This window comes from Citrobacter sedlakii NBRC 105722, assembly GCF_000759835.1.
GTDB lineage: Bacteria > Pseudomonadota > Gammaproteobacteria > Enterobacterales > Enterobacteriaceae > Citrobacter_A > Citrobacter_A sedlakii.
Genome location: NZ_BBNB01000010.1, coordinates 173,014 through 230,684 on the forward strand (window position 1 = coordinate 173,014; position 57,671 = coordinate 230,684).

Below are 57,671 nucleotides of genomic sequence, written 5' to 3' on the forward strand. Positions count from 1 at the left end.
GCGAACTGGCGGAGAAAATGGGCCAACCGCTGCGCGTGTTCGGCAACCTGCCGTATAACATCTCCACGCCGCTGATGTTCCACCTGTTTAGCTATACTGATGCCATTGCCGACATGCACTTTATGTTGCAGAAGGAAGTGGTCAATCGTCTGGTTGCAGGACCCAACAGTAAAGCGTATGGTCGATTAAGCGTCATGGCGCAGTATTACTGCAACGTGATCCCGGTGCTTGAAGTGCCGCCGTCCGCCTTCACGCCGCCGCCTAAAGTCGATTCCGCCGTGGTGCGCCTGGTGCCGCATGCGACGATGCCGTATCCGGTCAACGATATTCGCGTGTTAAGCCGCATCACCACCGAAGCGTTTAACCAGCGCCGTAAAACGATTCGCAACAGCCTCGGCAATCTGTTCAGCGTCGAGGTTCTGACGGAGCTGGGCGTCGACCCGGCGATGCGAGCGGAAAATATCTCTGTCGCGCAGTATTGCAAGATGGCGAACTATCTGGCCGAAAACGCGCCGTCGAAGGAGAGCTAAGCATGATCAATTCGCCCCGAGTGTGTGTTCAGGTACAAAGCGTCTATATTGAGGCGCAATCTTCACCTGATGATGAACGTTACGTTTTTGCCTATACCGTAACCATCCGCAATCTGGGGCGAGCGCCAGTGCAGCTATTGGGACGCTACTGGTTAATTACCAATGGTCATGGCCGTGAAACCGAAGTCCAGGGAGAAGGCGTGGTGGGCGTTCAGCCGCACATTGATCCTGGCGAAGAATACCAGTACACCAGCGGTGCGGTGATTGAAACGCCGCTGGGCACTATGCAGGGTCATTACGAGATGATTGATGAGAACGGCGTCGCCTTTACCATCGATATTCCTGTTTTCCGACTCGCCGTTCCAACACTCATTCACTAAAACAATAGCTATGGCAACATACCTTATTGGCGACGTTCACGGTTGCTACGATGAACTGATCGCATTGTTAGACCAGGTAAAATTTACCCCCGAATCCGATACCCTCTGGCTTACCGGTGATTTAGTCGCTCGCGGCCCCGGCTCGCTGGACGTGCTGCGCTATGTGAAGTCACTCGGCGACTGCGTGCGCCTGGTGCTGGGCAATCACGACCTTCATCTGTTGGCGGTGTTTGCCGGAATAAGCCGTAACAAACCCAAAGATCGGTTAGGCCCCCTGCTGGAAGCGCCCGACGCTGACGAATTGCTGAACTGGCTGCGCCGCCAGCCGCTGTTACAGATCGACGAAGAGAAAAAGCTGGTAATGGCCCATGCGGGGATTACGCCGCAGTGGGATCTGCAGACGGCGAAAGAGTGCGCGCGCGATGTCGAAGCCGTGCTGTCGAGCGACTCTTATCCTTTCTTCCTTGATGCGATGTACGGCGACATGCCGAATAACTGGTCGCCAGCGCTAACAGGACTGGCGCGTCTGCGTTTTATCACTAACGCCTTTACCCGTATGCGGTATTGCTTCCCGAACGGTCAACTGGACATGTACAGCAAAGAGTCACCCGAAGACGCGCCCGCGCCGCTAAAGCCGTGGTTCGCCATTCCCGGTCCGGTAAGTGAGGAATACAGCATCGCCTTTGGGCATTGGGCCTCGCTGGAAGGCAAAGGTACGCCGGAAGGGATTTATGCGCTGGATACCGGCTGCTGCTGGGGCGGGGAGTTGACCTGTCTGCGCTGGGAAGACAAGCGTTATTTTGTCCAGCCGTCGAATCGTCAGATGGATATGGGCGAAGGCGAAGCAGTCAACGCCTGACGGTGCATGCCGGATGGCGTTGCGCTTATCCGGCCCACACGAGATTGACCGGTCGCAGGCAACCCTCCGGCATAAAGCGGATTAACGACGTTCCAGGATCTCGAAGCAATAGCTGTGAGAGTTCTGTGCATCGGCATCGTGAAATTCGCTGAACACCGATTCCCAGTCGTCCGGATCGTAATCCGGGAAGTGCGTGTCCCCTTCCACCTCCGCGTCGATATGCGTCAGGTACAGCTTGTCCGCTTTCGGCAGGAACTGCTCATACACGCGTCCACCGCCAATCACCATAATCTCTGGCGCATCGCCGCAGGCAACCAGCGCTTCATCAACGGATTTTACCCACTGAACGCGGTCGTCTGTGCCCGGCTGGCTGCTGATGACTATATTTTTACGTCCCGGCAGCGGACGTCCGATGGATTCCCAGGTATGGCGTCCCATCACTACAGGCTTATTTAAGGTATTGCGTTTAAACCAGGCGAGATCGGCAGGCAGATTCCACGGCATGGCGTTTTCCATGCCAATAACGCGATCTACCGCTAACGCAGCAATCAGACTGATCATTTATTCATTCCCGGATACAAAAAAATTGTCGCCACTATACGTAAAGAGCAATCTTTCGTCGACTGACGAAAAGAGGAAGAACACGAAAATTTTCCGTTCTGCTGGCGAGTCCACGTCTTGCGGGTGGACTCGCTGCATTACAGTAATTTAAAAACAGCGACTTAGTAGTAAAGTTTGCGGTACATCACACTTTTACCCCGGTTGGCGGTTTAACGTCCGGCTCATCGGCGATGTCGCCGGTGTGCTTGCCTTCCTCCGTTCCCTGCCAGCCGTGACGCTGTACCAACGACAAATGTTCACGGTCCTCGGTGATGATTTCGCTGAGCATCGCGCTGGTACGTTTATACACTGCCGCACGAGAAGTGGTATCGTTTTCGCCCTTCGCCATCTCCTCAACCATTCGAGTGTTATAGCGGCGGAACAGATCGGCGCGCTCGCGTGCCTCGTAGCGTCCCAGCCCGAGATTTTCCAGCGCCAGCCGTCCGGTTTTCAACGCACCTTCAAAGGTTTCACGCTCAGGTTGCTCCACCCCGGCCTGACGCAGACGAATGTAGTGATCGACATCACGCGCGCGGGCGATAATCTGCAAATTCGGGAAATGCGCTTTGACCATTTCCGTCAGCGCCAGGCTGGTTTGCGGATCGTCAATGGCGTTGATTAGCACTTCCGCTTTCGCCGCCCCGGCGGATTCCAGCAGATCCATTCGCGTTGCGTCGCCGTAAAACACCTTCATGCCGAATTTGCGCAGCGTTTCAATATGATCCGGGTCATGGTCGAGGACCACCATTTTTACCCCGCTGGAGAGCAGCAAACGGCCGGTAATCTGCCCGAAGCGCCCAAAGCCGGCAATAATCACCCGCGGCTGTTCCTCATCGATTTCATCCGCTTCGCGTTCTTCCCCGGCGGCATTTTTCTCCAGACGGGTAAGGATGACGAGGAAGATCGGCGTCGCGGCCATAGAGAGCGCCACCGCCAGCGTCAGCGCTTTCGCCCATTCCGGATCCAACACGCCCGCCATCTGCGCCGCGCCAAACACCACAAACGCGAACTCGCTGCCCTGTCCCAGCAGCACCGCGAACCAGCGACGCTGTTTATTCGGCACCTTCAGCGGGCGGGCAATCAGCCATAACATGCCGGTCTTAATAACCAGAAAGCCCACCAGCAGAATGATAATGCGCAAAGGATTATCAATAAGCGTGCCGAAGTCTATCGACATGCCGACGCCGATAAAGAACAGCCCAAGCAGCAGGCCTTTAAACGGTTCAATATCGCTTTCCAGAGCGTGACGATACTCCGAGCTTGCCAGCAGTACACCTGCCAGAAACGCGCCCATCGCCATTGACAGCCCCACTTCTTCCAGCAACAGACCGAAGCCGAACACCAGAAACAACGCCACGGCGCTGAACACTTCGCGCAAACCAGAACGCGCGACAAAGCGCAACGCCGGACGCGTGACATAGCGCCCGAGCAAAATCACCAGCGCCAGCGCGCCGACCACCTTCAGCGCTGACAGCGCAAACGCGCCCAGCGTTGTTGACGCGCCGCTGGCTGCCAGCAGGGGGATCATCGCCACCAGCGGTATAGCCGCAATATCCTGAAACAGCAGCACCGCAAAGGCGCTGCGCCCCATCTGCGAGACGGTAAGATTTCGCTCATTCATTGCCTGCATCGCTATCGCCGTGGAGGAGAGCGCCAGGGTCAGGCCGATCAGCTCCGCCACCTGCCAACGCAGGCCGAGGAACATACAGAACAGGCCGATCAGCCCGCCGCACACGACCATCTGTAGCGCGCCGCCGCCAAACACCGAGGCCCGGAGCTTCCAGAGACGCTGGGGATCCAGCTCAAGGCCAATGACAAACAGCATCAGCACCACGCCGATTTCCGCAAAGTGCAGTATCGACTCTGCGTCAGTGACCAACCGAAGCCCCCAGGGACCAATGATGCACCCGGCAATCAGATAGCCGAGCACCGACCCCAGACCGAGCCGCACCGCAATCGGGACAATCAGTGCCGCGGAACCGAGATAAATCAGCGCCTGTATCAGCGTATGGCTATCCATTGTGCGCCTCCTGCCACTCCAGCAAACGTTGTTTGTAACGCCGCGCCTGCGCTTGCAGGGTTTCATCATCGCAGATAAACGTGCAGTGCATCGCAAACGGCGGGAGCCAGTTGAGACCACAATAAAGCGCCGTCGCCTGGAGAGGTTGTGAAAGCACCGAAAATCCCGGATGCGAGCCGATCTCGAAATGATTCTCGCCCCCGCCGGTCGTAACCGCCCACATCAACTGTTTCCCCTGCAACGCCGTGCCGCCGTGACCGTAGGCCCAGCCGTGAGAGAGCACCTTATCCATCCACAGTTTGAGCAAAGGCGGCACGCTGTACCACTGCATCGGATGCTGCCAGATAATCAGATCGGCACGGGAAAGCGCCTCCTGTTCAGCGGCGATGTCGATATTGAAGTCGGGATAAAGTTGATACAGCGAACGTACTTCAACCCCTTCCAGGGTCCTTGCCTGTTCAAGCATCCGTCTATTCGCATGCGAATGCTGCGGATAAGGATGCGCGTAAATAATGAGGATCATGTTTAGCCTGTTTTTTTAGTGCTCTGTTTTTTAACAGAGTGTAGTCACTAATCGAACAGGCTAATAGTGAATATAATTGAGCAGCCTAATGGATAAAACTGAATTAGTTATCCAGCTCGCTCATGTTTTTCACCTGGTCACGGTTAATCTGTTCCGTCTGACCGGTTTCGGCGTTTTTGTAAGATACCAGCCCGGTGTCGTCATCCACCTGCGGTTTGCCGTCGGTGACAATGGTTCTGCCGTCGGTGGTGCGTACCGCCTGGTTTGAGGAACAGCCCACGACGGTGAAGACGGTTGCTGCGGCCAAAATAGACGCGATCAGTCGATGCTTTTGCATGGTATTCTCCCTGCTTTTCAGTCATTTTCTGTTACTTACCCGTTAACTGTAGCCTAAGGGGTTGACGCTGAACGCAAATGCAGAACACTCTGAATGGCGTCGTTAGCGCAGCGGCGACCTGCGGAGGGTCATGGTGCTGGTTTCAGCTAACGTCAGGCCACGGGTTTCAGGGGCGAAGGCAATGGAGATTAACAGCCCAACCAGCGAAATTCCGGCGCCCATCAACATAACGTGACTGATGCCGTATTTCGTAATGAAAATCGGCAGCGCCCAGGTCGAAAGGATGGTGCCAATACGGCTCAACGACATGATGACGCCGACCGCCGAGGCGCGAATATCGGTAGGAAACAGCTCATTCGGATACAACCACTGAAGGTTTCCCGGCCCGCCGGAAAAAAAGGCGTAAACCGCAAACGCCGTAACTACCAGCCCAATCCCCATTTCCGGTATCAGCCCTAACACCGCTAACGCCAGCGTCATCATCACAAAACTGCCGATCAGCAGGGGTCGTCGACCCGCGCTGTTGAGCCAGAACATGGGAGGAATGCAGCCCAGCATAAAGAACAGACTGATGACCACGTTGCCCAGCGCGGCGCTTTTCCCGGCCCCCAGTCCCAACAACCCCACAATCTGCGGACCAAAGGTGTAAATGGCAAACATCGGGATCACCTGACAGGTCCAGATAGCCGCGACAAACAGCACAAACGGGAAGTGACGACGATTAAAAAGCTGTAAAAAGCGCGTTTCCTGCGGCGGTTCTTCTTCAAACGCTACCGGCTCGCCAAACAGCTTAATCATCATCGCTTCACACTCTTTCACCCGCCCCTTGCGCAGTAACCAGCGCGGCGACTCAGGCAGATCGAAGCGTCCGACCAGGATCAAAATACAGGGTATGGCCGCGCTACCCAGCATCCAGCGCCAGCCGCCCTCCACGTCATACAGCCAGTAACCAACCAGATCGGCACAGGTCGCGCCGACATACCACATGGCGGCAATAAAACTGATGGAGAACGCCCGCTGACGAGTGTTGGAAAACTCGGTAATCATGGAGGTGGCAATCGGATAATCCGCGCCGATCACCACACCGATCAACACCCGCATCACCAGCAGTTCCGCTGGGGTGGAAACAAACATGGTCGCCAGCGATATCCCCCCAATCGCGATGATATCGATAAGGAACATTTTTCGGCGCCCGACCTTGTCAGAGATATAGCCAAACAGCGAGGTTCCGACGAACAGCCCGGCCAGGGTGCCAGCGCCGAGCAGCCCCAGCCACCCGGCGTCGAGTTTGAGCGCTGGCGTAAGTTGCTCAAGCGCAACGCCAATTATCACCAGCACATACCCGTCGAGGAAGGGACCTCCGCTTCCCCACAGCATGATCCTGCGGTGAATGGATGAAAATTTTATGTCCTCAAAATTCCGTGGCTGTTGCATGAGCATATCCTGTGTAAACATCCTGCCTGATGACCCTTCGCATCGCCATCCGGCGCCCGGTTTAGCCGTAGCGAAATTCCACACCAAAGGTGCCGCGCGGGTATTCCCATTTCTCCAGCGCCGTCCCCAGCCCGAGGATGCGGCAGGTACCGCATTCCAGGCATCCCGCATAGTCAAAACGCACGCTGCCGTCATCCTGTTTTTTGTACAGCCCGGCAGGGCACGCCTTGACCAGTACATCCAGCACCTGCTGATTCGCATCGCTTTTCACGATGATGTGCGGATGCTCCTCATCGACATTGAATTTATTGACGCCCAGTTTGACGTCCACATTGACGGGAGAAGTCATAATGCGGTCACTCCTTTCAGACCATCTTTCATCAGATTGATGAAGCCTACGTTTTTCGCGTGACGCAGGATTTTCTTACGCAGCGGCACCGGCGCGCTGCCGTCGACGGTGAACAGGTCGCGGGCGATCCCCACCGCCATTTCCGGGTAGCGGGTAAACATCCGGGGATTATCCAGCAGCGCGGGCAAACGCTGATACATCCGCATATCCCGTAGCGGGCCGTCTTCAAGGTACTGGCGATACGTTGCCAGCCCCTGACGGCTAAAATCATTGCGCAGCCTCGCCGAGAGCACCGCTTTTGCCGCCGCTTCGCCAGCGGCAACGGCTAAATCCATACCGCGAATGGTGAATCCCAGGTTCAGGCACATTCCTGCGGCATCGCCGGCAATCAGCACACCGTCGCCTACCAGTTCAGGCTGCATGTTCATCCCGGCTTCCGGTACGACATGCGCCGCATATTCAACCAGCTTGCCGCCGGCTATCAGCGGCGCGACGGCCGGATGCTGTTTAAAATCTTCCAGCATTTGCGGAACCGATTTTTTCGCCTCCTGTAAATGATGAAGGCCACATACCAGCCCCAGCGAAAGCGTACTTTCATTGGTATAGAGGAAGCCCCCGCCCATCAGGCCATCGGTAGGCGAACCGGCGAACAGGCAGGCCGCGCCTTCGTTGCCCTGGAGCTGAAAACGATCCTCAATAACCGCTTTCGGCAGTTCGATCAGCTCTTTCACCCCCACCGCGACGTGCGCAGCGTCGACCCGTTTCGCCATACCCAGCTTTTCCGCGAGCAGGGAGTTCACCCCGTCGGCGAGGATCACCACATTTCCTTCAATGATCTCGCCGTCGGCTTCAACGCCCACCACTTTGCCATCGCGCTGTACCACGTTATCCACGCGGATCCCGGCAATCAGCTGTGCGCCCGCCGCTTCGGCCTGATCCATCAGCCAGCCGTCAAACCGGCTGCGCAGCACCGAATAAGAAACCTCTGCTGGCGAAGCGCTTTCCGCGTTGAGATAGTCCACCGTCATCGCACCGCGTTCGGTCATAAAGGACAATTTTTCGTGAGTGATGACGCGCTCAACGGGAGCCTGCTGCGCAAACCCCGGGATAATGCGTTCGAGGCTGTGCGCGTAAATGCGCCCGCCGGTGACATTCTTCGCGCCCGCCGAATTCCCACGTTCGATAACCAGCACTTGCGCCCCTTCCCGGGCAAGCACCAATGCCGCAACGGACCCGGCGAGCCCTGCCCCTACGATAATGGCGTCAAAGATATCTTCAGACATACATCCTCCCTGCTGGTGTGGATTAGCGCGCCAGAGCGGCGGTCAGCGCAGGAAGGATCTTCAGCGCATCGCCGACAATGCCGTAGTCCGCGTACTGAAAGATCGGCGCATTTTTGTCTTTGTTAATGGCAAAGATGGTCTGCGCGCCGTTCGCCCCAACCATGTGCTGGATCTGCCCGGAGATCCCTACCGCCAGATACAGCTCGGGTTTCAGCATCAGATTTGAGATCCCGACATAGCGCTCATGCGCCATCCACTTCTCGTTTTCCGCAACCGGACGAGAGCAGGCCAGTTCGGCGCCGATGGCCTGACATAGCGCTTGCGCCAGCGCGATATTCTCCTGGCTGCCGATGCCGCGCCCCACGCTGACCACCAGCCGCGCTTTGTCGAGGTCGACGCGCTGGCTCTGACGCGCCTCGGTGGCGGTACGGGTTACGCTTGTCTCCGGCGCCTGCCATGCCACAACATGCGTCTCGCCGCTGCGTGACGCGTCCGGCTGCGGCGCGTCAAACGTCCCGCTATTGAGCGTGATCACCGCGAAAGGCGATGTCACGGTCTCGTTCCCTATCGCCAGGCCGCCATACACCATATGTTTGACCTGTGCATGACCGTCCTGGCAGAGTACGTCGCTGGCGTCGTTTGAGACCGCCGCGGCGAGACGATGGCCCAGCTTAGCCGCCAGTAGCTTGCCGCGACGGGTATTGGGCAGCAAAACCAGTCCGGCGTCGCCCTGCTGACGGATGGTCTGCGCAATGACGTCCGCATAATCCTCCACCATGCGGTCGTCCGGTTTCCCCTGCAACAGCCACACGCGCTCCGCACCGCACTGCAACGCCGTTGTCTCCTCGTCGGCGTGCTGCACAAACGCATTCACTTGTTCACCTAAAATCCGCGCGCCGCCGATCAGTTCCGGCAGGCGTGAAGCCATATCGCTGAAAACCCAGACGCTGGAAAACTTGCTCATAACATCCCCTTTTAATTAATCATTTTGCGCAAACTGTCGGCAAATACGGCGATCTGCTCTTCACCATCGCCTTCAATCACTTTGCGCAGGCGTTCTCGCTGCTTCGGCGCGGCTACTGTTTGTGAGGAACGCGCTTCCCCTGCGTTAAACCCAATATCCGCCGCAGACCAGACCTGAACCGGTTTTTTCGCCGCGCCCAGAATGGCCTTCATAGACGGGATTTGCGGAGAGTTAATGTCAGTGGATACCGCCACCACGGCAGGAAGCGGGATGCAGAGGGTTTCGATTTCGTCTTCCAGCTCACGCTCAACGGTCAGCGTGCTGTCGCTCAGCGAGAGGATCTTGCTGACGCCGTTAACCGCCGGAATGTTGAGGATTTCGCCGACCAACAGACCAACCTGCTGCGCGTACAGATCGGACGATCCGTCGCCGCAAATCAGCAGATCGAACCCCCGCTTTTGCGCTGCGGCCGCCAGAGCGCTGGCCGTCTGCTGCGGGAGCGCCTGTTCAAACGGGTCGTCAATGACCACTACCAGCTCATCCGGACCGCGCGACAGCACGTCTTTGCGTCCCTTCGCATTGGTTAGCGCTTTGCCGCCCACGCTCAGGGCGATAACCTGCGCGTCGCTGACCTGCTGTTTAAGCTGGCAGGCGGCTTCAATCGCATTCAAATCGTACTGGCTGATTTTGCTTTCGGCTTTGCTGATATCCAGGGAACCGTCAGCATTATTAATCGAAATATCCTGTTCATCAGGTACGCTTTTATAGCAAGTCAATATCTTCATTGCATCTCCAGAAGTCATGAATATCGGCGGTGTTAATTACAGATAGCACGCACGTTAATTCCGAAATAAAACCTTAATCACCATTATTGAAAATGTCACACACTGATGATTTCAACTTTCAATATTGTTAACCGCTTCACCAATATTGAACACAAGCGAATACAACAGTTAATTTTCAATATTGTTTTACGGATCACCAATATTGAACGCCGACGGGTATAAAAAGCGCCAAATACACCATTAACTTCTTGATTAAAAATAAAAATATCAATATCAACACCCCATAACAGCCCGTCTAAAAAGTGTGATGAGGGTAACAGAACACAGCCACGCGAATACCCATTATGAGTTATTCGCTCACGCGCCCCGAGGTTAAATGACCATCAACAACTATGTAATAAAAATAGAACAATTGGGAACGAATAATACATTCATTTTTAAACTGGAATTAGCGCATGAAAAATGAAAAGAGAAAGTCCGGCATTGAGCCAAAGGTTTTCTTTCCACCATTAATCATTGTCGGAATACTTTGCTGGCTAACGGTTCGCGATTTAGACGCAGCGAATATTGTTATTAATGCCGTCTTCAGTTATGTCACCAATATCTGGGGATGGGCCTTCGAATGGTATATGGTCGTCATGCTTATCGGCTGGTTCTGGCTGGTATTTGGCCCCTACGCCAAAAAGAAACTTGGTGATGAGAAACCGGAGTTCAGCACTGCCAGCTGGATCTTTATGATGTTCGCCTCCTGTACCTCTGCCGCTGTGCTGTTCTGGGGCTCGATTGAGATTTACTACTATATCTCGACCCCGCCGTTTGGCTTTGCCGCTCACTCAACCAGCGCGAAAGAACTGGGCCTCGCATACAGCCTGTTCCACTGGGGACCGCTGCCGTGGGCGACCTACAGCTTCCTTTCTGTCGCCTTCGCCTACTTCTTTTTTGTCCGCAAAATGGATGTGATCCGTCCCAGCTCCACGCTGGCGCCGCTGGTGGGGGAAAAACATGCCAAAGGGCTGCTCGGCACCATCATTGATAACTTCTATCTCGTCGCGCTGATTTTCGCGATGGGCACCAGCCTGGGCCTTGCGACGCCGCTGGTTACGGAATGTATGCAATACCTGTTCGGGATCCCGCATACCCTGGAGCTGGACGCCATTATTATCACCTGCTGGATCATCCTCAACGCGATTTGCGTGGCCTGCGGCCTGCAAAAAGGGGTGCGTATCGCCAGCGACGTGCGCAGCTATCTGAGCTTCCTGATGCTCGGCTGGGTGTTTATCGTCAGCGGCGCCAGCTTCATCATGAACTACTTCACCGATTCGGTGGGCACGCTGCTGATGTATCTGCCGCGTATGTTGTTCTATACCGATCCTATCGCCAAAGGTGGCTTCCCTCAGGGCTGGACCGTTTTTTACTGGGCGTGGTGGGTGATTTACGCCATTCAGATGAGCATCTTCCTGGCGCGCATTTCCCGTGGACGCACCGTGCGCGAACTGTGTTTTGGGATGGTGTTAGGGCTGACCGCCTCCACCTGGATCCTGTGGACCGTGCTGGGCAGCAACACCCTGTTATTGATGGATAAAAACATCATCAACATTCCGCAGTTGATAGAGCAACACGGCGTGGCGCGCGCCATTATCGAAACCTGGGCCGCGCTGCCGTTCAGTACCGCCACCATGTGGGGATTCTTCATCCTCTGCTTTATTGCCACCGTGACGCTGATTAACGCCTGTTCGTATACCCTGGCGATGTCGACCTGTCGCGAAGTGCGCGACGGCGACGAGCCGCCGCTGCTGGTGCGGATCGGCTGGTCGGTGCTGGTGGGCGTCATCGGTATTGTGTTGCTGGCGCTTGGCGGCCTGAAGCCGATTCAAACCGCCATCATTGCCGGCGGCTGCCCGCTGTTCTTCGTCAACATTATGGTGACCCTCTCCTTTATTAAAGACGCCAAAGCGCACTGGAAAGACAACTCAATTACCCCTAACAGATCAAGAGGTTGAAAGATGGATTTTAACTTGAATGACGAGCAGGAACTGTTTGTCGCCGGTATTCGCGAACTGATGGCCAGTGAGAACTGGGAAGCCTATTTTGCCGAGTGCGACCGTGACAGCGTGTATCCGGAGCGCTTTGTTAAAGCGCTGGCGGAGATGGGTATCGACAGCCTGTTGATCCCGGAAGAACATGGCGGGCTGGAAGCGGGGTTCGTCACCGTTGCCGCTGTCTGGATGGAACTGGGACGTCTCGGCGCGCCAACCTATGTGCTGTACCAGTTGCCGGGCGGTTTTAACACTTTCCTGCGCGAAGGCACGCAGGAGCAGATCGATAAGATCATGGCCTTCCGGGGGACAGGCAAACAGATGTGGAACTCGGCAATCACCGAACCGGGAGCGGGATCGGATGTGGGCAGCCTCAAAACCACCTATACCCGTAAAAATGGTAAGGTTTATCTCAACGGCAGTAAGTGTTTTATCACCAGCAGCGCCTACACGCCCTATATCGTGGTGATGGCCCGGGACGCCGCGTCGCCTGACAAACCCGTTTATACCGAATGGTTTGTCGATATGACGAAACCCGGCATCCAGGTGAATAAACTCGATAAGCTCGGCCTGCGGATGGACAGTTGCTGCGAAATTAACTTCGATGACGTCGAACTGGATGAAAAAGACAGGTTCGGGCGGGAAGGCAACGGTTTTAACCGCGTGAAAGAAGAGTTCGATCATGAACGGTTCCTGGTGGCGCTCACCAACTACGGTACGGCGATGTGCGCCTTTGAAGATGCAGCGCGCTACGCTAACCAGCGCGTACAGTTTGGCGAAACCATCGGTCGCTTCCAGCTGATTCAGGAAAAATTTGCTCATATGGCCATCAAGCTCAATTCGATGAAAAACATGCTGCTGGAAGCCGCGTGGAAGGCCGATAACGGCACGATTACTTCGGGAGATGCGGCGATGTGCAAATACTTCTGCGCCAACGCGGCGTTCGAGGTGGTGGACAGCGCAATGCAGGTACTGGGCGGCGTTGGAATTGCCGGTAATCATCGTATCAGCCGCTTCTGGCGAGATCTGCGCGTGGACCGCGTTTCCGGTGGGTCTGACGAAATGCAAATCCTGACCCTCGGTCGCGCGGTGCTGAAGCAATACCGTTAATCATTATCGGGTGTTTTTCCTGGCCGGAGAAGGCGTTCACGCTGTTATCCGGCCTACGGGACACCTACAACTGCCAGGAGCATAGGTATGAATCGTCTCCCCATGCCCACCTTTGGCCCGCTTGCCGGGCTGCGGGTGGTTTTTTCCGGCATCGAAATCGCCGGACCGTTCGCCGGACAATTGTTTGCTGAATGGGGCGCGGAGGTTATCTGGATTGAAAACGTGGCCTGGGCCGATACCATTCGCGTCCAGCCCCACTATCCGCAGCTTTCGCGCCGTAATCTCCACGCGCTGTCGCTGAATATTTTCAAAGATGAGGGGCGGGAAGCGTTTCTCAAATTAATGGAAACCACCGATATCTTTATTGAAGCCAGCAAAGGCCCGGCATTTGCCCGCCGCGGTATTACCGATGACGTCCTGTGGCGGCATAACCCGAAGCTGGTTATCGCCCATTTATCCGGCTTTGGTCAGTACGGCAGCGAAGAGTACACCCACCTGCCAGCCTACAACACCATTGCCCAGGCGTTCAGCGGCTACCTGATCCAGAACGGCGACGTCGACCAGCCGATGCCCGCCTTCCCGTACACCGCCGACTATTTTTCCGGCATGACCGCCACCACCGCGGCGCTGGCGGCGTTGCATAAAGCGCGTGAAACCGGCAAAGGCGAAAGTATTGATGTCGCAATGTACGAAGTCATGCTGCGTATGGGTCAATATTTCATGATGGATTATTTCAACGGCGGCGAGATATGCCCGCGCATGACCAAAGGTAAAGATCCCTACTACGCTGGCTGCGGACTGTATAAGTGCGCCGACGGCTACATCGTGATGGAGCTGGTCGGTATTACGCAAATCGCAGAATGCTTTAAGGATATTGGTCTGGCGCACATTCTGGGCACACCGGAGGTTCCGGAAGGCACACAGTTGATTCACCGGATCGAATGCCCTTACGGACCGCTGGTAGAGGAAAAACTCGATGCCTGGCTGGCGACACGCACCCTCGCCGAGGCTCAGGCACGCTTCGCCGAGCTGAATATCGCCTGCGCCAAAGTGCTGACGATTCCGGAACTGGAAGGTAATCCGCAGTACATTGCCCGGGAATCCATTACCCAATGGCAAACGCTGGATGGCCGCAGTTGCAAAGGGCCAAACGTGATGCCGAAATTCAAAAATAACCCTGGAAAAATCTGGCGCGGCATGCCGTCACACGGCATGGATACCGCCGCCATTCTGCATAACATCGGCTACAGCGACGCTGAAATTCAGTCACTGGTCAGTAAAGGTCTGGCCAAAGTAGAGGATTAACCCGAACGCGCTAACCGGCATTTCCGGTTAGCGCCTGAATAAATGGACAGAGGTGCTATGGATATCGTTGGCGGACAACACTTACGCCAGATGTGGGACGATTTGGCCGAACGGCATGGCAGTAAAACGGCGCTGATTTGTGAATCCAGCGACGGGGAGATACGACAGTACAGCTACGCGTCGCTCAATGAGGAGATCAATCGCACAGCGAATCTGTTCCACGCCTCAGGCATTCGCAAAGGGGATAAGGTTGCCCTGCATCTGGATAACTGCCCGGAATTTATCTTTTGCTGGTTTGGACTGGCAAAAATCGGCGCCATCATGGTGCCGATTAACGCCCGCCTGCTGCGTGACGAAAGCGCGTGGATCCTGCAAAACAGCCAGGCCAGGCAGATCGTCACCAGCCCCGCGTTTTTGCCGATGTACCGCGAGATCCAGCGTGAAGGCGAAACGCAGTTAACCCTTATCTGGGTGGTTGGCGAAAACGTCGGGACCGAACCCGGCGTGAGTCACTTTTCACTGCAAAAAGATCGCCAGCCGGGCGCCTTGCAGGAAACGGTACCGCTGTCTACCGACGACACCGCAGAGATCTTATTTACCTCCGGCACCACGTCACGACCAAAAGGGGTGGTGATCACCCATTACAACCTGCGCTTTGCCGGATACTACTCCTCCTGGCAGTGCGCCCTGCGTGAAGACGATATTTACCTGACGGTGATGCCTGCGTTTCATATCGACTGTCAATGCACCGCCGCCATGGCAGCATTCTCGGCAGGCGCGACGTTTGTGCTGATTGAAAAATACAGCGTCCGCGCCTTCTGGCAGCAGATCCGAAAATACCGCGCGACCGTCACAGAATGCATCCCAATGATGATCCGCACGCTCATGGCGCAACCCGTCACACCGCAGGACAACCAGCATTGTCTGCGGGAAGTCATGTTCTACCTCAACCTTTCGGAACAGGAGAAAGACGCCTTTGTCACCCGTTTCGGCGTGCGCCTGCTGACCTCCTATGGCATGACGGAAACCATCGTCGGCATCATTGGCGACCGACCCGGCGATAAGCGACGCTGGCCGTCGATAGGCCGTCCGGGATTTTGCTACGAAGCGGAAATTCGCGACGAGCAGAACCGTGCGCTGCCCGCTGGCGAGATTGGCGAAATCTGCATCAAGGGGGTGCCGGGCAAAACACTCTTTAAAGCCTATTACGCCAGGCCCGACGCCACGGCGAAAGCGTTCGACTCCACCGGTTGGTTACACACCGGCGATTCCGGATATCGCGACGAAGACGGTTTTTTCTATTTTGTCGACCGGCGCTGCAACATGATTAAACGCGGCGGTGAAAACGTCTCCTGCGTTGAGCTGGAAAATATCATTTCCGCACATCCTAAAATTCAGGACATCGTGGTGATTGGTATTCAGGATGCGATTCGCGACGAAGCCATTAAAGCCTTCGTCGTACTTAATGAAGGCGAAACGCTGACGGAAGAAGAATTCTTCCATTTCTGCGAACAAAATATGGCGAAATTCAAAGTGCCCTCTTTTATGGAAATAAGAACTGACCTGCCCCGTAACTGTTCAGGAAAAATAATCAAAAAGAATCTGAAATAACCCTGCTGGCGGGAAATGCCCGCCAGTTACTTTATTTTCTGGAGATGAACCATGAGTGAATCTTTACGTTTGACCCGTAACGGACCTGTTCTGGAAATCATTCTGGATCGACCTAAAGCCAATGCGATCGATGCCAAAACCAGCTTTCAGATGGGGGAGGCTTTTCTGCAATTTCGTGACGATCCCGAACTGCGTGTCGCGATCGTCACCGGCGCGGGGGAGAAATTCTTTTCCGCAGGCTGGGACTTAAAAGCCGCCGCAGAAGGTGAAGCGCCGGACGCCGACTTTGGCCCCGGCGGTTTTGCCGGACTAACGGAATGCTTTGATCTCGATAAACCGGTGATTGCCGCCGTGAACGGCTATGCCTTTGGCGGCGGTTTCGAACTGGCGCTGGCGGCGGATTTTATCGTCTGCGCCGAAAACGCCAGCTTTGCGCTGCCGGAAGCGAAACTGGGCATTGTGCCAGACAGCGGCGGCGTGTTGCGTCTGCCAAAACGGTTACCCCCGGCCATCGTGAATGAAATGGTAATGACCGGCAGACGAATGGATGCCGCGGAAGCGCTGCGCTGGGGGATCGTCAACCGCGTGGTCAGCCAGCAGGAGCTGATGGACAGCGCGCGCGAACTGGCGCAAGAACTGGTCAACAGCGCGCCGCTGGCCATTGCCGCGCTGAAGGAGATCTCTCGTACCACCAGTGAAATGCCGGTCGAGGAAGGGTATCGTTTTATCCGCAGCGGCGTGCTGAAGCACTATCCGTCGGTCCTGCATTCAGAGGATGCCCTTGAAGGGCCGCAGGCATTTGCGGAAAAACGCGCCCCGGTATGGAAAGGCCGTTAACGCCTGATGGCACAGCATTTATCCGGCCTGTGATGTTCGCCATCCCCAGGCCGGATACGTCGATTATACCGCCATTCGATACGGCGGATCTCCGCCTTACCGCCGCAAACTCTTTGACAGCATCATCTGCCATTTCTGCTCACGGTTCAGTTCTGACGGTGGAACCGCCGGGATCCGGGGCGCTCTGCTGGCCACCTTTTCCTGCGCGCGCTGTCCCAAACGCGCGTAAAGCTGCGGCGCGATATGGGTTACCCGCACCAGACGCTGGCACTGACAGCCCCGTCCTTCCAGTTGGTTAGGGATGGTCTTAGTCTCACAATGAATTTCCCCCACTTCCGCGAGAATATAAGAGACGGTATTAATTGCTTTGCAATGATCCATATTAAACTGCTTTGCAATCTCTTTTGCGCTGACCCAACGCTTTTCCGCCATGACCCAGTCGGCAATCATCAAATAAAGTGGTTTTTCAACATACTCTTCACACATAAGCACACCATTTCACAAATTAAAAATCGTGTTGTGTCCTGTCCATCATATTCCCGACAAGACCCTATTAAAATTGTGGATATAAGGGATAGTATGCAACTTGCCGGGTCATGAGTGTGATCCAAATCTTGCTTGTTACATTCACATTTCTGCTATTGCAGTATATTTCGCCAGGAAACGACTGATTGCATAAAAAAACGGCTCCGTTTCCGGAACCGTTTTTAAGACCGTGGAACATCAGGGGTCGGTTATTTTTTAATTTGCGCGTGCATTTCCTGTACGGAGATCACTTTCTCCGTGGCGTCAGCATTAAGCGCCATCGCGGTGGCGAAACCGCCGTTCAGGGTGGTGTCGTAATGCACCTTGTACTGCAACGCGCTGCGGCGAATGACGCGGGAATCTTCAATCGCGCGACGCCCGGCGGTGGTGTTAATGATGTAGGTGTACTCGCCATTCTTGATACGGTCCTGAATGTGAGGACGGCCTTCATGCACTTTGTTTACCAGACGCGGATTAATACCGGCTTCACCCAGTACGATCGCCGTACCGTGAGTCGCATCCAGCTCAAAGCCCTGCTTCAGCAGCTTCGCGGCAAGGTCTACCACGCGTTCTTTATCGCCTTCGCGAACGGAGAGCAGCGCACGGCCTTGTTTTTTCATCGTGGAGTTACTGCCCAACTGCGCCTTGGCGAACGCTTCCGCAAAGGTGCGCCCCACCCCCATCACTTCTCCGGTAGAGCGCATTTCCGGCCCTAACAGCGGGTCAACGCCAGGGAATTTGTTGAACGGCAGCACCACCTCTTTCACCGAGTAGTAAGGCGGAATAATCTCTTCTGTCACCCCCTGCTCGGCCAGCGATTTGCCCACCATCACGCGCGCCGCCACTTTCGCCAGCGGTACGCCGGTGGCTTTGGAGACGAACGGTACGGTACGCGCGGCACGAGGGTTCACTTCAATCAGGTAGACTTCGTTGTCCTTGACCGCAAACTGGACGTTCATCAGACCGCGAACCTGCAACTCGAAGGCCAGCTTCTGCACCTGCTGGCGCATCACGTCCTGTATTTCCTGGCTCAGGGTGTAGGCTGGCAGCGAACAGGCGGAATCGCCGGAGTGAACGCCTGCCTGCTCGATGTGCTCCATGATGCCGCCAATCAGCACCCTTTCACCATCGCAAATCGCATCCACATCCACTTCAACCGCATCGTCGAGGAAGCGGTCAAGCAGCACCGGCGCGTCGTTGGAGACGCTGACCGCGGTCTGGAAGTAACGACGCAGATCCGCTTCGTCATAGACGATTTCCATCGCCCGTCCGCCAAGTACGTAAGAAGGACGCACCACCAGCGGATAGCCGATCTCTTTCGCTTTTTCTACCGCTTGTTCAATGGCGGTGACAGTCGCGTTCGCCGGCTGTTTCAGCTTCAGACGGTCAACCGCATGCTGGAAGCGTTCACGGTCTTCCGCCCGGTCGATGGCGTCCGGGCTGGTGCCGATAACCGGTACGCCCGCTGCTTCCAGCGCGCGCGCCAGCTTCAGCGGAGTCTGGCCGCCGTACTGGACGATAACCCCTTTCGGTTTTTCGATACGCACGATTTCCAGCACGTCTTCCAGGGTAACCGGCTCAAAGTACAGGCGGTCGGAGGTGTCGTAGTCGGTGGAGACCGTTTCCGGGTTACAGTTGACCATGATGGTCTCGTAACCGTCTTCGCGCAGCGCCAGCGAGGCGTGTACGCAGCAGTAGTCGAACTCAATGCCCTGGCCGATACGGTTTGGACCGCCGCCCAGCACCATAATCTTGTCGCGGTCGACGGACGGGTTCGCTTCACATTCGTCTTCATAGGTCGAGTACATGTAGGCGGTGTCGGTGGCGAATTCCGCCGCGCAGGTATCCACGCGCTTGTAGACCGGGTGCAGGTCGTACTGGTCGCGCAGCTTGCGGATTTCCGCTTCACGTACGCCCGCCAGTTTCGCCAGGCGCGCATCAGCGAAGCCTTTACGCTTAAGCTGGCGCAGGAAGTCGGCGGTCAGGCCATTGATGCCCAGCTCCGCGACTTTTTCTTCCAGACGGACCAGCTCTTCAATTTGCACCAGGAACCAGCGGTCGATGTTGGTCAGGTTGAAGACGCCGTCTACGGAAAGTCCCGCACGGAACGCGTCAGCGATATACCAGATACGATCCGCGCCAGCGTCTTTCAGCTCGCGGCGAATTTTGGTCAGCGCTTCCGGATCGTCGAGACTGACTTTCGGGTCGAAGCCGGTCGCGCCCACTTCCAGCCCGCGCAGCGCTTTCTGCATCGATTCCTGCTGGGTGCGGCCAATCGCCATCACTTCGCCCACCGACTTCATCTGGGTGGTCAGGCGGTCATTGCTGCCAGCAAATTTTTCAAAGTTAAAGCGTGGGATTTTAGTCACCACGTAGTCGATAGACGGCTCGAACGAGGCCGGGGTACGCCCACCGGTGATGTCGTTCATCAGTTCGTCAAGGGTGTAGCCCACCGCCAGTTTCGCCGCCACTTTCGCAATCGGGAAGCCGGTGGCTTTAGAGGCCAGCGCCGACGAACGCGACACGCGCGGGTTCATCTCAATGACAATCAGGCGACCATTCTTCGGGTTCACCGCGAACTGAACGTTAGAACCGCCGGTTTCAACGCCAATTTCACGCAGTACCGCCATCGAAGCGTTACGCATGATTTGGTATTCTTTGTCGGTCAGCGTCTGGGCAGGCGCAACGGTGATCGAGTCGCCGGTGTGGATACCCATTGCGTCGAAGTTTTCGATGGAGCAGACAATGATGCAGTTGTCGTTTTTATCACGCACCACTTCCATCTCATACTCTTTCCAGCCGATCAGCGATTCATCAATCAGCAGCTCGTTGGTAGGGGAAAGATCCAGACCGCGTGTACAGATTTCTTCAAACTCTTCGCGGTTGTAGGCGATACCGCCGCCGGTGCCGCCCATCGTAAAGGACGGACGGATGATGCACGGATAACCGACGTCGGCGGCCACCGCCAGCGCTTCTTCCATGTTATGGGCGATACCGGAACGCGCGGTGTCGAGACCGATTTTTTTCATCGCGATATCGAAACGGCGACGGTCTTCGGCTTTATCGATCGCGTCGGCGGTTGCGCCAATCATGGTCACGCCGAACTCTTCCAGCACGCCCTGACGCTCCAGCTCCAGCGCGCAGTTCAGCGCCGTCTGGCCGCCCATCGTCGGCAGCACCGCGTCCGGACGCTCTTTTTCGATGATTTTACGCACGACTTCCCAGTGAATCGGCTCGATGTAGGTCGCATCGGCCATTTCCGGGTCGGTCATGATGGTCGCCGGGTTAGAGTTGACCAGGATAACGCGGTAACCCTCTTCACGCAGGGCTTTACACGCCTGCGCGCCGGAGTAGTCAAACTCGCACGCCTGACCGATAACAATCGGACCCGCGCCCAGAATCAGGATACTTTTTATGTCTGTACGTTTTGGCATGGCTCTCTTAACTCCTGATTATTTCGCGGACTGACGGTACTGCTCAATTAACTCGATAAAGTGGTCGAACAACGGCGCGGCGTCGTGCGGACCTGGGCTGGCTTCCGGGTGCCCCTGGAAACTAAACGCTGGCTTATCGGTGCGATGAATACCTTGCAGGGTATGGTCGAAAAGGGACTTATGGGTCACGCGCAGGTTCGCCGGCAGCGTAGCTTCATCGACGGCAAAGCCGTGATTCTGCGCCGTAATCATTACGGTATTGTTGTCGATATCTTTTACCGGGTGGTTGCCGCCGTGGTGACCGAATTTCATCTTCACGGTCTTCGCGCCGCTCGCCAGCGCCAGGAGCTGATGACCGAGGCAGATACCGAATACCGGCACATCGGTTTCGAGGAATGTCTGGATTGCGTCGATAGCGTAGTCACACGGCGCCGGGTCGCCAGGGCCATTTGAAAGGAAGATGCCGTCCGGGTTCATTTTCAGAACATCTTCCGCTGAGGTTTTCGCGGGCACCACCGTCAGGCGGCAGCCTCTGTCCACCAGCATGCGCAGGATATTGCGCTTGGCGCCAAAGTCAAAGGCGACCACGTGGAACGGCAGTTCGTCTTGTTGTTTTGCTTCCGGCAGGTCATTTGCCAGCGTCCAGCTTCCCTGGGTCCAGCTATACGCTTCCGCCGTGGTCACTTCTTTCGCCAAATCCATCCCGTTCAGGCCCGGGAAGGCTTTCGCTTTTTCCAGCGCCAGCTGCGCATCCGGATTATCGCCCGCGATGATGCAGCCGTTTTGCGCGCCCTTTTCACGTAACAGACGCGTCAGCTTACGGGTATCGATATCAGCAATCGCCACGATGTTATGGCGTTTCAGGTAAGACGAGAGGTCTTCGGTGTTGCGGAAGTTGCTGGCGATCAGCGGCAGGTCACGAATGACGAGGCCTTGCGCATGTACCTGAGAAGATTCTTCATCAGCAGCATTAGTGCCGACATTGCCGATATGGGGATAAGTAAGAGTAACAATTTGGCGGGAATAGGAAGGATCAGTGAGGATTTCTTGATAACCGGTCATTGAAGTATTGAAAACGACTTCCCCAACCGCCGAACCTGTTGCCCCTATGGCCCGACCGTGAAACTGGGTTCCGTCTTCCAGAACCAATAGCGCTGACTTAATCAAAACACCCTCCAGAGAATATTCACTCACTTTATTTGCATACTAATTCATTTATACGCGATGAATCAATGCAAATTTGCTTACCTTGAATTTCTGGCAAACGGCGGCATTCTGGAGATAAGGCAGCTAAAAGTCAACTTAAAGGCAGTATTTTTTATATTCTTTTGCAACCTGGAGGTAAAAAGGACGGATTAACGGGCAAAAAGAGCAACTAACCTGGTTGAGAAAACGCTTGCGCAGCAAGAAGAATATAAAAAATGGCGGTAACGCTGAAAAAAATGGACCATCTGGTCAAAATTTACATTTCAGCCACAATATTTAATAATAAAAAGTAGAATTTCAGGCATTACAAGAAAACTTTAAAGGTAAGGCGCTAAAATAAAAGGGCAATAAAATATTGCCCTATGTAATCAACACATTAAGATTACAATAACCACATCACGAAGGGTAATAACACATCATAAACTGTGTAAATTCAGGACATCTCGCATATCAAAAAGGCCGTTTTGCTTTGTACTGACCCAAAGCGCCGATCTTACCGCGCCGTTGGCGAAGGTCATACGGCTGGAGGCCTTATGGGTAATTTCGATACGCTCGCCAATATCGGCAAACATCGCAGTGTGTTCACCAACAATGTCGCCCGCACGCACGGTAGCAAAGCCAATGGTACCCGGCACACGCTCGCCGGTGAAACCTTCACGGCTGTACACGGCGCACGCTTTCAGATCTTTATCCAGCGCATGCGCTATTGCCTCGCCCATCGCCAGCGCGGTGCCGGACGGCGCGTCAACCTTATGGCGATGGTGCGCTTCAATAATTTCGATATCGGTATAATCGCCCATGACTTTTGCCGCCTTCTCCAGCAGCTTCAGCATGACGTTTACCCCAACGCTGAAATTTGCCGCGAAGACAATGCCGATGTCAGCTGCCGCCTCACGAATCGCCTGTTTGCCTGCGTCATCAAAACCGGTGGTGCCAATGACCATGCCTTTGCCGTGTTGACGACAAAATGCCAGATGATTCAACGTGCCTTCCGGGCGCGTAAAGTCGATGAAAACATCAAAATCGTCGGTTACCGCCTCGAGGCTGCATTGTACAGTCACTCCCGTTTTGCCGACGCCCGCCAGCTCACCGGCATCGGCGCCCAGCAATGACGATCCTTCGCGCTCCAGCGCCGCACCAAGCGCAACGCCTTCCATTTCAAGGGCTGCCTGAATCAGCTGGCGACCCATACGGCCCCCCGCGCCCGCTATCGCGACGCGGACCTGTGCATCATGCATAGTTATTCTCTTACGTTAAAATGATGTAAATCGTTTTCAGATTAACCAGCCCGAGACAAAGCCGCCATCTGAAATCGCCGATAATTAGAATTTTATGATAAACAGGAGGGAGTATCAGTAAAAGGCATGATACTCAGCGAAAACCGCATGACTCTCTGATCACCAGCGCGGGCGGCAGAATGATTCGTTTCGGCGGCTCATCGTTCCCCTGGATGCGGCTGTACAACAGCTCACCCGCTTTGCGACCAATCTCTTTTGCCGCAACCGAAACGGTTGTCAACGCGGGCTGCACCAGCGCCGCTTCGGTGATATCGTCAAATCCCACCAGCGCAAAATCGTTCCCCGGTTCCCGTCCCATTTTACGCAGCGCCTGCATAACCCCTAGCGCAACGATATCCTGATAACAGACAGCGGCGGTGATCTGCGGATAGCGGGTAAGTAATGATTCCGCCACTCTGGCGCCGTCGATCTGACTGGCTTCGGCGGCAACGATCCAGTCCGGATTCGGTGAGATCCCCCACTCCATCAACGTACTGGTGAATCCCCCCATTCGCTGCGCCCGACTGCCAGAGCTTGGGCTACCGCCGATAAAAGCGATATTCTTATGCCCCAACCTGAGTAAATGCGTCGTCGCCATCTGAGTACCGAGGAAGTTATCGGTGCCCACAAAGTCAAAATCAGGATCGCTGAGCGGGCGGACCACCATAATGGCGGGGATATTGCGTCTTTTCAGCGCGGCAAAAAACGAGACTGGCGTTTCCCGCGCTGCGCAAAGCACCATGCCGCAGGCGTTGTTTCGCATCAGGGAATCCACAAATTTTTGCTGCCGCTCGCCGGATTCTTCACTGTTCGCCAGAAACAGCAGCAAGTCATGCCGTTCCATCTCATGGCTCAGCCCGGCGGTCATCTCGCCGTAGAACGGGTTGGTGATGTCATGCAGCAACAACCCTACCTGGTTGCTACTCCGGTTGCGTAGATTCGCGGCCGTTTGATTGTAAACATAGCCAGACTCGTCCAGCGCTTTCAGCACTCGCTCACGCGTGGCCTGCGAAATACGCCCCCGGTTGCGCAGTACCATCGAAACGGTCGCCGTCGACACCCCTGCGCGCTTCGCGACCTGCGCTAACGTGACTGTTGTCATGATTTCTCCTTGTGAAACGCCAGTTAATCGAATAACCCCAATCTGGCGCCTCTGGCCTGTGATACTCATCACACGGACGGCGCATGATCCCGGTTTGTTTCCGATTATGGCGGGTTAATCGCGTTAACCATGCTTTGAATTTAAGGTTAATCGATTAATCTTAATCCAGCGATTACGGAGACTCAACATGCAGACTACCTATAATAAATTCCCTGAGGTTGTCGTTCAGGGTTATGACACCCAGGCCTGGCAAGGCTGGGATTCTATTACTTCTGTGCTCAACACCAGGGTTTCAGGTTTGACAAAACGCGTGCTGGTCGTGGATTGCTATCCGGGCGTGCGCTCAGATGAGCTGGAACAACGGCTTCTGGCCACCTTAAATGCCGCGTTGGTGGTGAATATCGAATCTGCCCGCCTCGGAAAAGAGGCATTACACGATCTTCTGGCCCGCAACCTGACCGACGACCGGGTGTTCGGCGTTCTTTCCTGCCATCAGCTTGTTGAGTTTTTTGATCCTGACAAACTCAATCAGATTCGCCAGCGCATCGCCTCGGTAGCAGAGGGCCTGGTCGTCGTATATGGTCCCGGCGCAGCGCTGGCGCATCCCGGCGATATCCTCGTCTATGCCGATCTCCCTCGCTGGGAAATCCAGCAGCGTATGCGCCATCACGGGCTGAGCAACTGGGGGGCGGAAAATCCGGACGAGGATATTCTCCGTCGCTACAAACGCGCTTTTTTCATTGAATGGCGTGTCTTTGACAGACACAAAACGCCACTGCTCAAGCGCGCCGACTTTTTGCTTGATTCCACCGTTGAAAACGCGCCTGCCATGGTCAGCGGCGATGCGCTACGCGCTGGCCTGCAGCAGACCACCACCCAGCCGTTTCGCGTTGTTCCTTTCTTTGACCCCGGCGTCTGGGGCGGTCAGTGGATGAAGCAGCAGTTTGATCTCGATCCTGCGGCACCCAATTACGCGTGGTGTTTTGATTGCGTGCCCGAGGAAAACAGCCTATTACTGCGTTTTGGCGCCGTGCGGATCGAGATCCCCTCTCAGGATTTAGTTTTGCTTTACCCGCGTCCCCTTCTCGGTGAGAAGGTCCATGCCCGCTTCGGCGCGGAATTTCCGATTCGTTTTGATTTTCTCGACACCATCGACGGGCAGAATCTCAGCTTTCAGGTTCACCCGCTGACGGAATATATCCAGCAGCAGTTCGGGATGCACTATACCCAGGATGAAAGTTATTACATTCTCGCCGCACAGCCCGGCGCGGTGGTGTATCTGGGCACCCAAACGGGCATTGAGCCGCAGGCGATGCTGGACGACCTGCGCGCCGCGGAACGTGGAGAAAAAACGTTCGACGATGCGCGTTTCGTAAATCAGATCCCAGCCCGCCAGCACGATCACTTTCTCATCCCGGCAGGCACCGTTCACTGTTCCGGCGCGGGCACCATAGTGCTGGAAATCAGTGCGACGCCATATATCTTCACCTTCAAACTGTGGGACTGGGGACGCTTAGGTTTAGACGGTTTGCCCCGGCCTGTGCATCTTGAACACGGCGAGCGCGTTATTGACTGGCAGCGGGATACGCAGTGGGTCTACGACAATCTGGTTAACCGCATTGAACCTATTGCGCAAGGAGAAGGCTGGAGAGAAGAACGCACCGGCATGCATGAGCGAGAGTTTATCGAAACGCGTCGCCACTGGTTTACCGCGCCGGTAATCCATCACACCCAGGGTGGCGTTAACGTTCTGAATCTGGTGGAAGGGGCAGAGGCGATTGTCGACAGCCCCAGCGGTGCGTTCGCCCCATTTACCGTTCGCTACGCTGAGACATTTATCATTCCGGCGGCCGTAGGCGAATACCGGATTACGCCGTCTGGCAACAGTGTCGACCGGCCATTCGCCACCATCAAAGCCTGGGTAAGAGGATAACCGTATGATCAACATTCTTGTCGCCACCCACGGACCGCTGGCAGAAGCGCTCCTCGCCAGTGGCCGTATGGTTTACGGCGAATTACCGCACGTCCACACCGTTACGCTGAGCGACCAGGCCGGGATTGAAGGGTTTAAAGAGAGCTTTGCGAAAGCCCTGGCCGATGCCGGGCAAAACGCGGATGGCGTGCTGGTACTGTGCGATATGCAAAGCGGCACGCCCTGGAATGTCGCCTGCCAGCATGCATTCTCTGCCCGGACCTTACCGCCTGTCGCCGTTGTCGCAGGCGTTAATTTTCCCATGCTGCTGCAAAGCGAAGAGATCTGCCACTTAACGGACGTGCATGCCGCCGCAGCCGAGCTGCTGGCGTTAACCGTACCGACGTTGATTAAAGCCGCCCCGGTTTTAACCGTTCAGTCAGATGATTTTTAAAGGAAACCACCATGAGTATTTCTTTTGTACGTATTGATGACCGCGTTATCCATGGGCAGCTCGTGACACGTTGGGCCAGAGAGCTGCCCTGTGACGGCATTGTCGCGATCGACGACGCCGTTGCGGCCGATCCTCTGCTCTCATCAGTCATGAAAGGCGCGGTTCAGGACACTAAAGTCTGGTTATTTGATACGGCGACCGCGATTGAGAAGTTGCCAAAGGTTATCGCCAGTGAGAAGCGTTATTTCGTGATTGGCAAATCGCCCGTCACGTTAAAGCGCCTCGAAGAGGCAGGCATCAGCCTGCAGAACAGCAATGGCAAAATCAACGTCGGCCCGATGAGCGCCCGCGCCGGCACCACCACCATCGGTCCTAACCAGTCGGTCAATCCAGACGAAATCGCCGCGTTTGACTGGCTGACGCAGCGCGGACATCAGGTGGAGTTCCGCCTGGTGCCGGATGCCGGTTTCTACAGCTGGCAGGACGCACGCCAGAAGCTGAAATAAGGAGGGGACGATGATTTTCGAAGCGACGTTAATCGGTATTCTGTGCTATCTCGGCGCCCTCAGTAGCCCCTGGCTTCTTGGGCTGACGGGCGGCTGGTATCTGATCACCCGACCGCTGATTTCCGGTATGCTGGTGGGGATCATCCTCGGCGATATGAAAACCGGCATCATCATTGGCGTTGCGGTTCAGGCCGTGTACATCGCCATGGTGACGCCCGGCGGCTCCATGCCCGCCGATCTTAACTTTGTGGCTTACCCGGCGATTGCCCTTGGGATCCTGTCCGGAAAAGGCCCTGAAGTGGCGGTCGCGCTGGCGGCAACGATCGGTATCGCCGGAACCATCCTGTTTAATGCGATGATGGTGCTTAACTCTTTCTGGAACCATCGGGCCGACGTGGCGCTGGAGCGCGGCGACGAGCGCGGCATCTACCTGAACAGCGCCATTTGGCCACAGGTGACAAATTTTATTTTACGTTTCGTTCCGACCTTTATTGCCGTTTACTTCGGCGCACAGTACATCAGCGGCTTTATGGACAGCTTACCTGGCGTCGTGCTGTCAACGATGAATGTACTGGGCGGCATTCTGCCCGCCGTGGGGATCGCCATCCTCCTCAAGCAGATCATTAAAAACTACACCATGTTGATCTATTTCCTCGTGGGTTTTGTCTGCATCGTTTTCTTAAAACTGAACATGGTCGCGCTGGTGATCGTCGGTTCGCTGCTGGCGTTGATTCACTATAACTACAAGCCGGAAGCGCCGCAGGCGGCTAATGCGGCGTCCGCCGCGACAGATGATGAGGATGAATTCTGATGGAAGAACGTTCCCTGACCCGTAAAGATCTCCGGCGCTGCTGGCGAGCATGGATGATGCACAACCTCTCCTCAATGAGCTTTGAACGTCTGGAGTCGTTTGGCTTTTGTCTGAGCATGCTGCCGGTCGCGAAAAAGCTCTATCCGGATGCCGCGCAGCGTACCGAAATGCTGCGACGCCACGCCTCGTTCTACAACACCGAACCGCAGATTGGCGCTATCGTAAACGGCATGGCGCTGGGGCTGGAAGAGAAAAAAGCTAACGGCGAACCCATTGACGGCGAGACCATTAACACCCTAAAAGTCGGCCTGATGGGCCCAATTGCCGGTATTGGCGATTCCATGATCCCAGGGATGTTGATCCCCATTCTGTTGAGTATCGGCATGGCGCTCGCCGCAGGGGGAAATATACTGGGGCCGCTTTTTTATACCGTCGCCTGGCTGGCGATCATCATTCCCGGCTCCTGGTTCCTGTTTTTGAAAGGTTACAAAATGGGTTCTGGTTCGGTTGAGATGCTGGTGAGCAGTAAATCTACCCGCCTGCGCGAAGCGTTGTCGTTACTGGGCGTGTTTGTCATGGGCGGCGTTGCGGCAAGCTACGTGAAGTTAGGCACCGGGCTGGAATTTATCACGCAGGATGGCGTAAATATTCACGTTCAACAGATGCTGGATGGCATCTTCCCTCAGCTCCTGCCGCTGGTCGTGGTGCTTGGCACCTGGTATTTGATGGCGAAGCGCGGCGTCTCACCGGTAAAAGCGATGATACTGCTTCTGGTGCTGGCGGCGCTGGGAGTCGCAACAGGCCTGTTTGCGGGTTAAATCCGCGTGATGGCATAAAGAGCGTCAACGCAAAACGAATGGCCGGGGCGATGCCCCGGTTTTTTATGGATGAAACTGCGTCCAAAGCTCGGCGACTTTATCCGGACGGGAAATAAACTGGAAGCGCGCCGGTTCGTCAATAAACTGCTGATAGATTGGCGCGGAGCTAAGCCCAAACTCCGTATAGTGCCGGGGCGTCACGACCTGTAACCGGCCAGCGATATAGCGCGGATTATGCTGCCAGACGACGTTTTTTCCCTGTAGCAGCGGGTACCATGCCAACCCTTTATGTGCCCTGACTGCCTCATATTCAAAGCCATATTCACGGTCACACCAGGCGCCAAAAGTGAGTGGCGTATCAGGATCGGCGGAGATCGTGGCATGACCCCAGCCTGGCGGCACCAGTACTTTCTCGCCCGGTCCGGCGATCACCGCGAAGCAGCGGCCTGGATCGTCATCGACATACTCTTGCATATAAACGATCGCTTTTCCCTGCCAGATCTCATAGAGCTCCGGCGGCGACCAGCCGCTGTGCTGGCTGATCCGATGAACATGCCCCTGACTTCGAATCGGCTCCTCACCCAATCGTCCTGCCGCGTAGGTCACCACGCCAAACAGCAGCATCCGTTTTTTCAGCTCGTCACGATCCTGCATCCGCGCGACATCCATTGCGATAGCGTAAACATCCTCCGGCCCGCAACAGTGCGGGTCGCGCAGAGAGGCTCGAATATGTTCGAGCCGACGAATTTCCGGCATGGGTCCGGTTACTTCCTCGCCATAGCTAAACCCCAGCGGGTGATGATGCACCGCCATATCCAGCCCAAAACGTGATGAAGGTTCAGCCATTCTGCACCGTCCTCGCCAGCGGTTGCTGGTTCTCTTCAAACACCCGGACATTGAAGCCTTTTGCCAGCGCCTGATAATCATGCCCTGCCAGCGTCGGCCATACGGCCAGCGCTGAGAGTACCTCGTCTCCGGTGTTGATCAACCGGTGAGCGGTATAACCTGCGATGATATGGACCGAGCCGGTAAAGACCTTTTCCAGACGTACTTCGCCCTGTTCATTTTGCAGCAGCAACAACCCGACGCCGCGTAGCCCAAAATAGACCTCACCTTGTTCGCGATGGGCATGAAAATGACCGCGGGTCATAAAATATTCGTGACCGACACGACCGGGATAAAGGTGGGTTATCCCGGTATAAAGCTCGCCGTCGGCGGGAGACGTGTTCAGCATCTCAACCTCATACACAATGCGTTCCCCGGCCAGTGACTGGCGGGCACGCTCATCGCTGAATATCCCAGTGAGATCCTGAATGCACGTTGACTTACGCAATAGCGGACCACCGGATAAATCGCCGGTAGTCCATTCCAGCCGCGGCGGCTGGCTAAAAGAAAGGTTCATATGTGTCTCCGGCCCGAGGAGAACAACATCGTCAGAGTAGCAGATTAATCGATTAACTTGCCAGTATGCGGCGAAAAAATGCCGGGTAACAAACCCGGCATTATCACGTCTGTCAGCACGAGAGAGGTTATTTGATTTCCTGCGCGTCGATGCGCAACTCTTTCGGCACCTCGAAGACAATATTCTCTTCGCGGCCTTCAAGCGGGACTGCCTCCCCGCCGCCAAGCTCCTGCAGGCGGGCGATGACGTTTTGCACCAGTATATCCGGCGCCGATGCGCCAGCAGTGACACCCACGCATTCCGCGTCTTTCACCCAGGCTTCCTGGATGTCGGCGGCATCGTCGATCAAAAACGCCATTTTTCCCATCCGCTGCGCCAGTTCAGCCAGTCGGTTGGAGTTAGAGGAGTTTTTCGACCCGACCACCAGCACCACATCCGCCTGCTCCGCCAGGGCGCGCACCGCTTCCTGACGGTTGGTGGTGGCGTAACAAATGTCGTCCTTGCGAGGACCGACGATTTTCGGGAAACGCTGGCGCAGCGCGTCTATCACGTCCGAGGTATCGTCGACGGACAGCGTGGTCTGGGTCATGAAGGAGAGTTTGCCTTCGTTTTTAACGTCAAGCGTCCAGACATCATCCGGCGACTCGACCAGGTACATGCCCCCTTCCGGGTTGCTGTACTGCCCCATCGTCCCTTCCACTTCCGGGTGCCCCGCGTGACCAATCAGGATCGACTCTTCACCGCGGCGGCTGGCGCGCGCCACTTCCATATGAACCTTAGTGACCAGCGGACAGGTGGCGTCAAAAACGGTCAGATCGCGGCTTTTGGCTTCGTTGCGTACCGCCTGAGATACCCCGTGGGCAGAAAAAATCAGAATCGCGCCGTCCGGCACTTCGCTGATCTGTTCAATAAAGATCGCCCCACGTTCACGCAGGCTGTCGACCACGTAGCGGTTATGCACCACTTCGTGACGAACATAAATGGGCGCGCCGTAAATTGCCAACGCGTTTTCAACAATGCTGATAGCGCGGTCTACACCTGCGCAAAAACCGCGCGGGTTGGCCAACAGGATCTGCATTTTACGCCTCCAGTGCCGGTTCGACTTCCAGCACTTCAATATCAAAATGAACGGTATGCCCGGCCAGCGGATGGTTGAAATCCACGGTGATTGAGTCGCCGTTGATCTCGCGGATCACCCCAGGCATTTCACTGCCGTCCATTGCGGTAAAGAGCATGATGGCCCCAATCTCAGGTTCGCCCGCGTCCATAAATTCACGACGAGAGAAATACTGGATCAGGTCAGGGGTCGGTACGCCAAACGCGGCATCCGGCTCCAGAGAAAAGGTGGTTTTATCGCCCGCCTTCAGGCCAAGAAGATGCTGCTCCAGTCCTTCAGACAGAGAGCCGTCACCCAGGCGAAAAAGCGCTGGCTTTCCGTTGTTACGGGTTGACTCAGCGGTGGAGCCATCGTCGAGCTTCAAAGTGAAGTGCACCAGCACCGCACTGTTACTCTGTACTGATTTAGACATGCAGGTTGCTCACTTATTGTCTTTCGCCAGGCCCGGTATGCGAAGCGTCACCGGGCCTGCTTAAACAGGCCTCTACCCAAAGGCCGGATACGGCGTTTATGCCGCCGTTTTTTGTCTGGAAGGTATAAATCCTTCCAGCACGATCAGCGCCGCACCGATACAAATCGCGCTGTCGGCGAGGTTAAACGTGGCGAAATGCCAGTCCCCGACGTAGAAATCGATCATATCGACGACGAAGCCGTGCCACAGGCGATCAAACAAATTACCCAGCGCGCCGCCAATGATTAACGCATAGGCTATGTTATTTAGTTTCTGCGTCGCTTTTGAACGGTACATCATCACCGTCAAAATAAGGCAGATACCTATCGCAATACCGGCAAAGAACCAGCGCTGCCAGCCACCGCTGTCAGCGAGGAAACTGAACGCCGCGCCATAGTTACGCGCATAATGCAGATTAAGCGACGGGAACAGCGCCACCGTATCCCCCAGAGCAAAGTTCTGGAGGATCAGGTATTTGCTGCCCAGATCGATAATCAGCACGACCACCACCAGCCACAGCCAGCGTAGCCCTGTTGAAAAGATCGGTTTACTCATCAGGCGAACTTACGTTTTTCGCCATCACCGGCGACGTTGCTGACACAGCGGCCGCAGATATCTGCATGTTCCGCCACCTTGCCGACATCTGTAGTGTAATGCCAGCAACGCGGGCATTTATCACCTTCGGCTTTACTCAACGCGACTTTCAGTCCTTTAAGCAATTCGCTCTGCTGTGCGTCGGCAGAAGCCTCCGCATAGTCTGCGACTTTCGCGCCCGAGGTCAACAGGACAAATCGTAATTCGTCGCCCAGCGCGGTCAGCATGGCAGCCAGTTCCGGTTCCGCGTACAGGGTCACTGCCGCTTCCAGAGAACCGCCCACTTTCTTGTCCGCGCGCGCCTGCTCGATCACCTTGTTCACTTCGCCACGCACTTTCAGCAGCTCGTCCCAGAAGGCATCGTTCATTGGCTCGGTTTCACCTAAGCCAAACAGACCGTCGTACCATTCGCCGGTAAAGACGTATTTCTCACGCTCGCCCGGCAGGTAGCCCCAGATTTCGTCTGCGGTGAAGGACATGATTGGCGCCATCCAGCGCACCAGCGCTTCTGCGATATGGTACAGCGCGCTCTGGCAGCTGCGACGCGCGACGCTGTCTGCCTTCGCGGTGTACTGGCGGTCTTTGATGATGTCGAGATAGAACGAGCCCATTTCAACGGAGCAGAAACGCATCAGACGCTGCACCACTTCATGGAAGTCATAGTCCTCGTAGGCTTTCAGGATGTCGTCCTGCGCGGTTTTCGCACAGCCGACCGCCCAGCGATCCAACACCACCATCTCTTCCGGTTTCACCATGTCTTTCACCGGATCGAACCCGTTCAGGTTCGCCAGCAGGAAGCGCGCGGTATTACGGATACGACGATAGCTGTCGGCGGCACGTTTCAGGATCTCGTCCGACACCGCCATTTCGCCGGTGTAGTCGGTAGATGCCACCCACAGACGCAGAATGTCTGCGCCCAGTTTGTTCATCACGTCCTGCGGCGACACGGTGTTGCCGATGGACTTGGACATCTTGCGTCCCTGACCGTCAACGGTGAAGCCGTGGGTCAGAACCTGGCGGTAAGGCGCTTTGCCCTTCATGGCGGTGGAGATCATCAGGGATGACATAAACCAGCCGCGGTGTTGGTCAGACCCTTCCAGATACATGTCGGCAGCGTGACCGGCAAACTCAGGGCGCACGTCAACCACAGAGGCGTGAGTAGACCCGGAGTCAAACCACACGTCCAGGGTATCCGGGACCTTCACGTACTGGTCGGCTTCGTCGCCCAGGATCTCTTTCGGGTCGAGATCCCACCACGCCTGGATGCCGTCAACTTCAACGCGTTTGGCAACCTCTTCCATCAGTTCAACGGCGCGAGGATGCAGCTCTTCGGTATCTTTGTGAACGAACAGCGACATGGGTACGCCCCAGGTACGCTGACGTGAGATACACCAGTCTGGACGGTTAGCCACCATGGATTCGATACGCGCCTGGCCCCAGTCCGGGATCCACTGCACGCCTTTGATCTCTTTCAGCGACTGGGCGCGCAGACCTTTCTGATCCATGCTGACGAACCACTGCGGAGTGGCGCGGAAGATGATCGGCGACTTATGACGCCAGCAGCACGGATAGCTGTGCTGCATTTTCGCCACGTGCAGCAGCGCGCCTTTCTCACGCAGTAGCTCAACGATCGTGTCGTTAGCTTTGAAAACGTTAACGCCGTCCAGCCCAGGATAAGTCCCAGCCAGATACGCGCCGTCCGGCCCTACCGGGTTGGCGATTTCCAGACCGTATTTCAGGCTGATGGTATAGTCGTCAGGACCGTGACCACCAGCGGTATGTACGGCGCCGGTACCTGCATCCAGCGTTACGTGATCGCCGAGGATAGCCGGGACGTCAAATCCCATAAACGGGTGAGTGAAACGCAGCAGTTCCAGCTCCGCGCCTTTTACCGTGCCGAGGATGCGGTAGTCCGCCACGCCAATGCGCTGCATTACGCTTTCCACCAGATCTTTCGCCAGGATCAGCGCCTGACCGTCGATCTGCACCAACGCATAGTCGAAATCCGGCGCCAGAGAGATCGCGCGGTTGGCTGGCAGCGTCCACGGCGTCGTGGTCCAGATAACCAACGAGATCGGCCCGCTGACGCCCGGCAGGCCAAACTTCGCCTGCACTGCATCCTGATCAACCGCACGAAACGCCACGTCGATCGAAGGGGACGTTTTGTCGTAATACTCGACTTCCGCTTCCGCCAGCGCGGAACGGCAATCTACGCACCAGTGCACCGGCTTGGCGCCTTTATGCAGGTGGCCGTTGCCGATGATTTTACCCAGCGCGCGAATGATGTTGGCTTCGGTTTTGAAGTCCATCGTCAGATACGGATGCGACCAGTCACCCAGCACGCCCAGGCGAATGAAGTCTTTTCGCTGACCGTCAACCTGCGTAGCGGCATATTCACGGCATTTGGCGCGGAATTCGGCGGCGGTGAATTTCTCACCCGGCTTACCGTATTCTTGCTCCACTTTCAGTTCGATCGGCAGACCGTGGCAGTCCCAGCCCGGAACATAAGGCGAGTCGAATCCCGCGAGTCCTTTGGACTTCACGATAATGTCTTTCAGAATCTTGTTAACCGAGTGACCAATATGAATGCTGCCATTCGCATAGGGAGGGCCATCATGCAGAATGAAGGTTTTTTTGCCTTTTTTGGCCGCACGAATGATGCCGTACAGATCATCATCAGTCCAACGCGCCAGCATTCCCGGTTCGCGCTTGGCGAGATCGCCGCGCATCGGGAACCCTGTTTCCGGCAAATTCAGGGTTGATTTATAGTCACTCATCAGATTCTCGGTTCCGTATTTAATACATAGGCATTTAAGCCGGGTATCGCCCAAAAAACTCGCGGGCCGTTAATTCATCTCGCGCAATCTGCGCTTTCAGTTCATCCAGCGAAGCAAACCGCTGCTCGTTGCGTATTTTTTTACGCAGCACTACATCTATATGGCGACCGTAGAGGTCCATTGCAATATCCAGCAAATGCACTTCTAACTGTTGGCGCACACCCGACACCGTTGGCCGGGTTCCGATATTCGCCACGCCGGGCAATGGCTTTTCGCCAAGCCCCCTCACTTCTACCGCATACACCCCTTTCACCGGGGAGACCTGACGGCGCAGCGGGATATTCGCCGTCGGAAAACCAATGGTGCGCCCAAGTTCATCACCGTGGACAACGCGTCCGGAGAGAGTAAACGGGTGCCCCAGTAAACTTTCCGCCAGCGCCAGATTGTCTTCCGCCAGCGCCTGACGCACGGCGGTGCTGCTGATACGCACGCCGCCTTCACAGAAGGTTTGGGTGCTGGTGACATCAAAGCCATACTCCAGGCCAGCCTTCTGTAATAACAAGAAATCGCCCGCCCGGCCAGCGCCAAAGCGGAAATCATCACCCACAGCCAGAAATTGCACCCCGAGGCGTTTGACCAGCAGATCGCTGATAAACGTCTGCGCGGTAAGCGCGGCGAAACGTCGGTCAAAACGCACGCACAGCACGTAATCGACGCCACATTCCGCCAGGTAACGCAGTTTCTCCCGCAGGCGAGTCAGCCGTGCGGGCGCTTTATCCGTCGCGAATAGCTCAAGCGGCTGCGGCTCAAAGATCATCACCATCACCGGTAAGCCACGTTTGCGCCCTTCTTCCTGCAAACCTTGCAGCAGCGCGCGGTGACCACGGTGCACGCCGTCGAAATTACCAATAGTCAACACACACCCGTGCGGGGCCTGACTAAGATTATGTATGCCGCGTATCAGCTTCATGTCTGGCTCAAAACAGTGAAAATCGCCAAAGTATACCTTGTACCGCGGTCAAGGTTAACCGGCGATTGATGCGCCAAAACGAAAAGCAGATGGATTTCATCACTATGAGGCAAACTCAGCGCCTAAACTGACAAAGCAATTCAATTTTTATCGTCGAAAAGCTGTATTCACGCCCCGCAAGCTGGTAGAATCCTGCGCCATCACTACGTAACGAGTGCCGCTAGATTAACGGCGCTTATTTGCACAAATCCATTGACAAAAGAAGGCTAAAAGGGCATATTCCTCGGCCTTTGAATTGTCCATATAGAACACATTTGGGAGTTGGACCTTGGCTAATATCAAATCAGCTAAGAAGCGCGCCGTTCAGTCTGAAAAGGCTCGTAAGCACAACGCAAGCCGTCGCTCTATGATGCGTACTTTCATCAAGAAAGTATACGCAGCTATCGAAGCTGGCGACAAAGCTGCTGCACAGAAAGCATTTAACGAAATGCAACCAATCGTGGACCGTCAGGCTGCTAAAGGTCTGATCCACAAAAACAAAGCTGCACGTCATAAAGCTAACCTGACTGCACAGATCAACAAACTGGCTTAATCGTCCGTTCGTTGTCGCTTTGTGAAAAAACCCGCTAACGCGGGTTTTTTTATGTCTGCGATCGGGCGTTTGACTGTGCCGGATGGCGGCGGCGCGTTATCCGGCTAACGAGGTTTATTTCGCCACAGGCATAAACAACGCCGAATAGTTGCTGTTACAGATGCGCTGCACTGCCGGGTGTTGAATCATGCGCTCGGCAAATATCGCGTGATACTCCTCCATCACGTTCTCCACGCGTCCTATCTCAACGATTGAATCATCTGCATAAAAATCATTTGCATAGAGCGTAGGCGCGACGAAAATCGCGTTGTGCGTGGCACCAAAGGCTTTCATTAACGCCGCGTCGTCAAACTCACCTAAAATCTCGACGTTGAGCCCCTGAGAGTTAAACCAGTTCAGCAATTTGCGTCCCAGCATAGAACGCCGACCAGGCACTAACAGGCGGCGCTCCTCCAGGCAGGCCGGAAATGGCTTTTCCGGCAGCGGATTCGTGCACCAGAAGCTGACGCTGCATTCGCCAATTTTTACCGAAAACAGCCCCTCCTGCTGTGTCGAATCGATCGGGCAGTCGGAAATGATCATGTCCAGCTTATGCTGGCTTAATTGTTCCAGCAGCATTTCATGAGTGGACTCAAAGCAGCGCAGATGAATTTGTTCATCTTCCACCACCGCCGCGTCCAGCACGCTGCTGACCAGACGTTTTGACAGCGCATCCGCTACGCCCACATCAAACAGCAGGTTCGACTCTTTGCGGTAGTTAACGATATCCAGCATCTCCTGGCTGAGCGTGAACATTTTATCGGCATAGCGGAATACCAGTTCGCCAAGTTCGCTGGGTTCAAGGCCGCGCCCTTTACGCTTGAACAATTTGCCCTGCAAACGCTCCTCGAGCGCTTTGATCTGTCCGGTAATGGTTTGCGGCGTCAGATACAGCGCTTCCGCCGCGCCAACCACGGATCCCTCTTTATAAACGTGCCAGAAATAATAGAGATGGTTGTAATTGATATGGGACATACTCTCTCCCTGAAAAATGTCACAAAAAGGGGAGCTGACTGCGCTCCCCTGCGAATGCTTACGCTCAGGCCGCCGCGCTTAAACGCGCGCGTAGCCAGCTATAGCCAATCACTGCCGACAGCAGCGAACCAATCAGGATCCCCAGCTTCGCCCAGTTAATCAGTTCCGGATCAACGCTGCCAAACGCCAGGCTGGCGATAAAGATCGACATAGTAAAGCCAATGCCGCACAGAATGCCGACCGCCATGATCTGCGGGAAGGTCGTACCCTGCGGTAATTGCGCCATTTTCAGACGCAGCGCCAGCCAGCAGAACAGACTAATGCCCAGCGGTTTACCTATCAGCAGGCCGGCAATAATGCCCAACGGCAGGATGGAGGTGAGCCCATCGATCGTCACGCCCTGCAGGGAAACACCCGCGTTGGCGAAAGCAAACAGCGGCAGGATCATGTACGCCACCCACGGGTGCAAAACATGCTCCAGACGCTTCGCCGGAGAACGCCCGTGTTTCTCCTTGAGTGGAATAAAGAACCCGACAATCACTCCCGCTAACGTTGCGTGTACGCCAGACTTGAGCACCGCAGTCCAGAGCACGACGCCCACCAGAATATAAACTCCCGTTCGTCTTACCCCGCACAGATTCAGCAGCGCCAGTACCGCAATGGCGCATGCCGCCACGCCCAGAGATACCATCGACAGATCGCTGGTATAGAACAGCGCGATAATCACAATCGCGCCCAGGTCATCAATAATCGCCAGCGCCATGAGGAAAATTTTCAACGCCAGCGGTACACGGCTGCCCAGTAACGCCAGTACGCCCAGCGCAAAAGCAATATCCGTCGCCGCCGGGATCGCCCAACCCTCACGCGTTACCGGGTCGGCATAGTTAAACGCCAGATAGAGCACAGCCGGAACAATCATCCCGCCAATAGCGGCAATAACGGGAAACGCCGCCTGACGCAAGCTGGCAAGGGAGCCTTGCATCAGTTCCCGCTTGACCTCCAGACCAATCAACAGAAAAAACACCGCCATCAGGGCATCGTTAATCCATAACAACATGTTTTTGTTGATTTCAAGCGCGCCAACGCGCAGTTGTACAGGAGTGTCAAGAAAAGCGTGGTACCACCCACTGGTGGCGCCGCTATTCGCCATTATCATGGCCAGCGCAGCGGCGATGATCAGTATGATGCCTCCGGAGGCGTCGCTGCTAAAGAATCGATGCAGATGTTTCACTTTTTATTCTCGCTTTCAGGTGAATACTTCGTAATGACCATCTTACTCCGCATGAATCATCGTTAAAATTAGATTATTTATGATGAATGAATCGGTTTTTACGAGTATAGACCAAAATAAAAAAGCCCGAGATCTCTCAATCTCAGGCTTGTTAAGCGAAATAACCGATGTGTCTTAGCGTGTCAGATCGTCGAAGAACTTTTTCACGCCGTCGAAGAAACTCTTGGAACGTGGGCTGTTATTTTCCCCTGTCGGTCCGCCAAAGCTTTCCTGCAGATCTTTCAGCAGTTGCTTTTGCTTTTCGTTCAGGCCTACCGGCGTTTCCACCACCACGCGACATAACAGATCGCCCTGCGCGCCGCCGCGAACGGACTTCACGCCTTTTCCGCGCATACGGAACAGTTTGCCGGTCTGCGTTTCGCCAGGGATTTTCAGCTTCACACGTCCGTCGAGCGTCGGAACTTCAATCTCGCCGCCGAGCGCCGCCATTGCAAAGTTGATCGGTACTTCACAGTACAGGTTATTCCCTTCACGTTCGAAGATCGGGTGCTGTTTCACCTGGACCTGAACATACAGATCGCCTGCCGGAGCGCCGTGCTCCCCTGCTTCGCCCTCGCCGGAAAGACGAATGCGATCGCCGGTATCCACACCTGCCGGGATTTTAACCGACAGCGTTTTGCTTTTCTCAACGCGACCATGACCATGACATTTGTTGCACGGGTCTTTGATCAACGTACCCCGTCCCTGACAGTGCGGACAGGTTTGCTGAACGGCAAAAAAGCCCTGACGCATCTGCACCTGGCCGGAGCCGTGACAGGTTGGACATGTCTGCGGCTGAGTACCCGCTTTTGCCCCGCTACCGTGGCAAACATCACACTCTTCCAGCGTCGGAATACGGATCTCTTTGGTCACGCCACGTACGGCTTCTTCGAGGGTGAGATCCATGTTGTAACGTAAATCGGCCCCACGCGCGGCACGTTGACGGCCCCGGCCACCGCCGAAGATATCGCCAAAAACGTCACCAAAAATATCGCTGAAGTCAGCGCCGCCGCCAAAGCCGCCGCCACCGCCCATTCCACCCTGCTCAAACGCAGCATGCCCGTACTGATCGTAAGCGGCGCGTTTTTGCGCATCGGTCAGCACTTCGTAGGCTTCTTTGATCTCTTTGAACTTGGCTTCGGCCTCTTTATCACCCTGGTTACGGTCCGGGTGATATTTCATGGCCAGGCGCTTGTAGGCCTTTTTGATTTCACGCTCTTCCGCTGATTTGGAAACGCCCAAAATCTCGTAATAGTCTTGCTTAGCCATCTCTTTTTATCTGCCCTTAACATGCGTGCACGGGCGGAGAGGAAACCTCTTCGCCCGTGCCAGTAATTACCCGTTCAAAGGGCGATTATTTTTTGTCTTTCACTTCTTCAAACTCAGCGTCGACAACATCGTCATCTTTCGCATTGTTTGCGGAAGCGTCAGCGGAGCCTGCCTGCTGCTGTGCGTGCTGCTGCTGGGCGATCTCCATCAGTTTCTGGGAAACCTGCGCCAGTTCCTGCATCTTCGCTTCGATAGCCGCTTTGTCTTCACCTTTCAGCGCCGTTTCCAGGCCGCTCAGCGCAGACTCAATGGCCGTCTTATCGTCAGCCGGCAGCTGATCGCCTGCTTCTTCTACCTGCTTACGCGTGCTGTGCAGCAGATGGTCGCCCTGGTTGCGGGTCTGAACCAGCTCTTCGAACTTACGGTCAGATTCTGCGTTCGCTTCTGCTTCGCGAACCATTTTCTGAATCTCTTCCTCGTTCAGGCCAGAAGATGCCTTGATGGTGATCTTCTGCTCTTTACCGCTGTTTTTGTCTTTCGCGGAAACGTGCAGGATACCGTCAGCATCGATATCGAAGGTGACTTCGATCTGCGGCATGCCGCGCGGCGCTGGGTTGATGCCATCCAGGTTGAACTGACCCAGAGATTTGTTATCAGACGCGCGTTTACGCTCACCCTGCAGCACATGGATGGTTACCGCAGACTGGTTGTCTTCTGCAGTAGAGAACACCTGGCTGTGCTTGGTCGGGATAGTGGTGTTTTTGCTGATCAGCGCAGTCATGACGCCGCCCATCGTTTCGATACCCAGCGACAGCGGGGTAACGTCGAGCAACAGAACGTCTTTCACATCCCCGGTCAATACACCGCCCTGAACGGCAGCACCGATAGCCACGGCTTCGTCCGGGTTAACGTCTTTACGCGGTTCTTTACCAAAGAACTCAGCCACTTTCTTCTGCACCATTGGCATACGGGTCTGACCACCAACGAGAATAACGTCGTTGATATCAGATACGGACAGGCCAGCGTCCTGCAGCGCAACTTTCAGCGGCTCGATAGAACGGTTCACCAGATCTTCGACCAGGCTTTCCAGTTTCGCGCGCGTCACTTTGATGTTCATGTGTTTCGGACCGGTGGCATCTGCGGTGATATACGGCAGGTTCACATCGGTCTGCTGTGCGGAAGAAAGTTCGATTTTCGCTTTTTCCGCCGCTTCTTTCAGGCGCTGCATGGCCAGCGGGTCATTACGCAGGTCAATGCCCTGATCTTTCTTAAATTCTTCAACCAGATAGTTGATCATACGGCTGTCGAAGTCTTCACCACCCAGGTGGGTATCACCGTTGGTTGCCAGAACTTCGAAGGTTTTTTCGCCGTCAACTTCGTCGATTTCGATAATAGAGATATCGAAGGTACCGCCACCGAGGTCGTAGACCGCGATAGTACGGTTGCCAACTTCTTTATCCAGACCGTAAGCCAGTGCCGCTGCGGTCGGTTCGTTGATGATACGTTTGACTTCCAGACCTGCGATACGGCCAGCATCTTTGGTTGCCTGACGCTGAGCATCGTTAAAGTATGCAGGTACGGTAATAACCGCTTCCGTTACCGGCTCACCCAGGTAATCTTCCGCCGTTTTCTTCATTTTTTTCAGCACTTCGGCAGAGATCTGCGGCGGCGCCATTTTCTGGCCTTTCACATCAAGCCATGCGTCGCCGTTATCGGCGCCGATGATTTTGTACGGCATGATAGAAACATCGCGCTGGACTTCTTCGTCCTGGAAGCGGCGGCCAATCAGGCGTTTGATCGCAAACAGGGTGTTTTGCGGGTTTGTCACTGCCTGACGTTTAGCCGGCTGACCAACCAGAGTTTCACCATCCTGGGTATATGCAATGATAGAAGGCGTGGTGCGATCGCCCTCAGCATTCTCCAGCACGCGTGCCTGAGTGCCGTCCATAATCGCTACACAAGAGTTGGTAGTACCCAGGTCGATACCAATAATTTTACCCATCTAAACGTCTCCACTAAAAATTCGGTCAACATGTGGTTGTGAGTCTGTAATAAGGGCGAAACGTGCGGTTTCAACTACCCCTGAATCGTTTTTTTTCAGACTCGCCATTGCGGTTGACTACTAAGTGGGGTCGTAACCCACTTCATCAAGGGGGGAATGAAAAAAATTTTTGCTTTTGATGAGAAAAAAGCCTCCGACGGAGTTGTGATGTCAATCACGTCAAAAATAACGCCGTTTCCCCTGATGAGATCATAGACAGCCACCTCGCCCCTGATTATTATGCCGCGCCCCGAACGCGGAACCGTTTTTCGGGGAAACTATTTCACCATTCAATCAATGATGATTTTTGAGGATTTATGGGCAACACTAAGTTGGCTAACCCGGCACCGCTGGGCCTGATGGGCTTCGGCATGACCACCATTCTGCTTAACCTGCATAACGCGGGTTTCTTCGCCCTTGACGGTATTATTCTCGCGATGGGAATTTTCTACGGCGGCATCGCGCAAATCTTTGCCGGTCTGCTCGAATACAAAAAAGGCAACACTTTCGGCTTAACCGCCTTCACCTCTTACGGCGCCTTCTGGCTGACGCTGGTCGCCATTCTGCTGATGCCGAAAATGGGTCTGACCGACGCGCCGAATGCGCAGTTCCTCGGGGTATACCTCGGTCTGTGGGGCGTCTTCACGCTGTTTATGTTCTTCGGTACACTGAAAGGCGCACGCGCTCTGCAGTTCGTCTTCCTGAGCCTGACCGTTCTGTTCGCCCTGCTGGCTGTCGGCAACATCGGCGGCAGCGAAGCGGTGATCCACATCGCAGGTTGGGTCGGTCTGGTATGCGGCGCCAGCGCGATTTACCTGGCGATGGGTGAAGTGCTGAACGAGCAGTTTGGCCGCACCATTTTGCCAATCGGCGACGCGCATTAATCATTTATCCCCCCACCTGGGGGGATACTCTCACTGCCGTTGTAGCTCTGCCTGTATGTCCGTGTTGTGATAACACCTATCCTGCCGCAACCAAATTCCCAGTCCTAGACCTACCAGCGACAGCGCCAGCACATACCATGCCGGGGCCATTGGCGATACGTTCATTAGCAACGTCACCGCAATGGGCGTCAGGCCGCCGAAAATGGCGTAGGAAACATTGTACGAAAACGAAATGCCGGTAAAGCGAACCTCCGCAGGGAACGCGCGTACCATTACGTATGGCACAGCGCCGACCACGCCAACGCACAATCCCACCAGCCCGTATAAAAGAAATAATCGCGCCGGGTGTTCACCCGCCAGGTGATAGAAGAGCCCACTGGAACAGGCCAGCAGAACACTGCCGACAATAAAGGTTTTGCTGGCGCCGACGCGATCGACAAGGTAGCCGGAGAGCAGGCAGCCGATGCAGAGCATGATGGTCGCCACGCTGTTGGCCTGGAGCGTCAGGGCGGGAGCCAGTCCATACTGTTTTTGCAGCCAGACCGGCGACATCAGTATGACCACCACAATACCCGCAGAGAGCAGCCAGGTCAGCAGCATTGAGATGATGACGGCTTTCTGATGCCTGACCACCACCGACTTCACCGGTAACTCCTGCGCCAACGCTTTACGCTGTTGCATTTCCAAAAAGACAGGCGTTTCCTGTAACCAGCGGCGCAGGTACATCGCCACCAGGCCAAACACACCGCCGAGCAGGAAAGGAATGCGCCAGCCATAGTCGTGGACCGCCTGGGAAGAAAAATGGGTATTGACCTGTGTTGCCACCACTGAGCCGAGCAGGATACCCACCGTCAGCCCCGCCGTTAGCGTGCCGCAGGCAATGCCGATACGATGTTCCGGCACATGTTCGGCGACAAACACCCACGCGCCCGGCACTTCCCCGCCAATCGCCGCCCCTTGCAGGATGCGCATCAGCAACAATAACAGCGGCGCGGCAATGCCTATCGCGGCATAAGTCGGTAACAGACCTATCGCCAGCGTGGGCACCGCCATCAGCAGGATGCTCAGAGTGAACATTTTCTTGCGCCCGACCAGATCGCCGAAATGCGCCATGATGATGCCGCCTAACGGACGCGCCAGATAGCCTGCGGCAAAAATACCAAAGGTCTGCACCTGACGAAGCCATTCCGGAATGTCTGCCGGGAAAAACAGCTCACCAACAACGGCGGCAAAAAAGACGAAGATAATGAAGTCGTAAAACTCCAGCGCGCCGCCCAGAGCGGCCAGCGTCAACGTTTTATAGTCCTGACGATTCAAAGATCGGGCATGTTGTGACATAGCAAACCATCATTAAGGCGTGATTGGGCGATCGCGCATCGCCCTTGTAAAGTAAACCTTACTTTAACGTAAATAAATCAACACGCCAGATTTGCCGATGCTTATGTCACAAAAACATATAATTTAGCTATTTGTTTCGCGCCGCGCGCTTTTCGGACGAAATGCTGCTACAACTTCCGCTGCTGTTTCGACGTAAGGCCCGTCAAGCAACTGTATACAATACGGTACACTGGCAAAAATACCCGCGACCACCACGCTGCCATCCGCTGCTTTGACCCCTTCCAGCGTCTCTTGAATCGATTTCGGCTGGCCCGGCAAATTGAGGATCAGCGCCTGTTTGCGGATCACCCCAACCTGGCGCGAGAGAATCGCTGTCGGTACAAAGTGGAGGCTAATCTGCCGCATTTGTTCACCAAAACCGGGCATCTCGCGGTCGGCAATGGCCAGCGTCGCGTCCGGCGTGACGTCGCGACGCGCCGGACCGGTACCGCCGGTAGTCAGCACCAGGTGGCAACTCATTTCGTCGACCAGTTCGCACAGCGTCTGCTCAATAATGGCCTGCTCATCGGGAATTAAACGCGTCTGCAGGTCAAACGGCGTTGTCAGCGCTTTGCCCAGCCATTCTTCCAGAGCCGGGATGCCTTTATCCTGATAAACACCGCTGGACGCGCGGTCAGAAATCGACACTAAGCCGATGCGTAAGGTATTCATATTCATTCCATTCAACTGATGCATTTAGGGAATGATACACGCAGAGGGGATTTTCAGACAGAGGACGAGAGAGGTCGCGTGACCGGGGATCCGGTCACGCGGAATGATTACAGCAGATCGCCGATCATTTTTTCCAGTTTTTCCTGGTCAACGGCAAACTTACGGATACCGTCCGCCAGTTTGTCCACCGCCATTGGATCCTGGTTGTGCTGCCACAGGAACTCAGACTCGGTAATACGTTCCGGGCGCGCTTTCACTTCGCCAGAGAAGGACAGTTTACGTTCGACAGCGCCTTCGCTTTCAGCCAGTTCTTTCAGCAGCGCCGGAGCGATCGTCAGGCGGTCGCAACCTGCCAGCTCAAGGATTTCGCCGATATTGCGGAAGCTTGCGCCCATTACTACCGTCTCGTAGCCGTGCTGTTTGTAGTATTCGTAGATTTCCGTTACGGAAACCACGCCCGGATCTTCTGCCGGAGCATACTCTTTCTTATCGGTATTGGCTTTGTACCAGTCCAGAATACGACCCACAAACGGGGAGATCAGGTAAACACCCGCTTCAGCACAGGCGCGCGCCTGAGCGAAGGAGAACAGCAGCGTCAGGTTACAGTTGATGCCCTCTTTTTCCAACTGCTCAGCGGCACGGATGCCCTGCCAGGTGGAAGCCAGCTTAATCAGAATGCGATCGTTGCTGATGCCCGCATCGTTATAGAGCTTAATGATGCGTTTTGCCTTAGCGATAGACGCTTCGGTGTCGTAGGACAGACGCGCATCCACTTCCGTGGAGATACGGCCCGGAACCAGTTTGAGGATTTCCAGACCGATGTTGACCGCCAGCTTATCGGTAGCGTCAACAATCTGCTGCGCGCGGTCGCTGCTCTGCTGCTTAGCCCAGGCAACAGCGTCATCAATCAACTTGCGGTATTCCGGGATCTGCGCTGCGTTAAGAATGAGAGAAGGGTTGGTTGTGGCATCCTGCGGCTGATACAGCTTCATTGCCGCGATGTCTCCGGTGTCGGCCACCACGGTGGTGAACTGACGAAGGGAGGTCAATTTGTCCGTCATGATAGTGTTTCTCTTTAAACAGCTTGTTAGGGGGATGTAACCGGTCTGCCCTGATGATAACACGACGCAGTGTCAGCGCAACCGCAGACAATGCGGTTATCCCCGTCGCGCCGCCAGGGTCAATTTTCAGCGCTTGTCTTGATGTCACGCGCGATTCGTGCGCTCAACCTCATGTATGATTGACGCCCGCTACCCGTTGTCCAGCAGCGTATATACTATTCGACAATTGGTAACGCTTACACGGGATTGTTAAAGCGTACCGGCAGCAACAAGAGGGATGTTAATGCCTGACTTCTTTTCATTTATCAACGACGTGCTCTGGGGATCGGTCATGATCTACCTGCTCTTTGGAGCAGGCTGCTGGTTTACCTGGCGCACGGGATTCGTTCAATTTCGCTATATCCGCCAGTTTGGCAGAAGTCTGAAAAACAGCGTGAACCCGCAACCGGGCGGGCTAACCTCATTTCAGGCGTTATGCACCAGTCTTGCCGCGCGGATAGGGAGCGGCAACCTGTCCGGCGTCGCGCTGGCGATCACTGCCGGCGGGCCGGGCGCGGTTTTCTGGATGTGGGTCGCTGCCGTTATCGGCATGGCCACCTCCTTCGCCGAAAGCGCCCTGGCCCAACTGTATAAAGAGCGCGATCGCCACGGCCAGTTTCGCGGCGGTCCGGCGTGGTATATGGCGCGCGGTTTAGGCATGCGTTGGATGGGCGTGCTGTTTGCCCTCTTTTTGCTGATAGCGTATGGGATGATTTTCAATGGCGTTCAGGCAAACGCCGTTTCGCGCGCGCTCCATTTTTCGTTTGATTTCCCGCCCCTTGTCAGCGGCGTGGTCCTCGCCGGCGCCGCGTTGCTGGTCATCATCAGGGGCATCCGGGGCGTAGCGCGAATGATGCAGTGGTTTGTTCCGATGATGGCGCTGCTATGGGTGGTGACCAGTCTGGTGGTCTGTGCAATCAATATCGACCTGATCCCTGACGTGGTACTGTCCATCGTGCAGAGCGCGTTTGGCTGGCAGGAAGCCGCAGGCGGCGCGGCAGGGTACACGCTGAGCCAGGCCCTTACCAGCGGCTTTCAGCGCAGCATGTTTTCTAACGAAGCCGGAATGGGGTCAACGCCGAATGCCGCCGCCGCGGCAGCCTCCTGGCCGCCGCACCCCGCAGCCCAGGGCATCGTACAGATGATCGGCATTTTTATCGACACGCTGGTGGTCTGCAGCGCCACAGCCATGCTGGTTTTGCTGGCTGGCAACGGCACGACCTATGCGCCGATGGAAGGCATACAGTTGATCCAGAAAGCGATGAGCGCGCTGGTTGGCGAGTGGGGTGGCGATTTTGTCGCCATTGTGGTGACGCTATTTGCCTTTAGTTCGATCGTGGTGAACACCATTTATGCCGAGAACAATCTGTTCTTTCTGCGAATGGATAACCGGCGGGCCATCTGGACATTGCGGTTTGCTGCCTGTTCTACGGTGATCGCCGGGACGCTGATGAGTTTCCCCGTTTTGTGGCAACTTGCCGACATCATCATGGCCTGCATGGCGATAACCAACCTGACCGCGATTCTGCTGCTGTCGCCGGTGGTGCATACCCTCGCCAGCGATTATTTACGCCAGCGTAAACTGGGCGTGCGTCCCGTCTTCGATCCGCTACGGTACCCGGATATTGAACCGCAGCTGGCGCCGGATGCCTGGGACGATATCCCACGGAACTAATCGCAACTATCGATCAACTCTGTCGCGTTTTTTGCTAAAGTCGCAGAAAATTTCCTGCAAGGACTGGATATGCTGATTCTGATTTCACCTGCAAAAACCCTCGACTATCAAAGCCCGCTGGCGACAACGCGCTTTACGCAACCCGAGCTGCTGGATCACGCCCAGCAGCTTATTCATGAGGCGCGCAAGCTGTCGGCGCCGCAAATCGGCAAGCTGATGGGCATCAGCGATAAACTTGCCGATCTGAATGCCACCCGCTTTCATGACTGGCAGCCCGACTTTACGCCGGAAAACGCCCGCCAGGCTATTCTCGCGTTTAAGGGCGATGTGTATACCGGTTTGCAGGCGGAAACCTTCAGCGACGCGGATTTCGAGTTCGCCCAGCAGCATTTACGTATGCTGTCAGGGTTATACGGCGTCCTGCGCCCATTGGATCTGATGCAGCCGTACCGTCTGGAAATGGGGATTCGTCTGCAAAACGCCAGAGGGAAAGACCTGTATCAGTTTTGGGGCGACGTGATTACCAACAAGCTAAACGACGCGCTGGCGTCACAGGGAGACCGGGTGATTATCAATCTGGCGTCGGACGAATACTTTAAATCGGTGAAACCGCAGAAATTGAATGCTGAATTAATCAAGCCGGTGTTTCTTGATGAGAAGAACGGCAAGTTTAAGGTGATCAGCTTCTACGCCAAAAAAGCGCGCGGCCTGATGAGCCGATACATTATTGAAAATCGCCTGACGAAACCGGAACAATTGACCGGTTTTAATCTTGAAGGCTATTTCTTTGATGAAGCCGCATCGGGGGATGGCGAATTGGTGTTTAAGCGCCACGAGCAGTAATGGGCGATGGTCTGATGGCGGCACGCCGCCATCAGACATTGCAGATACAGCCGCGATTATCCCCGGCTCATCATCAGCTTACGCAGAGCGGCGAAATCCGCCGGAAGCGAATGGGAAAGCAGCGGCAGATCGGCCCTTTCCGCCAGCGCTTTCGGCAGATCCAACGTTTCGCCCAGGATCGCTTCCACGCTCTCTTTAAATTTCGCCGGATGCGCCGTACCGAGAAACAGACCGTACTCGCCCGGATTCAGGCGATCGCGCAGGGCACGGTACGCTACCGCCGCGTGCGGCTCCGAGGTATATCCCTTCGCTTTGAGCTCACGCAGGGTCTCTTTGGTGGTTTCATCATCCACTGCGGCATAGCCCAGCTCATTCAGACGCCAGATCTTACGACGGAACAGCTCCTCAACGCGCGGCCAGTTGTTCGGCTGGCTGACATCCATGGCGTTCGACAGAGTCGCCTGCGTCGCTTTCGGCGCCCACTTGCCCTCCTGCAGGAATCTCGGTACGGTATCATTGACGTTGGTCGCCGCGATAAAGCGCTTCACCGGCAGGCCAAGCGACTTCGCCAACAGGCCCGCCGTCAGATCGCCAAAGTTTCCGCTCGGTACAGAGATGACCAACTGATTGCGCGCGTCTTGCGGCAACTGCGCGACGGCTTCAAAGTAATAACAAATCTGCGCCAGCAGACGGCTGATATTGATCGAGTTCGCCGAGTTCAGCCCCAGCGCGACTTTCAGTTCCTCATCATCGAACGCCTGCTTCACCAGCGCCTGACAAGCATCGAAATCGCCATCAATCGCCACGGTTTCAATGTTGCCGCCGAGGGTGCAGAACAGTTTTTCCTGTAGCGGGCTGATCTTGCCGCGCGGATACAGAATAACGACGCGCACATTCGGCAGACCGTAAAACGCATGGGCCACGGCAGCGCCAGTATCACCTGATGTCGCCGTCAGAATGGTCACCGGCTTGTCGCCGCTGATTTGGGTCAGCATCTGCGCCATAAACCGGCCGCCGAAATCCTTAAACGCCAACGTTGGGCCGTGGAACAGCTCCAGACAGCCGACGTCGCCTTCAACCTGTGTGACCGGCGCCGGGAAGGCAAACGCGGCGCGCACGCGCTCTTCAAGGATCGCCTGCGGGATCTCATCGCCAATAAAAGCGGAAAGAATCTTCGCGCTCCGGCTGACGAAATCCTGGTTCAGCATGTCATCGACTTCTGTCAGGCTAAATTCCGGCAGGTCGTGCGGAAAAAACAGCCCCTGATTTTTGCCCAGCCCCTGCGTGACGGCCTGCGCGAAGTTAACCTGTTCGTTATGATCTTTAAGATTGTAGAGTTTCATTAATTATCCCAATACCCGTGCGCCTGCCGTGTCCAGCCGGCAAATATGAACAAAGCCTTCCTGATTTTGCAGATAGTTTTTCTCAAGCCAGTCAGCCACCCGCTGTGCGGTATCCGGCTTATCGCACAGCGCGAACAGCGTCGGCCCTGATCCGGAAATCCCGCTCGCCAGGGCGCCGATTTCCGCCACCGCCTGACGCGCCAGGCTGAAGCCCGGCAGTAAACGCTCGCGGTACGGTTCGGCAATCACGTCCTTCATCAGTTTTGCCGCCAGCCCTGGCTGACGGGAATAACAGGCATGAATAAATCCGGCCAGATGACGCCCGTGGGCGATGCAGTCCTGACGACGATATTGCGCAGGCAAAATCGCGCGCGCTTCCGCCGTAGAGACCTTAATGCCCGGATAAGCCAGCACCCACAGCCATTCATCAAAGCCTGGCACCTGCTGGCTGATAATGCCGTTTTCTTCAATCATCAGTTGCATGCCGCCGAGAAAACACGGCGCCACATTATCGTAATGAATACTGCCTGAGATACGGCCTTCCAGCTCGCCCATGATCGCCAGCAGCCGGGTATCGTTCAGCGGCTTCCCGCAGTGCGCGTTCATCGCCACCAGCGCCGCCACCACAGAACAAGCGCTGGAACCTAAACCGGAGCCAATCGGCATATTCTTTTCCAGGGTCATCGCCACCGGGATCGGTTTACCCAACTCCTGGCAGAAACGCTCCCAGCATTGATACACAATGTTTTCGCGTGGCTCGGTCGGCAGTTTGTCGGCGAAATGGCCGCGATTTTGCAGACTGAAGCTTTCCGCCGCGTCAACCGTTACCACGTCGCCTAACAGTGAACCATCAACCGGCGTTACGGCCGCCCCGAGCACATCGAAGCCAACGCTCATATTGGCGCTGGAAGCCGGGGCATACACTTTAACCATCTTAGACTCCTAACTTCCATGAGAGGGTGCGCAGCAGGTCGGCAAATACCCCTGCCGCCGTCACGTCGTTACCGGCGCCGTAACCACGCAGCACCAGCGGCAGCGGCTGGTAATAGTGGCTGTAGAAGGCCAGCGCGTTTTCGCCGTTTTTCACTTTATATAACGGATCGTTGCCATCCACTTCAGCAATTTTCACCCGGCACACGCCGTCTTCTTCGATGTTGCCAACATAGCGTAAGACGTTGCCCGCATCACGCGCTTTTGCCACTCGTGCGGCAAAGGCGTCATCCAGTTGCGGCAGGTTCGCCATAAACGCCGCGACATCGCCGGAATCGTCAAATGTTTCCGGAAGGACTGGCTCAATTACGATGTCAGACAGCTCCAGCTCACGCCCGGTTTCACGGGCGAGGATCAGCAGCTTGCGCGCAACGTCCATCCCGGACAGATCGTCACGCGGATCCGGCTCGGTATAGCCCATTTCGCGCGCCATTTTGGTGGCGTCCGAAAGGCTCATCCCTTCGTCCAGCTTACCGAAAATAAACGAAAGCGAACCAGACAGGATGCCGGAAAATTTTTGCAGTTCGTCACCCGCGTTGAGCAGGTTTTGCAGGTTCTCGATTACCGGCAAACCCGCGCCGACGTTAGTGTCGTAAAGGAATTTACGCCGTGACTTCGCCGCCGCGAAACGCAACTGGTGGTAGTAATCCATCGACGAGGTATTCGCCTTTTTGTTCGGCGTAACGACGTGGAAACCTTCACGCAGGAAGTCTGCATACTGATCCGCCACCGCCTGGCTGGAGGTGCAGTCGACAATCACCGGGTTCAGCAGATGGTAGTCTTTCACCAGCCGAATTAAGCGTCCCAGGTTAAACGGCTCTTTCGCTTCCGCCAGCGCCGCCTGCCAGTTTTCCAGGTTCAGACCGTGTACGTTGGTCAACATTGCCCTGGAGTTCGCTACGCCGCAGACGCGCAGATCGATATGCTTGTTCTTAAGCCAGGTTTGCTGACGCTTAAGCTGCTCCAGCAGTGCGCCGCCGACGCCGCCGACGCCGATGACAAATACTTCAATCACCTGGTCGGTATTGAACAGCATCTGATGGGTCACACGGACGCCCGTAGTGACATCGTCATTGTTCACAACAACCGAAATGGAACGTTCGGAAGACCCTTGAGCGATTGCGACAATATTGATATTGGCGCGAGCCAGCGCGGCGAAGAATTTAGCGGAGATCCCACGCAGCGTGCGCATGCCATCTCCCACGACCGAAATGATCGCCAGACGTTCTGTGACTGCCAGCGGTTCCAGCAGCCCTTCTTTCAGCTCAAGATAGAACTCGTCCTGCAACGCGCGCTGGGCGCGGGCGCAGTCTGCCTGCGGCACACAGAAGCTGATGCTGTATTCCGATGATGACTGGGTGATTAGCACCACCGAGATCCCGGCGCGTGACATTACCGCGAAAACGCGCGCCGCCATCCCCACCATGCCTTTCATTCCAGGGCCGGAAACGTTGAACATCGCCATATTGTTGAGATTAGAAATACCTTTCACCGGCAGGTCGTCTTCGTCACGGCTTGCGCCAATGAGCGTGCCCGGCGCCTGCGGGTTACCGGTATTTTTAATCAGGCAAGGGATCTGGAACTGGGCGATTGGGGTGATAGTACGGGGGTGAAGGACTTTCGCGCCGAAGTAAGAGAGCTCCATCGCTTCCTGATACGACATCGACTTCAGCAGCCTGGCATCCGGTACCTGGCGCGGATCGCAGGTATACACGCCGTCAACGTCAGTCCAGATCTCGCAGCAGTCGGCGCGTAAGCAGGCGGCCAGTACTGCGGCAGAGTAATCGGAACCATTGCGGCCCAGCACCACCAGTTCCCCTTTCTCGTTCCCGGCGGTGAAACCGGCCATCAGAATCATGTGATCGGCCGGAATGCGTCCGGCGGCGATACGACGCGTCGATTCGGCAATATCAACGGTAGATTCGAGGTAGTGACCGACAGCCAGCAATTTCTCGACGGGATCGATAACAGTCACGTTGTGGCCGCGTGCTTCCAGCAAGCCCGCCATGATGGCAATTGACATTTTTTCGCCACGGCAGATAAGCGCAGCGTTGATGCTGTCCGGGCACTGGCCGAGCAGGCTGATCCCATGCAGTACATGTTTAATCTGGGCAAACTCTTGCTCAACGAACGCTTTCAACTTCGCCACCGGGAAGCCCGGTTGCGCCTCAGCGAGCCCAGTCAGAAGTTCGGCAAAAATACGTTCGGCATCGCTGATATTGGGCAAAGCGTCCTGGCCGCCGATAGTCTTTTCAATCATGGCCACCAGATGGTTCGTTATTTTCGCCGGGGCAGAAAGTACGGTCGCTACCTGCCCCTGCCTGGCATTGCTCTCCAGAATATCGGCAACCCGCAGAAAACGTTCTGCATTTGCCACTGATGTACCGCCGAACTTCAACACTCGCATGGTTGTTACCTCGTTACCTTTGGTCGAAAAAAAAGCCCGCACTGTTCAGGTGCGGGCTTTTTTCTGTGTTTCCTGTACGCGTCAGCCCGCACCGTTACCTGTGGTAATGGTGATGGTGGTGGTAATGGTGGTGCTGATGCGTTTCATAGATGTTGTGTGCTCTGTCATTTTTATCTGTCTGTGCTTGTCTATACCCTGAATACGTCGAGTTGCACGAAGGCGGCAAATGAACAATGTCCGATGAGCCTGGCTAAGCGATTTCGCTGGGCGACCGCTGAGAGCACACCTGCAACGTGAAGTATGACGGGTATATATTGGTTAAAGTATCTGATGACCTAAGTCAATAAATAATTGATTTACTCACCTTACGAAACTTGTTCATGTGCTGCTGCCGTCAGGTTTACTTTTAACCGATAAACCAGGTTAGCCCCTCTTGTTTTCAGCAAAAATAACCACAAACCAGACAATTAACAAACAATTATTCTGTGATATTTTTTTCGATATCATGCACCAGTCGATGCAGCATGGCGGTGTCTCGCTGACCTAAAAGTCCCAAACGCTGTTGTAACCAGTCGACCAGCTTTTGGTCATCTGCGACATCTAAGGTCATCAGCAATTGCATGAGGCGGGAACGTAACGCCTGTAACTGAAATTCATCAGATACGTCGATATTTTTATCCGGTTGTTGCATTAAACCTGCTAATTGATAGCAATAAACCATGACGGCCTGCCCAAGATTCAGGGAGGGATAATCCGCCACCATTGGCACGCCGGTCAGCACGTCCGCCAGCGCCAGTTCCTCATTGGTTAAGCCGGAATCTTCACGGCCAAACACCAGCGCAGCATGATTCATCCAGCCTGCTTTTTCGTCCAGCAACGGCACCAGTTCTGCCGGCGTGGCGTAGTAATGGAATTTCGCCCGGCTGCGCGCGGTCGTGGCGATGGTAAAATCGACATCCTGAATCGCGTCAGCAAGCGTGGGAAAAACAGCAATATTATCAATAATATCGCCGGAACCATGCGCGACCCAGCGCGTTGCTGGCTCCAGATGCGCCTGGCTGTCCACAATACGCAACTGGCTGAATCCCATTGTTTTCATCGCGCGTGCCGCCGCGCCGATATTTTCCGCTCTCGCCGGGGCAACAAGGATAATTGTGATACGCATTTAGCTACTCTTTAGATATGCCCGCGCAGAATAACGTGACCAATGTCAACTTATTACGCAGAGCGAATTTACAAAATTTTAACGAAAAAAGCTGAAAAACCGTTTCACCTTCAATAAAAGACGCTAAACTATTTCCTGACTTTACTAACATTTTTTATGTTAACAGAAACAGTATATCCTGCTGTTTATCTAAGACAATTTGATTTAAAATGAAACGCATTCATCGGATTCATTGCGTTAATTAGTTTTCCTGTGCAACTAGTTGGATTATTGCAAATTTGTGATGAACGCTAGCATTTGGATACGATGATTTCATCAAACTGTTAACGTGCTACAATTGAACTTGATATATGTCAACGAAGCGTAGTTTTATTGGGTGTCCGGTACGTCTTAGCCTGTTATGTTGCTGTTAAAATGGTTAGGATGACAGCCGTTTTTGACACTGTCGGGTCCAGAGGGAAAGTACCCACGACCAAGCTAATGATGTTGTTGACGTTGATGGAAAGTGCATCAAGAACGCAATTACGTACTTTAGTCATGTTACGCCGATCATGTTAATTTGCGACATGCATCAGGCAGGTCAGGGACTTTTGTACTTCCTGTTTCGATTTAGTTGGCAATTTAGGTATCAAACATGCAGACCCCGCACATTCTTATCGTTGAAGACGAGTTGGTAACACGCAACACGTTGAAAAGTATTTTCGAAGCGGAAGGCTATGATGTATTCGAAGCGACAGATGGCGCGGAAATGCATCAGATCCTCTCTGAATATGACATCAACCTGGTGATCATGGATATCAACCTGCCAGGGAAAAACGGCCTTCTGCTGGCGCGTGAACTGCGCGAACAGGCGAACGTTGCGCTGATGTTCCTGACGGGCCGCGATAACGAAGTCGACAAAATCCTCGGCCTCGAAATCGGTGCGGACGATTACATCACCAAACCGTTTAACCCGCGCGAACTGACTATCCGTGCCCGTAACCTGCTGTCCCGTACCATGAACCTGGGTACTGTCAGCGAAGAACGTCGTAGCGTTGAAAGCTATAAGTTCAACGGTTGGGAACTGGACATCAACAGCCGTTCTCTGATCGGCCCTGATGGCGAGCAGTACAAACTGCCGCGCAGCGAGTTCCGCGCGATGCTGCACTTCTGTGAGAATCCAGGCAAGATCCAGTCTCGCGCAGAACTGCTGAAAAAAATGACCGGTCGCGAGCTGAAGCCGCATGACCGTACCGTTGACGTGACCATCCGCCGTATTCGTAAGCATTTCGAATCCACGCCGGACACCCCTGAAATCATCGCCACCATTCACGGTGAAGGTTACCGTTTCTGCGGCGATCTGCAGGACTAAGCGGGTTACCACCGTCATTGAAAAACGGCGCTTTGTGCGCCGTTTTTTATACCGGGAAGAAAAACACTTTATTTCCAGAGACGCAATGCGTCGTCCTGATTATCTGGCGTCACCGGCGGCACAGGCTTAGCACGGGAAAACGTATACCAGTCCAGATGGCGTGTCAGGAACATCACCCCGCCCAGCGCCAAAAGCAGTACCGCCGTCCCCAACAGCAGCGCGCTATCCTCGGAGCGCAGCAGCACCCACATCACGCCATCAAGCAACAGTAAAGCCAGCGTGAAAACGATACTGATACGCCAGCCTTTCAACACCGCCTGCAAATAGACGCCATTCATCATCGCCCCGACCAGACTCGCCGCTATCCACGCTGGCGTAAAGCCAATGTGTTCGGACAGCGCCAACAGCAGCAGGTAAAACATGACCAACGAAAGCCCCACCAGCAGATACTGCATGGGATGAAGCCGTTTTCCGGTCAGCGTTTCGAAGACAAAGAACGCCATGAACGTGAGACAGATCAGCAAAAGCGCATATTTTGTCGCTCTGTCCGTTAACTGATATTGATCGGCGGGTGTCGCAACGGCGACGCTGAACGAAGGCAAACTGTACCAACCGTCTTTTTGCGTAGCGACAAACTCTTCGCCGAGATTGTTGGCAAACCAGCTGCTTTGCCACTGGGCCTGAAACCCGGACGGGCTGATTTCACGTTTACCCGGCAGGAAATCACCGAGGAAATTCGGATGCGGCCAGTTGCTGGTGAGCGTCATTTCACTGCTGCGCCCGATGGGCACCACTGAAAAAGAGCCGGTTCCGCTTAAGTTTAGCGACATCGCCAGGTTCAGGTCGCGCGTCGCCCACTGTTCATCCGGCAGGGGAATGTGGATCCCCGCCCCGCTCCCGGTTAACCCCGTCCCCGGCTCGACGGCGAGTGGGATGCCATTGACCGTCGGCGCTTTCACTGCGCCAATCCCCCGCGCGTCGCCGACGCCCATCACAATAAACGGTTTCCCCAGGCTAATCGAGGGCTTGTTCAGCGCATTCAGGCGCGCAACGTCAAACTTCGCGTTGATCGCCAGGTCGGTATGCCAGACCTGCCCCTGGTAAATGCCTACCTTGCGTGCTTCGACATTCTGATTGCCTTCCACCATCAGCGACTCCGGTAGCCAGAAGTGGATAAAACTGCGGGTGCGCTCTACTTTTTTGTCATCTTCCATCACCGTGTACAGTTCGCTGACGGGTACTGCAATCAATGGCCCCACCACTTTTTGCGGGCCGCTGGTGCTCTGCCGAATGGCATCCTCCACCGTATCGCGGTAATCAGCGCGTTCAACAATAATCTGCCGGACCATCATCAGCGGG

At 55.2% G+C, this 57,671-nt stretch carries 53 protein-coding genes, 1 pseudogene and 1 other annotated feature (2 of these 55 only partly in view); of the genes and pseudogenes, 18 read left to right on the forward strand and 36 right to left on the reverse strand.

Translation table 11 applies throughout. The annotated features are described in order from the left end of the window. The 3 genes in view from rsmA to apaH are tightly spaced (at most 10 nt apart) and all read left to right on the forward strand, a layout consistent with a single transcriptional unit that may run on beyond the window. Positions 1–530, forward strand: partial view of a 16S rRNA (adenine(1518)-N(6)/adenine(1519)-N(6))-dimethyltransferase RsmA gene (gene rsmA / locus CSE01S_RS15100; RefSeq protein ID WP_042290139.1) — the 3' portion only. 292 nt of this gene lie to the left of the window's left edge; 530 of the gene's 822 nt are visible here — the last part of the coding sequence; its start codon lies off the left edge, out of view; the stop codon is at positions 528–530. Between the two features lie 2 nt (positions 531–532). Then, positions 533–910: a Co2+/Mg2+ efflux facilitator ApaG/CorD gene (gene apaG, locus CSE01S_RS15105; RefSeq protein ID WP_042290141.1), complete on the forward strand. Its 378-nt coding sequence runs from the start codon at positions 533–535 to the stop codon at positions 908–910. Between the two features lie 10 nt (positions 911–920). After that, positions 921–1,769, forward strand: a complete 849-nt coding sequence (gene apaH / locus CSE01S_RS15110; protein WP_042290143.1) for a bis(5'-nucleosyl)-tetraphosphatase (symmetrical) ApaH — start codon at positions 921–923, stop codon at positions 1,767–1,769. A gap of 81 nt (positions 1,770–1,850) precedes the next feature. Here the strand turns inward: apaH and folA are convergent, their stop codons facing one another. The 9 genes from folA to CSE01S_RS15155 form a co-directional block, all read right to left on the reverse strand. Beyond that, a complete protein-coding gene (gene folA / locus CSE01S_RS15115) occupies positions 1,851–2,330 on the reverse strand; it encodes a type 3 dihydrofolate reductase (protein ID WP_042290144.1) in 480 nt (159 codons plus the stop codon). 184 nt (positions 2,331–2,514) lie between these two features. Beyond that, the gene (gene kefC / locus CSE01S_RS15120; protein WP_042290148.1) at positions 2,515–4,389 is read right to left on the reverse strand and encodes a glutathione-regulated potassium-efflux system protein KefC; all 1,875 of its coding nucleotides are present in this window, start codon (positions 4,387–4,389) and stop codon (positions 2,515–2,517) included. After that, positions 4,382–4,912 (reverse strand): glutathione-regulated potassium-efflux system oxidoreductase KefF, encoded by a 531-nt coding sequence (gene kefF / locus CSE01S_RS15125; protein WP_042290150.1) that lies wholly within the window; start codon positions 4,910–4,912, stop codon positions 4,382–4,384. The genes kefC and kefF overlap by 8 nt, the downstream gene beginning before the upstream one ends. Before the next feature lie 103 nt (positions 4,913–5,015). Beyond that, positions 5,016–5,249 (reverse strand): YgdI/YgdR family lipoprotein, encoded by a 234-nt coding sequence (locus tag CSE01S_RS15130; RefSeq protein ID WP_042290152.1) that lies wholly within the window; start codon positions 5,247–5,249, stop codon positions 5,016–5,018. A gap of 102 nt (positions 5,250–5,351) precedes the next feature. Next, complete coding sequence (locus CSE01S_RS15135) at positions 5,352–6,683, reverse strand: MFS transporter (RefSeq protein ID WP_042290153.1); 1,332 nt, start codon at positions 6,681–6,683, stop codon at positions 5,352–5,354. A 61-nt stretch (positions 6,684–6,744) separates the two neighbouring features. Beyond that, positions 6,745–7,032 (reverse strand): ferredoxin-like protein FixX, encoded by a 288-nt coding sequence (fixX, locus tag CSE01S_RS15140; protein WP_042290155.1) that lies wholly within the window; start codon positions 7,030–7,032, stop codon positions 6,745–6,747. Beyond that, positions 7,029–8,315 carry an FAD-dependent oxidoreductase FixC gene (fixC, locus tag CSE01S_RS15145; protein ID WP_042290158.1) on the reverse strand — a complete coding sequence of 429 codons (1,287 nt, stop codon included), beginning with the start codon at positions 8,313–8,315 and terminating at the stop codon, positions 7,029–7,031. The genes fixX and fixC overlap by 4 nt, the downstream gene beginning before the upstream one ends. 22 nt (positions 8,316–8,337) lie before the next feature. Then, positions 8,338–9,279 (reverse strand): electron transfer flavoprotein subunit alpha/FixB family protein, encoded by a 942-nt coding sequence (locus tag CSE01S_RS15150; protein ID WP_042290160.1) that lies wholly within the window; start codon positions 9,277–9,279, stop codon positions 8,338–8,340. 11 nt (positions 9,280–9,290) lie between these two features. Beyond that, on the reverse strand, positions 9,291–10,064 hold the full coding sequence (locus CSE01S_RS15155) for an electron transfer flavoprotein FixA (RefSeq protein WP_042290162.1): 774 nt from the start codon (positions 10,062–10,064) through the stop codon (positions 9,291–9,293). Between the two features lie 455 nt (positions 10,065–10,519). Between CSE01S_RS15155 and caiT the strand changes: the two genes are divergently transcribed. The 5 genes from caiT to caiD all read left to right on the forward strand — a co-directional run bounded on the left by caiT (position 10,520) and on the right by caiD (position 16,963). After that, on the forward strand, positions 10,520–12,064 hold the full coding sequence (gene caiT / locus CSE01S_RS15160; RefSeq protein ID WP_042290166.1) for an L-carnitine/gamma-butyrobetaine antiporter: 1,545 nt from the start codon (positions 10,520–10,522) through the stop codon (positions 12,062–12,064). Positions 12,065–12,067: 3 nt separating this feature from the next. Then, positions 12,068–13,210 (forward strand): crotonobetainyl-CoA dehydrogenase, encoded by a 1,143-nt coding sequence (gene caiA, locus CSE01S_RS15165; protein ID WP_042290168.1) that lies wholly within the window; start codon positions 12,068–12,070, stop codon positions 13,208–13,210. 87 nt (positions 13,211–13,297) lie between these two features. Continuing rightward, on the forward strand, positions 13,298–14,515 hold the full coding sequence (caiB, locus tag CSE01S_RS15170; RefSeq protein ID WP_042290171.1) for an L-carnitine CoA-transferase: 1,218 nt from the start codon (positions 13,298–13,300) through the stop codon (positions 14,513–14,515). Between the two features lie 57 nt (positions 14,516–14,572). Further along, positions 14,573–16,126, forward strand: coding sequence for a crotonobetaine/carnitine-CoA ligase (caiC, locus tag CSE01S_RS15175; RefSeq protein WP_042290173.1), 1,554 nt, complete (start codon positions 14,573–14,575; stop codon positions 16,124–16,126). Between the two features lie 51 nt (positions 16,127–16,177). Then, positions 16,178–16,963: a crotonobetainyl-CoA hydratase gene (caiD, locus tag CSE01S_RS15180; RefSeq protein WP_042290176.1), complete on the forward strand. Its 786-nt coding sequence runs from the start codon at positions 16,178–16,180 to the stop codon at positions 16,961–16,963. A 96-nt stretch (positions 16,964–17,059) separates the two neighbouring features. Here the strand turns inward: caiD and caiF are convergent, their stop codons facing one another. The 5 genes from caiF to CSE01S_RS15205 form a co-directional block, all read right to left on the reverse strand. After that, the gene (gene caiF, locus CSE01S_RS15185; protein WP_042290179.1) at positions 17,060–17,449 is read right to left on the reverse strand and encodes a carnitine metabolism transcriptional regulator CaiF; all 390 of its coding nucleotides are present in this window, start codon (positions 17,447–17,449) and stop codon (positions 17,060–17,062) included. Between the two features lie 248 nt (positions 17,450–17,697). Next, complete coding sequence (gene carB / locus CSE01S_RS15190; RefSeq protein WP_042290184.1) at positions 17,698–20,922, reverse strand: carbamoyl-phosphate synthase large subunit; 3,225 nt, start codon at positions 20,920–20,922, stop codon at positions 17,698–17,700. 18 nt (positions 20,923–20,940) lie between these two features. After that, the gene (gene carA, locus CSE01S_RS15195; protein WP_042290187.1) at positions 20,941–22,089 is read right to left on the reverse strand and encodes a glutamine-hydrolyzing carbamoyl-phosphate synthase small subunit; all 1,149 of its coding nucleotides are present in this window, start codon (positions 22,087–22,089) and stop codon (positions 20,941–20,943) included. A 455-nt stretch (positions 22,090–22,544) separates the two neighbouring features. After that, positions 22,545–23,366 carry a 4-hydroxy-tetrahydrodipicolinate reductase gene (gene dapB, locus CSE01S_RS15200; protein ID WP_042290189.1) on the reverse strand — a complete coding sequence of 274 codons (822 nt, stop codon included), beginning with the start codon at positions 23,364–23,366 and terminating at the stop codon, positions 22,545–22,547. 133 nt (positions 23,367–23,499) lie between these two features. After that, the gene (locus CSE01S_RS15205) at positions 23,500–24,507 is read right to left on the reverse strand and encodes a LacI family DNA-binding transcriptional regulator (protein WP_042290191.1); all 1,008 of its coding nucleotides are present in this window, start codon (positions 24,505–24,507) and stop codon (positions 23,500–23,502) included. A 187-nt stretch (positions 24,508–24,694) separates the two neighbouring features. On the opposite strand from CSE01S_RS15205, the gene CSE01S_RS15210 reads away from it, so the two are divergent. Genes CSE01S_RS15210 through CSE01S_RS15230 form a run of 5 tightly spaced genes read left to right on the forward strand, consistent with a single transcriptional unit; the run spans position 24,695 to position 29,008 of the window. Then, entirely contained in the window at positions 24,695–26,440 is a 1,746-nt protein-coding gene (locus CSE01S_RS15210) for a class I mannose-6-phosphate isomerase (RefSeq protein ID WP_042290193.1), read from the forward strand. A gap of 4 nt (positions 26,441–26,444) precedes the next feature. Next, entirely contained in the window at positions 26,445–26,873 is a 429-nt protein-coding gene (locus CSE01S_RS15215) for a PTS sugar transporter subunit IIA (RefSeq protein ID WP_042290195.1), read from the forward strand. Positions 26,874–26,884: 11 nt separating this feature from the next. Further along, the gene (locus CSE01S_RS15220; RefSeq protein WP_042290197.1) at positions 26,885–27,379 is read left to right on the forward strand and encodes a PTS sugar transporter subunit IIB; all 495 of its coding nucleotides are present in this window, start codon (positions 26,885–26,887) and stop codon (positions 27,377–27,379) included. A 10-nt stretch (positions 27,380–27,389) separates the two neighbouring features. Beyond that, the gene (locus CSE01S_RS15225) at positions 27,390–28,190 is read left to right on the forward strand and encodes a PTS mannose/fructose/sorbose/N-acetylgalactosamine transporter subunit IIC (protein ID WP_042290199.1); all 801 of its coding nucleotides are present in this window, start codon (positions 27,390–27,392) and stop codon (positions 28,188–28,190) included. Further along, on the forward strand, positions 28,190–29,008 hold the full coding sequence (locus tag CSE01S_RS15230; RefSeq protein WP_042290202.1) for a PTS system mannose/fructose/sorbose family transporter subunit IID: 819 nt from the start codon (positions 28,190–28,192) through the stop codon (positions 29,006–29,008). The genes CSE01S_RS15225 and CSE01S_RS15230 overlap by 1 nt, the downstream gene beginning before the upstream one ends. 63 nt (positions 29,009–29,071) lie before the next feature. Here the strand turns inward: CSE01S_RS15230 and CSE01S_RS15235 are convergent, their stop codons facing one another. From CSE01S_RS15235 to CSE01S_RS23390, 8 genes and pseudogenes are all read right to left on the reverse strand, one after another. Further along, positions 29,072–29,854 (reverse strand): glucose-6-phosphate isomerase family protein, encoded by a 783-nt coding sequence (locus tag CSE01S_RS15235; protein ID WP_042290204.1) that lies wholly within the window; start codon positions 29,852–29,854, stop codon positions 29,072–29,074. Continuing rightward, complete coding sequence (locus CSE01S_RS15240; RefSeq protein WP_042290206.1) at positions 29,847–30,410, reverse strand: glucose-6-phosphate isomerase family protein; 564 nt, start codon at positions 30,408–30,410, stop codon at positions 29,847–29,849. The genes CSE01S_RS15235 and CSE01S_RS15240 overlap by 8 nt, the downstream gene beginning before the upstream one ends. Positions 30,411–30,537: 127 nt before the next feature. Further along, entirely contained in the window at positions 30,538–31,488 is a 951-nt protein-coding gene (ispH, locus tag CSE01S_RS15245) for a 4-hydroxy-3-methylbut-2-enyl diphosphate reductase (protein WP_042290209.1), read from the reverse strand. Position 31,489: 1 nt separating this feature from the next. Then, positions 31,490–31,939 carry an FKBP-type peptidyl-prolyl cis-trans isomerase gene (fkpB, locus tag CSE01S_RS15250; protein WP_042290212.1) on the reverse strand — a complete coding sequence of 150 codons (450 nt, stop codon included), beginning with the start codon at positions 31,937–31,939 and terminating at the stop codon, positions 31,490–31,492. Positions 31,940–32,035: 96 nt separating this feature from the next. Next, the gene (gene lspA, locus CSE01S_RS15255; RefSeq protein ID WP_042290214.1) at positions 32,036–32,533 is read right to left on the reverse strand and encodes a signal peptidase II; all 498 of its coding nucleotides are present in this window, start codon (positions 32,531–32,533) and stop codon (positions 32,036–32,038) included. Then, complete coding sequence (ileS, locus tag CSE01S_RS15260) at positions 32,533–35,349, reverse strand: isoleucine--tRNA ligase (protein WP_042290217.1); 2,817 nt, start codon at positions 35,347–35,349, stop codon at positions 32,533–32,535. Before ileS ends, lspA begins: the two co-directional genes overlap by 1 nt. Positions 35,350–35,383: 34 nt before the next feature. Beyond that, on the reverse strand, positions 35,384–36,319 hold the full coding sequence (ribF, locus tag CSE01S_RS15265; protein WP_042290220.1) for a bifunctional riboflavin kinase/FAD synthetase: 936 nt from the start codon (positions 36,317–36,319) through the stop codon (positions 35,384–35,386). Positions 36,320–36,326: 7 nt separating this feature from the next. Beyond that, a pseudogene (locus CSE01S_RS23390) lies at positions 36,327–36,539 on the reverse strand (DUF2575 domain-containing protein); the annotation flags it as partial. Positions 36,540–36,647: 108 nt separating this feature from the next. Here CSE01S_RS23390 and rpsT point away from each other — a divergent pair. Continuing rightward, positions 36,648–36,911, forward strand: coding sequence for a 30S ribosomal protein S20 (gene rpsT / locus CSE01S_RS15275; protein ID WP_002887965.1), 264 nt, complete (start codon positions 36,648–36,650; stop codon positions 36,909–36,911). Between the two features lie 114 nt (positions 36,912–37,025). On the opposite strand, the gene nhaR is transcribed toward rpsT, so the two are convergent. The 4 genes from nhaR to dnaK form a co-directional block, all read right to left on the reverse strand. Beyond that, a complete protein-coding gene (nhaR, locus tag CSE01S_RS15280; RefSeq protein ID WP_042290226.1) occupies positions 37,026–37,925 on the reverse strand; it encodes a transcriptional activator NhaR in 900 nt (299 codons plus the stop codon). Between the two features lie 64 nt (positions 37,926–37,989). Beyond that, on the reverse strand, positions 37,990–39,156 hold the full coding sequence (gene nhaA / locus CSE01S_RS15285; protein ID WP_042290227.1) for a Na+/H+ antiporter NhaA: 1,167 nt from the start codon (positions 39,154–39,156) through the stop codon (positions 37,990–37,992). A 174-nt stretch (positions 39,157–39,330) separates the two neighbouring features. Further along, the gene (gene dnaJ / locus CSE01S_RS15290; protein WP_042290231.1) at positions 39,331–40,464 is read right to left on the reverse strand and encodes a molecular chaperone DnaJ; all 1,134 of its coding nucleotides are present in this window, start codon (positions 40,462–40,464) and stop codon (positions 39,331–39,333) included. Positions 40,465–40,549: 85 nt separating this feature from the next. Then, positions 40,550–42,466, reverse strand: coding sequence for a molecular chaperone DnaK (gene dnaK, locus CSE01S_RS15295; protein WP_042290234.1), 1,917 nt, complete (start codon positions 42,464–42,466; stop codon positions 40,550–40,552). Between the two features lie 356 nt (positions 42,467–42,822). On the opposite strand from dnaK, the gene satP reads away from it, so the two are divergent. After that, a complete protein-coding gene (satP, locus tag CSE01S_RS15300; RefSeq protein WP_042290236.1) occupies positions 42,823–43,389 on the forward strand; it encodes an acetate uptake transporter in 567 nt (188 codons plus the stop codon). 30 nt (positions 43,390–43,419) lie between these two features. Here satP and CSE01S_RS15305 read toward each other — a convergent pair whose 3' ends face one another. The 3 genes from CSE01S_RS15305 to tal all read right to left on the reverse strand — a co-directional run bounded on the left by CSE01S_RS15305 (position 43,420) and on the right by tal (position 46,499). Then, a complete protein-coding gene (locus CSE01S_RS15305) occupies positions 43,420–44,727 on the reverse strand; it encodes an MFS transporter (protein WP_042290238.1) in 1,308 nt (435 codons plus the stop codon). 123 nt (positions 44,728–44,850) lie between these two features. Next, positions 44,851–45,438 carry a molybdopterin adenylyltransferase gene (mog, locus tag CSE01S_RS15310; RefSeq protein ID WP_042290240.1) on the reverse strand — a complete coding sequence of 196 codons (588 nt, stop codon included), beginning with the start codon at positions 45,436–45,438 and terminating at the stop codon, positions 44,851–44,853. A 107-nt stretch (positions 45,439–45,545) separates the two neighbouring features. After that, positions 45,546–46,499, reverse strand: coding sequence for a transaldolase (tal, locus tag CSE01S_RS15315; RefSeq protein WP_042290242.1), 954 nt, complete (start codon positions 46,497–46,499; stop codon positions 45,546–45,548). A 283-nt stretch (positions 46,500–46,782) separates the two neighbouring features. On the opposite strand from tal, the gene CSE01S_RS15320 reads away from it, so the two are divergent. Next, positions 46,783–48,213: an alanine/glycine:cation symporter family protein gene (locus CSE01S_RS15320; RefSeq protein ID WP_042290245.1), complete on the forward strand. Its 1,431-nt coding sequence runs from the start codon at positions 46,783–46,785 to the stop codon at positions 48,211–48,213. Between the two features lie 69 nt (positions 48,214–48,282). Further along, positions 48,283–49,056, forward strand: coding sequence for a peroxide stress protein YaaA (gene yaaA, locus CSE01S_RS15325; RefSeq protein ID WP_042290248.1), 774 nt, complete (start codon positions 48,283–48,285; stop codon positions 49,054–49,056). A gap of 56 nt (positions 49,057–49,112) precedes the next feature. Here yaaA and thrC read toward each other — a convergent pair whose 3' ends face one another. From thrC to yjjY, 6 genes are all read right to left on the reverse strand, one after another. Next, positions 49,113–50,399, reverse strand: a complete 1,287-nt coding sequence (gene thrC, locus CSE01S_RS15330; protein WP_042290250.1) for a threonine synthase — start codon at positions 50,397–50,399, stop codon at positions 49,113–49,115. A 3-nt stretch (positions 50,400–50,402) separates the two neighbouring features. After that, entirely contained in the window at positions 50,403–51,332 is a 930-nt protein-coding gene (gene thrB, locus CSE01S_RS15335) for a homoserine kinase (RefSeq protein WP_042290253.1), read from the reverse strand. Between the two features lies 1 nt (position 51,333). Beyond that, positions 51,334–53,796, reverse strand: coding sequence for a bifunctional aspartate kinase/homoserine dehydrogenase I (thrA, locus tag CSE01S_RS15340; protein ID WP_042290336.1), 2,463 nt, complete (start codon positions 53,794–53,796; stop codon positions 51,334–51,336). A gap of 25 nt (positions 53,797–53,821) precedes the next feature. Beyond that, positions 53,822–53,942 (reverse strand) — a sequence feature (Thr leader region). Further along, positions 53,878–53,943, reverse strand: coding sequence for a thr operon leader peptide (thrL, locus tag CSE01S_RS15345; RefSeq protein WP_001386572.1), 66 nt, complete (start codon positions 53,941–53,943; stop codon positions 53,878–53,880). (Overlaps the previous feature by 65 nt.) A 331-nt stretch (positions 53,944–54,274) precedes the next feature. Further along, positions 54,275–54,961: a tRNA/rRNA methyltransferase gene (locus tag CSE01S_RS15350; protein WP_042290255.1), complete on the reverse strand. Its 687-nt coding sequence runs from the start codon at positions 54,959–54,961 to the stop codon at positions 54,275–54,277. Positions 54,962–55,359: 398 nt separating this feature from the next. Continuing rightward, positions 55,360–55,500, reverse strand: coding sequence for a YjjY family protein (gene yjjY / locus CSE01S_RS22845; RefSeq protein WP_001541509.1), 141 nt, complete (start codon positions 55,498–55,500; stop codon positions 55,360–55,362). A 95-nt stretch (positions 55,501–55,595) separates the two neighbouring features. On the opposite strand from yjjY, the gene arcA reads away from it, so the two are divergent. Beyond that, on the forward strand, positions 55,596–56,312 hold the full coding sequence (arcA, locus tag CSE01S_RS15360) for a two-component system response regulator ArcA (RefSeq protein WP_001194359.1): 717 nt from the start codon (positions 55,596–55,598) through the stop codon (positions 56,310–56,312). A 68-nt stretch (positions 56,313–56,380) separates the two neighbouring features. On the opposite strand, the gene creD is transcribed toward arcA, so the two are convergent. Then, positions 56,381–57,671: the 3' portion of a cell envelope integrity protein CreD gene (gene creD / locus CSE01S_RS15365; protein WP_042290258.1), read on the reverse strand. It continues 65 nt past the right edge of the window; the window shows 1,291 of its 1,356 coding nt (coding positions 66–1,356); its start codon lies off the right edge, out of view; it ends in the stop codon at positions 56,381–56,383.

Bases quoted from the DNA above. Each gene is read 5' to 3' on its own strand.
- apaG (WP_042290141.1), top strand. From the start codon at position 533: ATGATCAATTCGCCCCGAGTGTGTGTTCAGGTACAAAGCGTCTATATT.
- apaH (WP_042290143.1), top strand. From the start codon at position 921: ATGGCAACATACCTTATTGGCGACGTTCACGGTTGCTACGATGAACTG.
- folA (WP_042290144.1), bottom strand. From the start codon at position 2,330: ATGATCAGTCTGATTGCTGCGTTAGCGGTAGATCGCGTTATTGGCATG.
- kefC (WP_042290148.1), bottom strand. From the start codon at position 4,389: ATGGATAGCCATACGCTGATACAGGCGCTGATTTATCTCGGTTCCGCG.
- kefF (WP_042290150.1), bottom strand. From the start codon at position 4,912: ATGATCCTCATTATTTACGCGCATCCTTATCCGCAGCATTCGCATGCG.
- CSE01S_RS15130 (WP_042290152.1), bottom strand. From the start codon at position 5,249: ATGCAAAAGCATCGACTGATCGCGTCTATTTTGGCCGCAGCAACCGTC.
- CSE01S_RS15135 (WP_042290153.1), bottom strand. From the start codon at position 6,683: ATGCAACAGCCACGGAATTTTGAGGACATAAAATTTTCATCCATTCAC.
- fixX (WP_042290155.1), bottom strand. From the start codon at position 7,032: ATGACTTCTCCCGTCAATGTGGACGTCAAACTGGGCGTCAATAAATTC.
- fixC (WP_042290158.1), bottom strand. From the start codon at position 8,315: ATGTCTGAAGATATCTTTGACGCCATTATCGTAGGGGCAGGGCTCGCC.
- CSE01S_RS15150 (WP_042290160.1), bottom strand. From the start codon at position 9,279: ATGAGCAAGTTTTCCAGCGTCTGGGTTTTCAGCGATATGGCTTCACGC.
- CSE01S_RS15155 (WP_042290162.1), bottom strand. From the start codon at position 10,064: ATGAAGATATTGACTTGCTATAAAAGCGTACCTGATGAACAGGATATT.
- caiT (WP_042290166.1), top strand. From the start codon at position 10,520: ATGAAAAATGAAAAGAGAAAGTCCGGCATTGAGCCAAAGGTTTTCTTT.
- caiA (WP_042290168.1), top strand. From the start codon at position 12,068: ATGGATTTTAACTTGAATGACGAGCAGGAACTGTTTGTCGCCGGTATT.
- caiB (WP_042290171.1), top strand. From the start codon at position 13,298: ATGAATCGTCTCCCCATGCCCACCTTTGGCCCGCTTGCCGGGCTGCGG.
- caiC (WP_042290173.1), top strand. From the start codon at position 14,573: ATGGATATCGTTGGCGGACAACACTTACGCCAGATGTGGGACGATTTG.
- caiD (WP_042290176.1), top strand. From the start codon at position 16,178: ATGAGTGAATCTTTACGTTTGACCCGTAACGGACCTGTTCTGGAAATC.
- caiF (WP_042290179.1), bottom strand. From the start codon at position 17,449: ATGTGTGAAGAGTATGTTGAAAAACCACTTTATTTGATGATTGCCGAC.
- carB (WP_042290184.1), bottom strand. From the start codon at position 20,922: ATGCCAAAACGTACAGACATAAAAAGTATCCTGATTCTGGGCGCGGGT.
- dapB (WP_042290189.1), bottom strand. From the start codon at position 23,366: ATGCATGATGCACAGGTCCGCGTCGCGATAGCGGGCGCGGGGGGCCGT.
- CSE01S_RS15205 (WP_042290191.1), bottom strand. From the start codon at position 24,507: ATGACAACAGTCACGTTAGCGCAGGTCGCGAAGCGCGCAGGGGTGTCG.
- CSE01S_RS15210 (WP_042290193.1), top strand. From the start codon at position 24,695: ATGCAGACTACCTATAATAAATTCCCTGAGGTTGTCGTTCAGGGTTAT.
- CSE01S_RS15215 (WP_042290195.1), top strand. From the start codon at position 26,445: ATGATCAACATTCTTGTCGCCACCCACGGACCGCTGGCAGAAGCGCTC.
- CSE01S_RS15220 (WP_042290197.1), top strand. From the start codon at position 26,885: ATGAGTATTTCTTTTGTACGTATTGATGACCGCGTTATCCATGGGCAG.
- CSE01S_RS15225 (WP_042290199.1), top strand. From the start codon at position 27,390: ATGATTTTCGAAGCGACGTTAATCGGTATTCTGTGCTATCTCGGCGCC.
- CSE01S_RS15230 (WP_042290202.1), top strand. From the start codon at position 28,190: ATGGAAGAACGTTCCCTGACCCGTAAAGATCTCCGGCGCTGCTGGCGA.
- CSE01S_RS15235 (WP_042290204.1), bottom strand. From the start codon at position 29,854: ATGGCTGAACCTTCATCACGTTTTGGGCTGGATATGGCGGTGCATCAT.
- CSE01S_RS15240 (WP_042290206.1), bottom strand. From the start codon at position 30,410: ATGAACCTTTCTTTTAGCCAGCCGCCGCGGCTGGAATGGACTACCGGC.
- ispH (WP_042290209.1), bottom strand. From the start codon at position 31,488: ATGCAGATCCTGTTGGCCAACCCGCGCGGTTTTTGCGCAGGTGTAGAC.
- fkpB (WP_042290212.1), bottom strand. From the start codon at position 31,939: ATGTCTAAATCAGTACAGAGTAACAGTGCGGTGCTGGTGCACTTCACT.
- lspA (WP_042290214.1), bottom strand. From the start codon at position 32,533: ATGAGTAAACCGATCTTTTCAACAGGGCTACGCTGGCTGTGGCTGGTG.
- ileS (WP_042290217.1), bottom strand. From the start codon at position 35,349: ATGAGTGACTATAAATCAACCCTGAATTTGCCGGAAACAGGGTTCCCG.
- ribF (WP_042290220.1), bottom strand. From the start codon at position 36,319: ATGAAGCTGATACGCGGCATACATAATCTTAGTCAGGCCCCGCACGGG.
- nhaR (WP_042290226.1), bottom strand. From the start codon at position 37,925: ATGTCCCATATCAATTACAACCATCTCTATTATTTCTGGCACGTTTAT.
- dnaJ (WP_042290231.1), bottom strand. From the start codon at position 40,464: ATGGCTAAGCAAGACTATTACGAGATTTTGGGCGTTTCCAAATCAGCG.
- dnaK (WP_042290234.1), bottom strand. From the start codon at position 42,466: ATGGGTAAAATTATTGGTATCGACCTGGGTACTACCAACTCTTGTGTA.
- satP (WP_042290236.1), top strand. From the start codon at position 42,823: ATGGGCAACACTAAGTTGGCTAACCCGGCACCGCTGGGCCTGATGGGC.
- CSE01S_RS15305 (WP_042290238.1), bottom strand. From the start codon at position 44,727: ATGTCACAACATGCCCGATCTTTGAATCGTCAGGACTATAAAACGTTG.
- mog (WP_042290240.1), bottom strand. From the start codon at position 45,438: ATGAATACCTTACGCATCGGCTTAGTGTCGATTTCTGACCGCGCGTCC.
- tal (WP_042290242.1), bottom strand. From the start codon at position 46,499: ATGACGGACAAATTGACCTCCCTTCGTCAGTTCACCACCGTGGTGGCC.
- CSE01S_RS15320 (WP_042290245.1), top strand. From the start codon at position 46,783: ATGCCTGACTTCTTTTCATTTATCAACGACGTGCTCTGGGGATCGGTC.
- yaaA (WP_042290248.1), top strand. From the start codon at position 48,283: ATGCTGATTCTGATTTCACCTGCAAAAACCCTCGACTATCAAAGCCCG.
- thrC (WP_042290250.1), bottom strand. From the start codon at position 50,399: ATGAAACTCTACAATCTTAAAGATCATAACGAACAGGTTAACTTCGCG.
- thrB (WP_042290253.1), bottom strand. From the start codon at position 51,332: ATGGTTAAAGTGTATGCCCCGGCTTCCAGCGCCAATATGAGCGTTGGC.
- thrA (WP_042290336.1), bottom strand. From the start codon at position 53,796: ATGCGAGTGTTGAAGTTCGGCGGTACATCAGTGGCAAATGCAGAACGT.
- CSE01S_RS15350 (WP_042290255.1), bottom strand. From the start codon at position 54,961: ATGCGTATCACAATTATCCTTGTTGCCCCGGCGAGAGCGGAAAATATC.
- yjjY (WP_001541509.1), bottom strand. From the start codon at position 55,500: ATGACTAAAGTACGTAATTGCGTTCTTGATGCACTTTCCATCAACGTC.
- arcA (WP_001194359.1), top strand. From the start codon at position 55,596: ATGCAGACCCCGCACATTCTTATCGTTGAAGACGAGTTGGTAACACGC.